This is a genomic window from Nocardia acidivorans NBRC 108247 (assembly GCF_001625085.1).
In the GTDB taxonomy this organism is placed as follows: domain Bacteria; phylum Actinomycetota; class Actinomycetes; order Mycobacteriales; family Mycobacteriaceae; genus Nocardia; species Nocardia acidivorans.
This window is the reverse complement of the sequence record NZ_BDAW01000090.1, coordinates 1-40,644: the sequence shown is the minus strand read 5'-3', so window position 1 is coordinate 40,644 and position 40,644 is coordinate 1. Positions and strand designations below refer to the sequence as shown.

Sequence of the window (40,644 nt, the reverse complement as noted above, 5' to 3'; positions counted from 1 at the left end):
GGGCCAGCCGCCCGGCACTGGCTCCCGGTGACGCGGTGAGCGAATCCACCGCTGCCGCAGGCGCTTCCGGCGATCCGATCGCCGTGGCCGCCACCGCGGATGGTGCAACCAGCCCGGTCAAGAGCACGGGCCGTCGCCGGGCCGGCCGCCCGGTCCCGAGCCCCGACCTCACGGTGGACGGTTCCACCACCGCCGCAACGGCTTCCGGTGATCCGGTGAGCGCCGCGACGGCGACCACCGAGCCGGTGAAGAGCACCCGCCGCGCGAAGAGCGCGGTCGCGGGCTCAACCGCCGGAAAGGCTGTCGAGTCCACCGAGGCGGTCAAGGCTCCCGCGCGCAAGCGTGCCGCCAAGGCCACCGAGGTCGCCGAAGCCATCGAGGTCGCCGTGGCCGAGCCGGTCAAGGCTCCCGCACGGAAGCGGGCCACCAAGGCCGCCGCCGAATCAGATGCCGCCGGCAAGGCTGTCGAGCCGGTACGGGCCGCTCGCACATCCGCCGCCAAGACCGCTGCGGCGGTCGAGGTTTCGGCCGAGCCGGTGAAGAGCACGCGCAAGCGGGCCACCAAGTCCACCGAGGTGCCCGCAACCGCCGAGGTCGCCGTGGCCGAGCCCGCCAAGGCTCCCGCCCGCAATAAGGCCGCCACCACCGTTTCGGCCGCCCCCGAAGTGGCTGAACCGGTGAAGAGCACCCGCAAGCGCGCCGCCAAGGCCGCCGAGGTTTCCGATGAGGTCGCGGTGGCCGCGCCTGCCAAGGCCCCGGCCCGTAAGAAGACCGCGGCGTCCGCCACCAACGGCTCGAATGCCGCTGCGGCGGCCGAACCGGTGAAGGTCCCTCGCAAGGCGGCTCCCAAAGCGGCCGCGGTCGCCGAGGTTCCGGCCGAGCCGGTCAAGGCTCCGGCGCGCAAACGGGCCGCCAAGGCGGCTACGGAGGTTGTCGCCGAACCGGTGAAGAGCACCCGTAAGGGCGCTGCCGAGACCGCTTCGGCGGTCGAGGTCGCTGAGCCGGTCCAGGCCGCTCGGAAGCGCACCGCCAAGACCGCTGCGACGGTTGAGGTTTCGGCCGAACCCGCCAAGGCTCCGGCCAAGAAGAAGACCGCGAAGGCCGCGGCGGTCGAGGCTCCGGCCAAGAAGGCGAAGGCCAAGACCGGCAAGGTCGGGGTCGTCGAGGTGGAGGCCCCGAAGGCGGCAGCCAAGAAGCGCACCCGGAAGGTAGCCGCCTCGGCGTAACCGTCCGGATCGGCTACTCTCGCTGTCGTGCTCGCACCCGAGCGGCGAACGCGCGCCGATATTCTCACCGCTGTCGCGATCGCCATTCTGCTGGTGATCGCGACAGCGGTGGTGTGTTGGACCAGTGATGCGCGGGGCACCGAATCGGTGACCACCGAGCAGACGCTCTCCGCGCCACCGACTCCCGAGCAGTTGCCCGCTACCCTGCGCGAACTGTGGAATTCGCCCGACACCGCGAGCGCACGGGCGATCACCAACGGCGGGGTGGCGGTCACCGCGGACGGCGGCACCGTCACCGGGCGCGATCCGCGCACCGGTGCACAGGTGTGGAAGTACCAGCGCGATATCCCGCTGTGCGGGATCGAGTCCCAATTCGGCACCGTCATCGCCACCTATCGCGATCAGCGCGGATGCAGTCAGACCACCCTGCTCAATGCCGAGACCGGGGCGCGCGTCACCGCCCGCTCCAGCTATATGGACGACACCGTCGCCCTCTCGGTGGACGGCACCTACACCCTCGCCCAGGGGCCGCACCGGCTCGAGGTGTGGCGTTCGGATCTGGTGCGCACCCTGGAGTACGGCAAGGTCGACGCCCCGGTGAATCCGCGCACCCAGCCGCGCAGCGACTGCCGCCTGCTATCGGCGGCCTCGGCCCCCAGCCGGATCGCGGTACTGGAACGCTGCCCCAAGGACACCGCCGACCGCCTCACCGTGCTGAATCCGGCCCCGAAGGACGGCACCACGCCGGAGGAGTACAGCACCCATGTGCTCACCGAACCCGGTGGCGGCTCCGAGAGCGCCCGGGTGATCGCGGTGTCGGACAGTCGAATCGCGCTCTACCTGCCCGGAATCGGCAGCAGCCCACCGCAGTTCGCGGTCTACGACATCTCCGGCAATTCCCTTGCCATCCACCAGCTTCCGGCCCCGCTGCCGGACAACGCCCTGGTGAGTCATCTGAGCTCGGAGTGGTTCGTCTTCACCGGCGACACCCTGATCGCCCTGAACGCCACCACCTTCGATGTCCTGTGGGTCGCCGGAAATGTGCTCGGCACCCCCACCCTGATGTCCGGTCAGCTGCTGGTCCCCTCCCCAGACGGGCTGCGCGCCCTGGATCCCACCACGGGTGCGGCGACCGGTCGAATCACGGTGCAGCGCAGCGACTATCACAATGAGCCCATCTCCCTCGCGGCCATCGGCGGCACCGTGCTGGAATTGCGCGGCGGCAAGCTCTACGCCCTCGGCACGGGATAGCCCGGCTCCTTCCCGGCGCGGCCGCGCCGTGTCTCACGCGGTATCGCTCCCCCGGAACGGACCCGGCCGCGAGCGGAATTCCGTGTGCCGCCGCCCGGGTCGCGCGGATTGTCGGGCATGATCGAGTACGTGTCCGCACCCGAGAATCGGCTGATATTGCTACGACACGGTGAGACGGAGTGGTCGGCCTCGCGCCGCCACACCGGGCGCACCGATATCCCACTCACCCCCGCCGGGGAGGATCAGGCGCTGGCCGCCGGGAAATTGCTGGCCGGGCTCGGCCTGCGCGATCCACTGGTATTCAGCAGTCCCCGCCGCCGTGCCCTGCGCACCGCCGAATTGGCCGGTTTGACCGACGTCCATATCGATGACGATCTGGTCGAATGGGATTACGGCGAATACGAGGGCCTCACCACCCTGGAAATCCAGCGCATATCCCCGGACTGGACCATCTGGACCGGCGTCACCCCCGAGGGCGAGACCGCCGGGCAGGTCCGCAAACGCGCGGATCACGTACTGGCCACGGTCATTCCCGAACTGTCCACCCGCGATGTGGTGCTGGTCGGGCACGGTCATTTCTCCCGGGTGCTGATCGCCCGCTGGGCCGAGTTCAACGTGGTCGAGGGGCGGCGCTTCTTTCTGTCCACCGCCGCCATTACCGTGCTGGGGTACGACTACCAGGCTCGAACCGTGCTCGCGCACAACCTGGTTCCGCAGCTCGAAGGGAATGATCGATGATTCGCCGCGCCACGCCCGCGGATATCCCGGCCCTGGTCGGACTCGTCTACGACCTCGCCGAATACGAGAAGCTGCGCGAGGAGTGCACGCTCACCGAAGAGCAGTTGGAGACCGCGCTCTTCGGTCCCAGCCCCGCGGTGTTCGCGCATGTGGCCGACGGACCCGGCGATGCGGGCGTGGTCGGCTGCGCGATCTGGTTCCTGAACTACAGCACCTGGACCGGTGTGCACGGGATCTACCTGGAGGACCTGTACGTCAAGCCGGAGAACCGCGGACTCGGCTTCGGCCGCGATCTGCTCGCGGCGCTGGCGCGCGAGGCGGTCGAACACGGTTACTCCCGAGTCGACTGGTCGGTACTGGACTGGAATGAGCCGTCCATCAATTTCTACAAGTCCATCGGCGCCGTGGCGCAGGACGAGTGGACCGGCTACCGCCTGGCAGGTGGCGCGCTCACCCGATTGGCCGCACACGCGGACGACTGACCGCATTCGGAATCGACCTGGGTCAAGCGACCAGAAGACGCTCTACGAGGCATTCAGCCGGGAATGAGGCCCGGCTGAACACGCCTACTCCGGCGAGATGGCGTACCCCGCCGCCATCCAGCGATTGGAGGCCGGCGCGAACAGCAACACCAGGGTTCCCAGCGCCACCGCGCCGAACGGCACCGCCAGATCCCAGCGATCGGAGGTGATCATGTACCAGGCCACGCCGAGCAGCAGCAGCTGCGTGATCACCGCGATGGCCCGGCCCCAGCGCCGCCCGCGCAGCAGCCCGATCCCCGCCGCGAGCACCGCGCCACCGACGATCACCCCGTACCCCGCGGTGAGATAACTGTTCTTGGCGCTCTGCGCGGACCCGTTCAGTCCCATCACCAGCAGGACGACCACCGCGACCATGCCCAGCGCGCCCTCGAGCGTCACCAGCGCACCCGCTCCGCGCACCGTATTCGGCACCGCCTCGCCGGTGCTCGCCGCCTCGTTCCCGCCGGGTTTCTGCTCAGCCACCCGCCCAGCCTACTGTGACCGTTTTGCGCCGCTCCTTCGTCGCGGCGCGGTTCGCGGCCCCTGAAGGCTCGGTTCTTCACTCCTGCGTTCAGTCGCTCCGGAACCGAGCCGGGCCGCGAACGAACTGGTGTGTGTCGCTGGATCATCCGATGGCTCTAGGCTGCATGTGTGCGGACGCTGCTGATCGTGAATCCCAATGCCACCTCCACCACCCCGGCCACTCGCGATCTGCTCGCCCACGCACTCGAGAGCCGCACCCAGCTGACCGTCGTGCACACCGAACGCCGTGGCCACGCCGCCGAGCTCGCGCGCTGGGCCGCGGACACCCGGATGGATCTGATCGTGGTGCACGGTGGCGACGGCACCGTGAACGAGACCGTCAACGGTTTTCTCCCGCTCCCGCATGAGCCGCAGCGCGAATGGCTGCCGCGGCTCGGCGTCATCCCCGGCGGTTCGGCGAATGTGTTCGCGCGCTCGCTGGGCATCGAACAGGATCCGGTGACCGCCACCAATCAGTTGATCGATCTGCTGACGGCGGAGGCGGATCGGCGCATCGGACTCGGCTTGGCCGACGACCACTGGTTCTGCTTCAGCGCGGGCGTGGGTCTGGACGCCGATGTGTGCGAGGCCATCGACGCCAAGCGCGCCAACGGCAAAGCCGCTACGCCCGCACGGTATCTGCGCACCACCGTCAAACAGTTCTTCAAGGCCGCGCGCAGTCTTCCCCAGGTGCGCTTGGAGATTCCGGGTCACGAACCGGTCACGGATGTCCATTACGCATTCGTGACCAACACCAGTCCGTGGACGTATCTCGACAACACGCCGGTCCGGACCAACCCGGGCACCACCTTCGAATCCGGTCTCGGGGTGTTTGCCATGCGAACCATGGGGATCGTGCCCACCCTTCTGATTGCCCGCCAGTTGCTGGCAAGCGATGGAAATCCCAAGGGACACAAATTGTTTCGCGAAGACGACGTCCCCTCCGTACGGGTCGAGGCCACCGAGCCCATCGGACTGCAAATCGATGGTGACTTCATTGGTCGGCGCAACATGGTGAATTTCACAGCCGCACCGGATATCCTCGATGTGGTCGCGCCGAAGCCCTAACCGGCGGGACACAACTGAGAAACCTTGCGGTTGCGCTGCGAAAACCCGCTCGACCGAGTAGAAATGGTTCGGCAGGCCCGCCTAGTAGGGGCCTTACAGCGTGAGCTTCCCCACGGTGCACCAGGTATCTATTGACATCTACGGTGTTCGTGAAAGCATTCACAAGCAACCGTGCGGAAACATTCGAGTCGCACAAGTGAACGGACCACAAACCCGAGGGGCAGAGCCATGCGCTCGCCCTAGCAAAGGAGCAGAGGAATGGACTGGCGCCACAAGGCCATCTGTCGCGACGAGGACCCCGAGCTGTTCTTCCCGGTGGGTAACAGTGGTCCTGCGCTCGCGCAGATTGCCGATGCCAAGCTGGTCTGCGCTCGCTGCCCTGTCACCGCCGATTGCCTGTCCTGGGCCCTGAAGTCCGGTCAGGATGCAGGCGTGTGGGGTGGTATGAGCGAAGACGAACGTCGTGCGCTGAAGCGTCGCAACGCTCGCACGCGTACCCGCACCGTCGTCTAACCGCACGTAGACGACATAAGCGCTAAGGCCGCAGCCTTTACGGCCGTAGCGCAATTCAGCCCGGCACCGCATGGTGCCGGGCTTAAGTGTGTAAAAGGGCCGGGATAAAACATACCCATTCACTGGGAATGGCTCTTGTATGGGAACCGGATGACTGATCTCGCGGGACCGGGGTAACTCGTCGGGTACGTCCAAAATAGATCCCCCACCCAACCGGCGGTGCGCGTGCATACCGCCAACGGCTCTCAGCCGCGCGCTGAAGGCGCGGAGAGAGGCGGGGGAGCTTTCTAGCGGGCTGAACGACGGCCCAGGGGGACGCGGAGTACGGCGTCCGTGCCGATGTCCGCGCCGGGGTGCAGGCCGATGGAACCGCCCAATTCGGCGGTCACCAGGGTGCGGACGATTTGGAGGCCGAGGCGGTCGGAGGCTTCCAGACTGAAACCGTCGGGCAGGCCGCGGCCGTCATCGCTGATGATCACATCGAGCCAGCGGGCCGAACGTTCGGAGCGGATGGTGACCGTTCCGTTCTCACCGGCGTCGAAGGCGTGTTCGATGGCGTTCTGGACCAATTCGGTGAGAACCATGACAAGGGGGGTCGCGCGTTCCGCCGAGAAGACGCCCAAAGAGCCTGCGCGCCGGACCTTTATGCGAGCGGTGTGCACCGTAGCGACATCGGCCATTATCGGCAAGAGGCGATCCACGACTTCATCGAGATCGACCTCTTCGTCCACGGACATCGAAAGCATTTCATGTACCGAGGCAATGGAAGTCACGCGCCGAACCGATTCGGTGAGCGCCAATCTGGCCTCTTCGTTCTCGGTGCGACGGGCCTGCAACCGCAACAGTGCGGCAACCGTTTGCAGGTTGTTCTTCACCCGATGGTGGATCTCGCGAATGGTCGCGTCCTTGGACAGCAGCGCGCGATCGCGGCGCTTCACCTCGGTCACATCGCGCACCAGCACGGCCGCCCCGGCGAGTTCGCCATTGGGCCGCAGCACCAGGGTGCGCAACAGAACGGTCGCGCCGCGCGCCTCGACTTCCATTCTGCGCCCGGCCTTTCCGGCCAGCGCGGCCTGGATATCGCCGACAACCTCTTGTGCGTCAAAGGGATCGGTGATCAGTGACCGGGTGGTCAAAGCCAGATCCTGGCCGACCAGATCGTTCTGCAAACCCATCCGGTGATAGGCGGAGAGCGCATTCGGACTGGCGTACACCACGATTCCATCGGTATCGAGGCGAATGAAACCGTCACCCGCGCGCGGACTCGAATGCGCGCCGGTGCGATCCTCCAGCGCCGGGAAGGTGCCGTCGGCGACCATCTGGCAGAGATCATCGGCGCAGGCCATGTACGCGATCTCCAAGCTGGAGCGCATCTTTCGGCGCTGCACATCGGTATCGCGACCCAGAATGGCGATCACGTCGTCGCCGACGCGGACCGGAATGGCCTCGCGAATCGCGTGCACCGGATGCGGGTGATAGACCCCCGACACCTCGGCATCGGTGTCCACCCGCACGATATCGCTGGTGAGCAGCGCCTCGAAAATCTGCGGGAAGGCATCCTTATTGGCCAGCGAACCGACCAGATCCTCCGGATGCACCGTGGGCGCGGTGGTCGGGCGGCACTGCGCGACGCACACCACATCCGCACCATCGTTGATCGGACCGGTACCCACCCACAGGTGCAGGTCCGCGAAGGACAGATCCGCCAGCAGCTGCCAGTCCCCCACCACCCGCTGCAGATGATCGACGGCCGCACCCGGTAGATCGGTGTGCTCAGCCAGTAGATCGCTCAGTGTCGACATTCACCCACGCTCCTCAGATCCCAACCTCGGGTGTATGTTCCCACGCCCAAAGGTTCGCGGCCGTCCCGGTTCTGGACCGAGTGGAGCGGGGGAGCGCAGCGGCGGGAGGGAAGAACCGGGACTCCAGGGCCGCGAATCCCGCCCGCCGCGAATCGGTGGGCGATCAGACAGAGCTGATGACGGCGATCAGGTCGTCCTTCTGAATCACATCGCCGGGCTTGACGTTGATGGACGCCACGGTGCCGTCGGCCTCGGCCACGACCGGGATCTCCATCTTCATCGACTCGAGGATCACCAGGGTGTCGCCCTCCTTCACCTGATCGCCCACGCTGGCGACGATCTGGTAGACGGTGGACACCATCTCCGCGAGCACTTCCTCGGCCATGGGACTCCTTGCTTGGGTTGAGCCGTATCGGCGACCTGTATCCGATGAAGGTACAGCCAACCACACATGAAAGAATGGTCTTCAATCAGAAGGGAGACCACCATGGGTAAGCGTGGACGTAAGAAGCGCGGCCGGAAGAAGAACGCAGCCAACCACGGCAAGCGTCCGAACGCCTGAGCTGGCTTACTAGCTCGAAAAGCACTGAGCGGCACCACTTCTCAAAGAAGTGTGCCGCTCATGCTGTTTCCTGGGGAGCTACTCGACCGGTTCGATTCGGGTCTCCACCTGGGTGAAGGTCGTCCGGATTTCCATGGTGAGCCGGGCGCGCAGGGAGTCGGGGGCGCGTTCGCCGCCGCACTTGCGGTTCAGCAGGGATTTGAGCTTCTCCTCGAGGCCGTATGCCTCGATGCACGGCGAGCAGCGGTTGATGTGCTCTCGGAGCCGCGCCTTGATGGTCTCATCGCATTCGTTGTCCAGGAGCAGCCAGACGTCGGCGAGTACCGCCGTGCAGTCCATCTCCATCTCGTCGCTCACTGGGTGACCTCCTGACGCGCGTCATTGCCCGACCGGTTGAATCCGCGTTCCCGCGCCACATCCGCGAGCAGCCCCTTGAGCTGCTTACGGCCGCGGTGCAAGCGGGACATGACGGTGCCGATGGGGGTTCCCATGATCTCGGCGATTTCCTTGTAGGGGAAGCCCTCCACGTCGGCGTAGTACACCGCCATCCGGAATTCCTCGGGAAGTTCCTGTAGAGCGCGCTTGATGTCATCGTCCGGCAGCGCTTCCAGGGCCTCCATCTCGGCCGAGCGCAACCCCTGCGAGGTGTGTTCGGCGGTGGCGGCGAGCTGCCAGTCGGTGATCTCGTCGGTCGGATACTGCGCGGGCTGGCGCTGCTTCTTCCGATACGAGTTGATGTAGGTGTTGGTCAGGATGCGGTACAGCCAGGCGCGCAGGTTGGTGCCCTCGCGGAAGGAGCGGAAGCCCTGGTACGCCTTGGCGAAGGTCTCCTGCACCAGATCCTCGGCATCGGCCGGATTGCGGGTCATGCGCAGCGCCGCGCCGTACAGCTGATCGAGCAGCGGCAGTGCGTCGCGCTCGAATCGGCGGCCAAGTTCCTCGGTGGTTTCCGTGCTGCGCACACGGCTCTCGCCGTCGTTGGTGTCGCCGCCGTCGATGGCCTCGTCAGTGTCCGAGTCGTCATCGGGCAGGCGATCGACCATATCGTCGTCGCTCGTCACGCTGTTCCCTTCGATCGCCGTAGCAGTTGAATCTACCGCGAGCGGGGCGAGCGCCGGGAAACCGGCAGGGCGAGCGACGTCCACAGGGACGCCTGCGAGATCAGCGGGGATGTGCATCAGCATCCGCACCGGGCGTTCTTCGACCAGAACGGTCACCGACTCCTCCTTCGTGATGATTACCTCAGCGCACCGCGAGCTTTCCGCTTTCGAGTGACGCGTATGGCGTGCAACAGGCCGATTGATCGACCTGTTCCCGAGGGAGGAAAGAAGGGGCGCTGAAGCCAGGTCTCGGGGGCTCCGCCCCCGAATCCCCAATAGCATTCGCGTTCAGATCCCCGGCACAAATAGGGTGGCGAGCATGGCTTCTGCTTCCACTCCGGCGATCAAGGCACTGGTGCAGGCGAAGGTGGAGCATCGGGTGCACGCGTATTCACATGACCCGCGCAGTGACTCGTATGGGGCGGAAGCCGTGGACGCGCTCGCCGGCGAACTGGGTCTGGTTGCGGGGCAGATTTTCAAGACGCTGGTGATCGAGCTCGCCTCGGGCGGGCTGGCGGTGGCGGTGCTGCCGGTTCCGGCGAAGCTCTCGCTGAAGGCGGCGGCGGGTGCGCTGGGCTGCGGGAAGGCCGCCATGGCGGACAAGGCGAAGGCCGAGCGCAGCACCGGCTATGTACTGGGCGGGATTTCACCGCTCGGGCAGAAGAAGCGGCTGCCGACGGTGATCGACGAATCGGCGCTGGGGTTCGATCGGGTGCTGTGCAGTGCGGGTAAGCGCGGGCTGGAGATCGAACTCGCGCCCGCCGATCTGGTGCGACTCACCGGTGCGGTGACGGCCGCGGTCACCGCGGGGTGAACACCCCGCACACCGTGAGCTGAGACACCCTCCCGGAAATAACTTGCCAAGACACAACTATCTCCACATACTTGCTGAGTACAACTAGTTGACTGATGCAAGCAGTTGCTCGACGCAAGGAGGTGTGACGTGGCCGCAGACCCCGCGCAACCCGGCCGCCCCGTCACAGACGACGTGGCCGACGCCGTGGCCACCCAGATCATCCGCCTCAACCGGCTCCGCGACCGCGCCAACGCGCAGATCGCCGCCGCCACCAACGGTGAGGTCGAGCCCGCGGCATTCGCCATCCTGTTCAAGCTGATCCACAACGGGCCCATGCGCTCCGGGGCACTCGCCGAGGCACTCTTCTCCGATGCCTCCACCATCAGCAGGCAGGCCGCGAACCTGGTGAAACGCGGTTTCATCGAACGCCGCGCCGATCCCGCCGACGGCCGCGCCAGCGTACTGGCGATCACCGCCCAGGGGCATGAGGTCGCCGCCGAGATCCGCGTCCGCCGCAATGAGACGTTGCGCGAGATCATGGCCGACTGGACCCCCGGCGAGCAGGACGTCTTCGCGACCCTGCTGACCCGGTTCGTCGACGGCTACGAGCACACCCGCAATACCAAGGTCGCCGCCCTCTACCCCAAGGGCGGCTCCAAAATTCTTCCGAAAATCGATTCCGCAGAAGGTAATTCGTGACCACAACAGTCGAGAAGGAGAACGCGTCCCCCGCGGGCTTCACTCACAAGCAGATCATGGTCGTGCTCAGCGGCCTATTGCTCGGCATGCTGCTGGGCGCACTCGATCAGACCATCGTCTCCACCTCGATCCGCACCATCGCCGATGACCTGCAGGGTTATTCGATGCAGGCGTGGGTCACCACGGCGTACCTGATCACCGCCACGCTCTCCACCCCGCTGTACGGCAAGCTCTCGGACATGTACGGCCGCAAGCCGTTCTATCTCGCGGCCATCACCATCTTCGTGGCCGGCTCGCTGCTGTGCGCCTTCTCCACCTCCATGTACGAGCTGGCGGCCTTCCGGGCCTTCCAGGGTCTGGGCGCGGGCGGTCTGATGTCGCTGGCGCTGACCATCCTCGGCGATATGGTCGGACCGCGTGAGCGTGCCCGCTACCAGGGTTACTTCCTGGCCGTGTTCGGCACCTCCAGCGTGGCCGGGCCGGTGCTGGGCGGCATCATCTCCGGACAGAACGAGATCCTGGGCATCACCGGCTGGCGCTGGGTGTTCCTGGTGAACGTGCCGCTGGGCATCATCGCGCTGGCCGTCGTATCCCGAGTGCTGAAGCTGCCCAAGGTGGAACGCTCCGAGGCCACCGTCGACTGGTTCGGCGTGCTCACCATGGCCGTCGGCCTGGTGCCGCTGCTGGTCGTGGCCGAACAGGGCCGCATCTGGGGCTGGAGCAGCACCAACGCCATCATCTGCTACGTCGTGGGCGTGCTCGGACTGATCGGCTTCGTCGCGGTCCAGGCCAAACTCGGTGATGCCGCGCTGATTCCCCTGCGCATGTTCAAGAACTCCACTTTCGCACTCGGCGTTGCCATTTCGATCGTGGTCGGTTCGGCCATGTTCGGCGGTATGACCCTGCTGCCGCAGTACCTGCAGGTGGTGCGCGGCTCCAGTCCGACGCTGGCCGGTATGCAGATGCTGCCGCTGGTGGTCGGCATGATGGTGGCCTCGATCTTCGCCGGTCAGACCATTTCTCGCACCGGGCGGTACAAGGTCTTCCCGCCGCTGGGCGCGAGCCTGCTGGTGCTGGGCCTGTTCCTGCTGCACTTCATCGGCGCGGACACCCCGCTGTACGTGCCCATGCTGTTCATGCTCATCGTCGGCTTCGGCCTGGGCAATCTGATGCAGCCGCTCACCCTGGCCATTCAGAACGCGCTGCCGCCGCAGGATATGGGCGTCTCCACCGCGGCCGCGACCTTCTTCCGGCAGATCGGCGGCACGCTCGGTGTGGCGGTGTTCCTGTCGATTATGTTCTCGCAGGTCGGGCCGAATATCAGCACCGAACTGCAGTCGGCGGCGACCACGCAGGAGTTCAAGACCGCGGTCGCACAGGGTATGCACAGCGACAACCCGGCCGAATCCGCGCTCACCAATGGTCTTGCCACCGGCGATCATTCGGCCGCGGCGAAGGTGCTCGACGACAGCTCGGTCATCCAGCAGCTGAATCCGACACTGGCGCATCCGTTCAAGGTCGGCTTCGCCAATGCCATGGACACCGTATTCCTGGCGGCGGCGGGGGTGGCGCTCATCGCGCTGATCCTGGTGCTGTTCTGGAAGGAGGTGCCGCTGCGCACCGCGGGCGGTATCCAGGCGCGAGCGCAGAAGGTCGAGGAGGCCGCGGTCGAGGCCATCGGCTAGCGGCAGCAATCTCGCTGCGGTAGCAACCGACCAGCAGTTTGACACGCACACATCCGGTCGCATTCCCGCGGAAGCGGCCGGATGTGTGCGTTACTTGTGTGTGCGTTTCCCATCTCGCCAGGTTCGTTTCGACCCGAGGATGTGATGTGGTTATGTCCCCCAACCAGCGTTTTCGCACCGGCGTAGTGGCCATCTCCGGCGCGCTGCTCCTGGCGCTGGCGTCCGGCCCGCTGACCGTGGCCACCGCTACCGCCGCACCCGTCAACCCCAACTATCCGCTCGCGCCCGATCCGAGCGCACCCGGCCAGCAACAGAAAGACGAGAAGCCGGAGAAGGCGAGCAAACTCGGTGGCAGTGTGACGACCAAGGTCATCGACCTCGCCACCGGCGTCATCAAGTGCGGGCTGAATATCGCCCTGCCGTCCGTGAAATGCGATTTATAACAACTCTCTTAGCTCTCGGGGTCCGCCCCCGAACCCCCCGAAAGAACAACCGCTCTTGGAGGGCCGGTCAGATCAGGCTGATCTGACCGGCTTTTTCGTCGACTGCGGCCAATAGGTCCGGGCCGTTGTTGCGGACGCTGTTCACCAGGGAGGGGACCGGGCGGATGAGGATGTCGGAAACCGCTTCCGCGCCGGGGGTTTCCAGGAGTTCCGCGGGGGCGGGGTGATCGGGGTCCAGCCAGGCGTCCCAGTGTTCGCGGGGCATGGGCAGGGGCATGCGGTCGTGCACCTTGGTCAGCTCGCCCACCGCGTCGGTGGTCAGGATGGTGCAGGAGAGCAGGGGTTTGGCCTCGTCGCCCAGGCTGCGATCGCGCCAGACCGACCACAGGCCCGCCATGTAGAGGCGGCCGCCATCGGCCCTGGACATGAAAAATGGCTGTTTGACCGCTTTTCCGGTACTGCCGGGTTCGGTGACCCACTCGTACCAGCCGTCCATGAGGACCAGGCAGCGGCGCTTCTTCACCGCCTCACGGAAGGACGCGGTGGTGGCGGCCTTATCGGCGCGAGCGTTGAAGAGCGGCTTGCCCTTGGCCGGAATGCCCGGTTCGGACGCCTTGCTCCACGGCGGGATCAGACCCCAGCGCATGGCACGCAGGCGGAGCGTCGCCGGATCCTCGGGATGGTCACGATCGTGCCGCTCCACCACGGTGAGCACCTGATTGGTCGGCGCTACGTTGTAGTTCGGGTTGAACCCGGTGTCACCGGTCTCGTCGAGCGCATCCAGTTCGACGGCCAGCTTGGCGGGATTCGTCGTTGTCGCGTATCTGCCGCACATGTGGACCATGCTGCCACCGCGCACCGACAAACACCCGTCCATCATGTGATGGCGATTGACTTCAGTTGTGACCTATGAGACGTTCGTCCCATGTCTGCTACCGACACCGCCTCGATCGATCGGGACGCCACACTGACCTCCGTCAACCCCGCCACCGGCGAAACCCTCGCCACCTACCGCATCGATGACGAGGCCGCGGTGCACGCCGCCGTCGCCAAGGCCCGCACCGCCGCCGCCACCTGGGGCGCACTGACCTACGCCGAGCGCAAACGGCATCTGCTGCGCTGGAGCAGCAAGCTCGTCGCCAAATCCGATGAACTCTGCGCACTCATCCACGCCGAGAACGGCAAGCCCCTCGACGACGCCTACCTCGAGCTCATGCTCGCGCTCGAGCACATCAAATGGGCCGCCTCGAATGCCGAGAAGGTGCTCAAGCCCAAGAAGGTCGCGCCCGGCGCGCTGATGGCCAATTTCGCGGCGCACCTGGAACAGCGACCGCTCGGAGTCGTCGGCATCATCGGACCGTGGAACTACCCGGTGTACACGCCCAACGGGTCCATTGCCTACGCGCTCGCCGCCGGTAATGCCGTGGTCTTCAAGCCGAGCGAATTCTCCACCGGCATAGGCAATTTCGTGGCCGCGGCATTCGCCGAAGCCAATCCCGAACTGCCCGACGGCGTCTTCGCCACCATCAACGGGTTCGGGGCGACCGGTGCGGCGCTGGTGCGCGCGGGCGTGGACAAACTGGCCTTCACCGGGTCCACCGCGACCGGGAAGAAGATCATGGCCTCGGCCGCCGATTCGCTCACCCCGGTGTTGCTGGAGTGCGGCGGCAAGGATGCGGTGATCGTGGCCGCGGACGCCGATATCAAGGCCGCCGCCGACGCCGTGGCGTGGGGCGCGACCGCCAACTCCGGGCAGACCTGCGCGGGTGTGGAGCGGGTATACGTCGACAAGTCGATCGCCGAACCGTTCATCGCCGAGGTCAAGCGGATTCTCACCGATATCAAGCCGGGCTCCGATGCCAAGGCCTCGTACGGTCCGATGACCATGCCCAGCCAGATCGATATCGTGCGACGGCATATCGAGGACGCCATCAAGAACGGCGGAACGGCCGTCCTGGGCGGACCCGAATCCATCAAGGGCCCTTTCATCGAACCGGTAATCCTGGTCGACACCGATGAATCCTCGGATGCGGTGTGCGAGGAGACCTTCGGGCCGACCGTCACCATTCGCACCGTGAACGGGATAGACGAGGCGGTCGAGCTCACCAATCGCAGCAAGTACGGGCTGGGGTCGGCGGTGTACTCCGCCAAGCACGGGCTGGAGATCGCGCGGCGGCTGAATGTCGGTTGTACATCGGTGAATTCGGTGCTCAGCTATGCCGCGATCTCCGGACTGCCGTTCGGCGGGGTCGGGGATTCCGGAATCGGGCGGATCCACGGTGCGCCGGGCCTGCTGGAATTCTCGCGGCCGCATTCGATCGCGGTGCAGCGCTTCACGATTCCGGGGATGGCACTGCTGTCGTACTCGCGGACCGACAGGACCATGAAACTGCTCCGCAAGATCGTGCCGTTCCTGCACGGGCGCGCCAAGTAGGAGTCGCGCGGGCAGTTCGAATGCCGGTTCCCTTGCGGGAACCGGCATTTCGGGGTTATGGAGTCGGGGGAAGGCTCGGGGGCGTGAAGAACTCCTCGAGCGGGATCGGGCCGGTGTAGCGGCGGCAAGGGCAGGGCACCCAGGCCTTGAGACCGTTGCCGATCTTGCGGAAGGTCTCGCCGTGGCAGGCACCCGCGTCTCGATCGTGAACGGCGAGATCGTGGCCGCAGCCGCAGAGCGCGGTGGCTTGGGCGGCCTTCTTGGCGGGGCGGGAGCCGAAGCGGCCCAGGACCCAGCCGCCACCGACGAGTCCCGCACCGATGAGAAGGCTGAGGGGATCGATCACCCCGCCAGTATACGTAGCTATATACGTATATCGCCAGCGCGGCAGCCGATATTGGCCGCTCGACGGGCGCGAAGCCGGGACATTCACACATTTCCACCCCCCTCACCGGACGAAAGGGGCGGGGAGCCCCGCGCGGTGGCGATCATTTGGGAAGATGGAGCGGTGACTTTCTGGCCCGCGCCCCATGTCCGCACTCCCGTCCACGCCAGTGTGACCCTGCCCGGGTCCAAATCCATTACCAATCGGGCTCTCATCCTCGCCGCCCTGGCCGATGGCCCGTCCACCCTCACCGGTGCGCTGCGCAGCCGCGACACCAACCTCATGATCGACGCGCTGCGGGCCATGGGCACGGATATCGACGGCGACGGGGACACCCTCGCCGTCACTCCCCCGAAGGAATTCACCTCCGCGGTGGTGGATTGCGGACTCGCCGGAACGGTCATGCGCTTCCTGCCGTCGGTCGCGGCACTGGCCACCGGCGATGTCGCCTTCGACGGCGATGAGCAGGCGCGGATCCGGCCGCTCGACACCATTCTGGACGCGCTGCGCGGCCTCGGCGTCGATATCGACGGCAACGCACTGCCTTTCGTGGTGCACGGTATGGGCGGGCTGCGAGGCGGACCGGTCACCATCGACGCGTCCGGATCCTCGCAGTTCGTCTCCGGACTGCTGCTGTCCGCGGCCCGGTTCGAACAGGGCATCACCGTGAATCACGATGGCGCACCGCTGCCTTCGATGCCGCATATCGAGATGACCGTGCAGATGCTGCGCGAGGCCGATGTGCGGGTGGACGCGCCCGCCGACCCGCGCAAGGCGCAGACCTGGACCGTCTCCCCCGGCCCGATCCGGGCGGTGGACTGGGAGATCGAACCCGATCTCTCCAATGCCACTCCGTTCCTGGCCGCGGCCGCCATCACCGGCGGTGAGGTGAGCATTCCGCACTGGCCGCGCTACACCACCCAGCCCGGCGATGTGATTCGCGAGATCCTGGTGCGCATGGGCGCGGAATGTCGCATCTTCGACGGGATTCTGACCGTGCACGGCCCGGACCGCCTGGCGGGCATCGATATCGACCTGCACGATGTGGGTGAGCTGACCCCGACCGTGGCGGCCCTTGCGGCGCTTGCGGATTCGCCGTCGCGACTGCGTGGGATCGCGCACCTGCGCGGGCACGAGACCGATCGACTGGCGGCGCTGTCCACCGAGATCAACCGGCTCGGCGGCAAGGTCACCGAGACCGAGGACGGGCTGGCCATCACCCCGGCGCCGCTCTCGGGCGGGCAGTGGCATTCCTACGCCGATCACCGAATGGCCACCGCCGGTGCGATTCTCGGCCTGGCGGTGCCCGGCATCGAGATCGAGGACATCGGCACCACCGCCAAGACCCTGCCGAACTTCGCCGGTCTGTGGGAAGCCATGATCGATGGGCAGGGCCACTGAAGCGCCGCGAGTACGACGAGTCCGATGTCCGGATCCGTCCGGGCAAGAGCTCTCGTCCGCGCACCAAAACCCGCCCGCAGCATCTGGATGCGGAGGCGGCCATGGTGGTCGCCGTCGACCGCGGCCGCTGGGGTTGTGTGCTCGACGACGATCCGGAGCATCGGATCGTCGCCATGCGCGCCCGCGAGCTCGGGCGCACCCCGATCGTGGTCGGCGATCAGGTGGATCTGGTCGGCGATCTCTCAGGTAAACCCGATACGCTCGCGCGCATCGTCCGGGTGGCCGAACGCCGAACCGTACTGCGCCGCACCGCCGATGACACCGATCCGTTCGAACGGATCGTGGTCGCCAATGCCGAACAACTGTTCATCGTGGTCGCCCTGGCCGACCCTCCGCCGCGCTCCGGATTCGTGGAGCGCGCCATGGTGGCCGCGTATGTCGGTGGGCTGCAACCGATTCTGTGCCTGACCAAACACGATCTGGCCGCGGACTCCGAATTCGCCGCGCTCTTCGAGGATTTGGATCTGACCATCGTGTACGGCGGGATCGAGGATCCGCTCGAACCGGTCCTGGAGATATTGAACGGCAGGCTCACCGCGCTGATCGGGCACTCCGGGGTCGGGAAGTCCACCCTGGTGAATCGTCTTGTGCCCGATGCGGATCGGGCCGTGGGCGTGGTCTCCGGGGTGGGCAAGGGCAGGCACACCTCCACCCAGTCGGTGGCTCTGCCCCTGGAGGTGGGCGGCTGGGTCGTGGACACCCCCGGCATCCGTTCCTTCGGACTGGCGCACATCACCCCCGACGATGTCATCGGCGCCTTCTCCGATCTGGCCGATGCCATCGAGGACTGCCCGCGCGGCTGCACCCACCTGGGCCCGCCCGCCGATCCCGAATGCGCGCTGGACAATCTGCCCGGTAAACAAGCCCGGGTGGCCGCCATCCGACTGCTGCTCACCGCGCTCAATACCAATGATCCGTGGTTCAAGGGCGTACAGCCGACCGTCTGATCGCGGCCATCGGCGGTCGAAGCGAACACTACGACCGCGAGGTAGGCGAACCAGTCACCGAAACGGGCGCAGACGGTGCGGCCCGACATCAGGGGAAGATCCGCCAGGACAGCGGCGGTGTGTCGAGATCCGTTCCGGCGGAAGCCGATACCCGACCGGGCGGGTCACTGGCCGTCAGCTCGCCGAGTTGCGCGGCGCGGGCTGCCGATACGTACACCGTCTGCCGCATCTGTCCCCCCTCCGGTGGAATAGCGCCGCGATCCCCTCGATCGTCGCGAAGGAGATGACGTTCGGCATCACCCTGGGGAACGCCGCTCTCGCTCCCCCGTACGGGCTGCGGTCCGAAAAGCGTTCTTCCGCAGCGTGATCGACAGGCGGGCGGTCTGTCACCGCCGCGACACCGAGTCCACCGATCGACGTGGCATCCCATTGATCCCATGATTCGGTCTACCCTTGATAGACATGGCGAATGATCAGCAGGAGGGACCTGATATCGGGCGGCGCGGACTACGGCCGCGTAATCCGCTTCCGGCCGTCGGGCGGGCGCTCGCGCGGCGACCGATTGTCATGCGGACCGCACCCGCGGTGCGAGTGCTGGAGAAGGTGACGCGACGGCTCACCCGGGGGCGGCGCGGAGTACTGGATCTGGCCGGATTACCCGCATTGGAATTGACCGTCGCGGGTCGTAAAACGGGACAGCCGCGTACGGTATCGCTGCTCTACATACCGGATCCGGTGGATCGCAAGGCGTTTCTGCTGATCGGATCCAATTGGGGTCAGCGCGAACATCCGTCGTGGTCGGCCAATCTGGCCGCCGCCGATCACGCCGAATTACACGTCGACGGTGAGCGATTCACCGTACATGTGCGACAGCTGCACGGGGTCGACCGCGAACGCGCCTGGGCGCGCGCCGTCGCCTTCTGGCCCGGCTATGTGATGGAGCAGCGGCTCGCCGGAACCCGGACATTCCGGCTCTTCGAACTCACCAGGGCCTGAACGCCCGGCGTTAGCTCGGCGGCGAACAGCGTTGTCTCGGTATGGGATGCGCGCGCTGCCCGAACTCGCTAGATTGCCGGAGTGGATGACCATGAGCGGGGCGAATACTCGCCGCTCCTAGATGAAGACCTGGGCCCCGGCGCACCGGTAACCCCGGAGGTGCGGGTCGGGCGCAATGACGAGAGCGCGGGCCTGCCCGAATGCGTGCGCTGCGGTCGACCGGCGGCACTGTACGTGCGCGCGGTATGGCTGTCCATGCGCGCGGTCCTCAGCGGAGACACCGACGTGGACAAGATGATTCAGGTGAACGCCTGCGGCCCCTGCACCGGCAGCGTAGCGGGCATGATCCTGATCAACTGGGATCCCCGGCACTGGGGCGAATCGGTCAACCTCGACTGAACACCCCGCCCGCGTCGCACCGGAAATAACAGCGCCCCAGGCGTCTCCACCCGGGGCGCTGCTCCAGCATCCAGCCGAACCTCACACAGCCGAAATCAGCGGCGGCGCTTGGACTTCGGGGCCTTGTCCAGCTTGCCCTGGGCGCGGGCGGCCTCGCGGCGCTCGCGGCGGGTGCCGGAGTCGGAGTTGCCGTCGCCGTACTCCTCGGCATCGGAGTGCACGGCACGGTGGCCACCCTCGTCCGGACCCGAGTAGCTCAGGGCGCGCGGGGCGGGCTCGTCGATGCCCTTGGCGCGCAATGCCGCCGGAGCACCGTTGGCGACCGGGGTGGCCTCCTGGGTGGGCAGCGGGCGGTTGCCGACCGGGGACTGCAGGCCCGCGCCGACCGAGACACCGGCGGGCTGGGGCTGCTGCACCTCGACCTGGAGGTTGAACAGGAAGCCGACCGACTCCTCCTTCAAACCCTCCAGCATGGCGGCGAACATATCGAAGCCCTCGCGCTGATATTCGACCAGCGGATCGCGCTGGGCCATGGCGCGCAGGCCGATGCCCTCCTTGAGGTAATCCATCTCGTAGAGGTGCTCACGCCACTTACGGTCCAGCACAGACAGCAGGATCTGCCGTTCCAGGTTGCGCATGCTGCCCTCGCCCGCCAGGCCGTCGATCTCGGCTTCGCGGTTCTCGTAGGAGGCGTGCGCGTCATCGAGAACGGCTTCCAGCAGCTCCTCGCGGGAGAGCTCACCGACCTCGCCGTCGGCGTTCTCGCCGGTGAGGTCCCTGTAGTCGATGCCGATCGGGTACAGCGTCTTGAGCGCGGTCCACAGCTTGGCCAGATCCCAGTCCTCCACATAGCCCTCGGCGGTGGCGCCGTTGACGTAGGCGGTGATCACATCGGTGATCATCTCCTGGACCTGGCCTTCCATATCCTCACCGTTGAGGATGCGGGCACGCTCGGCGTAGATGACCGTGCGCTGCTGGTTCATCACCTCGTCGTACTTGAGGACGTTCTTGCGGATCTCGAAGTTCTGCTGCTCGACCTGGGTCTGCGCGGACTTGATGGCGCGCGAGACCATCTTGGCCTCGATCGGCACATCGTCCGGCAGGTTCAGCCGGGTCATGATCGACTCGAGCGCCGCGCCGTTGAAACGCCGCATGAGCTCATCGCCCAGGGACAGGTAGAAGCGGGACTCGCCCGGATCACCCTGACGGCCGGAACGACCGCGCAGCTGATTGTCGATACGACGCGATTCATGCCGTTCGGTGCCGAGCACGTACAGGCCACCGGCCTCGCGCACCGCCTCGGCGTCGGCCTCGGTCTGCTCCTTGACGCGCTCGAGCGCGGGCAGCCAGGCCGCCTCGTACTCGGCCGGGGTCTCGACCGGATCCAGGCCCTGCCGGCGCAGCAGGATGTCGGCGATGATGTCGGCATTGCCGCCGAGCACGATATCGGTACCGCGACCGGCCATATTGGTGGCGACGGTGACCGCGCCGGGCCGACCGGCCTCGGCGATGATCTGGGCTTCCTGCTCGTGGAACTTGGCGTTCAGCACCGAATGCGGGATACCGCGCTTGGTGAGCTGCTTGGACAGGTACTCCGAACGCTCGACCGAGGTGGTGCCGATCAGCACCGGCTGGCCCTTCTCGTGCCGCTCGACGATATCGTCGGCGACCGCGGCGTACTTGGCCTCTTCGGTCTTGTAGATCAGGTCCGACTGGTCGGCGCGGATCATCGGCTTGTTGGTCGGGATCGGCACCACGCCCAGACCGTAGGTCTGGTGCAGCTCCGCCGCCTCGGTCTCGGCGGTACCGGTCATACCGGACAGCTTGTCGTAGAGGCGGAAGTAGTTCTGCAGCGTGATGGTCGCCAGCGTCTGGTTCTCCGGCTGGATCTCGACCGCTTCCTTGGCCTCGATCGCCTGATGCATGCCCTCGTTGTAGCGGCGGCCCACCAGGATTCGGCCGGTGAACTCGTCGACGATGATGACCTCGCCGTCGCGGACGATGTAATCCTTGTCGCGGGTGTACAGCTCCTTCGCCTTGATGGCGTTGTTCAGGTAGCTGACCAGCGGGGAGTTCGCGGCCTCGTACAGATTGTCGATACCGAGCTGATCCTCGACGAATTCGACGCCCGCCTCGTGCACGCCGATGGTGCGCTTCTTGATGTCGACCTCGTAGTGCAGGTCCTTCTTCAACAGCGGCGCGATCCGCGCGAACTCGGCGTACCACTTCGAGGAGGCGTCGGCCGGACCCGAGATGATCAACGGCGTGCGTGCCTCGTCGATCAGAATCGAGTCGACCTCGTCGACGATGGCGAAGTTATGGCCGCGCTGCACCAGATCGTCCAGCGAGTGCGTCATATTGTCGCGCAGGTAATCGAAGCCGAACTCGTTGTTCGTGCCGTAGGTGATATCCGCGCCGTAGGCCACGCGGCGCTCGGCCGGGGTCATACCGCCCAGGATCACACCGACCTCGAGACCGAGGAAGCGGTGCACGCGGCCCATCCACTCGGCATCGCGCTTGGCGAGGTAGTCGTTGACGGTGACCACGTGCACGCCGTCGCCGCTGATGGCGTTCAGGTAGGCGGGCAGCACACAGGTCAGGGTCTTGCCTTCACCGGTCTTCATCTCCGACACATTGCCGATGTGCAGGGCCGCGCCACCCATGATCTGCACCTTGTAGTGCTTCTGGTTCAGCACCCGCCAGGAGGCTTCCCGAGCGGTCGCGAAGGCCTCCAGCAGCAGTTCGTCGAGGGATTCACCCTCGGCGTAGCGCTCGCGGAACTCCTCGGTCTTGGCTTGCAACTCGGCGTCGGACAGCGCCGTGAACTCCTCGTCCAAGGCGATGACTTCATCCGCCAGGTTCGCAAGCCGCTTGACCGTGCGACCTTCACCAATCCGTAGCAACCTCGAAAGCGTCAGCGCAGGCACGGGTCTTGTAGTCCTCTGGTCGGTGTTGTCGGTAGCCCCCACCAAGGCAGGGAGCGGTGCGCGCGAGCGCGCAATCACTGCCATGGTAACCGTGCCTATTTGCCCTGCGCTTCGCTCCGGGCGGGTTCGCGGCCCCGCGAGTCCGGAACCCCGGCGATCCGCTACCGAATGACTTTGTGTCCGAGGCTGTTTCAACGCCCCGGGCGTACCATGTACGAAGGTTCGGGGCGCGATGCCCGAACCGGGGGCGTCGGCTACGACGTGAAATATCGGGCAGTGGCGCCCGGACCGTTCCCCCAGGTGATCGGATTGCGATAGCTTGCCACCAACACCGGCGCGCGCCGCCGACGCCTCGGCGGGGGACTTTATGCGGGGGCACGGCAGAACTAGGGAGTAGCGGGCAGCGTGATCACCAGACTGACACCGCAGGACGCGTCGTTCCACCGGCTCGAATCCAGTAGTAATCCGATGCATATCGGCTCCCTCGCCATCCTGCGCAATGCGGTGCCCACCGGGAATTCCGGGCATGTGCCGCTGGATTACGACAGCCTGATCGCGCTCGTCGAATCGCGTTTGCCGCTGGTGCCGCTGTACCGGCGCAAGGTGCGGGAGATCCCGTTCGCGCTGGGCCGCCCGGTGTGGGTGGACGATGCGCATTTCGACATCACCTATCACATTCGCCGCTCCGCGCTGCCGGAACCGGGCACCGATGAACAGCTGCTCGACCTGGTCGCACGGCTGGCGTCCAGGCCGCTGGACAGCACCCGGCCGCTGTGGGAGATGTACTTCGTCGAGGGGCTCTCGGACGGGCGGTCGGCGGTCTTCACCAAAACGCATTCGGCACTGGTGGACGGGGATTCGGCGCTGGAGATCGGCCATGTGATCCTGGACACCTCCGCCGCCCCGCGCGAGGTCGCCGACGATGCCTGGATCGCGCATCGCGAACCCGCCGATCTGGAACTGCTGGTGGGAGCGGTCCTGCATCTGGCGACGCAACCGCGCGAGGCACTCGAGGTGATGCGGCATCACGGCGCGGAGGCGTTCGCGGTGGTCGACGCCACCGGCAAGGCCGTGCAGAAGATGGTCTCCATGCTGCGCGCCGCGGCGCTGGGCGCACCGGACAGTCCGCTCAATACCCGCACCTCACGCAATCGGCGGGTGGAGGTGGTGCGCACCGATCTGGAGGACTACCGCAAGATCCGCAAGCGCTTCGACTGCTCCATCAATGATGTGATCCTGGCCGTGGTGACGGGCGCGCTGCGCAATTGGCTGCTCTCGCGCGGGCAGGTGCTCACCGAGGCCGACACCTTGCGCGCGGTGGTCCCGATGTCCGTGTATTCGGATGGCGCGGAATTGAAACCCGCGGGCGAGGTCACGTCCCTGCTGGTGGATCTGCCGGTGGGCGAACCCAATCCGGTGATCCGGATGTCGCATATCAAGCACGCCACCGAGGCGCACGCCCGGCATCAATTGGGGGTGCGGGCGCGCACGCTGGTCCATATGGCCGGATTCGCTCCGGCGAGCCTGCATGCCATGAGTGTGCGATCAGCGAGTACCTTTGCCGAGCACACGTTCAATCTGGTGATCACCAATGCGCCGGGTCCGCAGCAGCCGATGTACATCGGCGGAGCGCGGATGCTGGAGATGTACCCGGTGTCGCCGCTGCTGCGCAATCAGGCTTTGAGTATCGGACTCACCTCCTATGACGGGCGGGTCTACTACGGGCTCACCGCCGATCGCGACGCAATGGCCGATATCGCGGTGCTGACCGCTTCGGTGCACGAGTCGATGGAGGAGATGCTCGGTGCCTGCGTCCAGTGAGTCGTCCGGCGTGGCGAAGAAGCTACGCGTGTACGTCCCGGCCACCGTGCCGATGCTGCGGGAACTGGTCACCGACCGGGAGATCCGAGCCATCAACGACACCGCGTTCGCCGTCACGCCCGCACTGCGCGAGGCGTACGTCTCCGGGGATGACGACGAACTCGCCGAGGTCGCCATGGCGGAGGCCGCGCGGGCGTCGCTGCGGCTGCTGGCCGAGGACTCCGCGCTCGACGCCAAGGACGATTCGGACGACGATGCGAGCCCCGCGCGCGGGCCGATCTTCCGCCGGGCGGTCATCGCGGCCGATGTCGACGGGACCACCCTGCGTCCCGATCTCGACGATGCGGTGGTGCGGCTCTCCGCGGCCATCCCGTACTCCGCGATCGCCTCGGTGCACGTGGATCTGGCCGAGGCCGAGCCCACGGTGGCCAAGGCCGTGGATGTCATCGACGCCGCCGATATGGGTGACACGGACGCCGAGTTCGTCCTCGGCGATGCCGAAGACCACCAGTTGGCCTGGTACGCGGCGCAGGAACTACCATTCCTGCTCGATCTCCTCTAGGCGACCCTCTTTCCTGTCTGACGGCGGCGTCGTAACCTACGATGCCGTAACCTTGTTGTGACAGCGTGCGATCGAGGTCCCCGAGGGCGTTCGGTCGTGGCGCGCGGGCATGGTGAGCAGCGATGATGCTGCCCTGTGCGGCTGACTGTCACCGCTGCGGTGACAGCGCCTGCGACCCGTTCGGGGTCGCGTATGACGACACTGCGCTCTGAGCGCACGACCGACAGGAACGTTCGGGACAATGGCATCGAAGAGTGGCGGATTCTCCGCGCGGGGACTCCGGGAGTGGCTGGAGGCTCCGGTCTCCGAGGGCGCGACCGCGGGACGCACGAAGTTGAATGCGCTGCGTGGTGCGGCCGCACGGGTCACCACTCCCCTGCTGCCCGATGACTATCTGCATCTGGTTAATCCGCTGTGGTCCGCGCGCGAGTTGCGCGGGCGCATCGTGGAGGTCCGCAAGGAGACCGCGGATTCGGTCACGCTGGTGATCAAGCCGGGCTGGGGTTTCGATTTCAAATTCGCCCCGGGTCAGTACATCGGCATCGGCGTGCTGGTGCAGGGCCGCTGGCATTGGCGGTCGTATTCGCTGACCTGCCCGCCGGATTGGACCGATCCCGAGCACAAGAGCAAGCGGCTCATCTCGATCGCGGTGAAGGCCATGCCGGAGGGGTTCCTGTCGAGCCATCTGGTCAACGGCGTCGCCGTGGGCAGTGTGGTGCGGCTGGCCGCGCCGCAGGGCGGATTCGTCCTGCCCGAGCCGCCGCCATCGAAGGTGCTGTTCCTGACCGCGGGTTCCGGAATCACCCCCGTGATGGCCATGCTGCGCACCATGGATCGGCGCGGTGTGGTCCCGGATGTGGTGCATGTGCACTCCGCGCGCACGCCGGACGATGTCATGTTCGGCAGCGACCTGCGCGAATTGCATGACAAGCACCCGAGTTTCACCGCGAACCTGCATTACACGGGCGAGAACGGCAAGTTCGCGCTCGCCGATCTGGATGAGCTCGTGCCCGACTGGCGTGAGCGCGACACCTGGGCGTGCGGCCCGCTGGGTATGCTCGACGAGATCGAAAAGCATTGGGCGACGGCCGATATCATCGAGAAGCTGCATGTGGAGCGCTTCGAGATCGAGCGTTCGGCCACCGGCGAGGGCGGCACCGTCACCTTCGCGCGCACCGGCAAGTCCGTCGAAATCGACGGCGCCACCACCCTGCTGCAGGCCGGTGAGGGTGCGGGCGTGCAGATGCCGTTCGGCTGCCGCATGGGCATCTGCCAAACCTGTGTGGTGACCATCACCGACGGTCATGTGCGCGATCTGCGCAATGGAAACGAGCGCCGCGCGGGCGACAAGGTGCAGACCTGCATCTCGGCCGCCGCGGGCGATTGCACTCTTGACGTGTAACGCACACACCAGCCACCCCATGGCCGCCCTGTAACAGCTACGCTCGATGACAGCCCTCGCCTCCGATAGCACCTTCCTCACGATTCCCCCTAAGTTCGCGGCCCGTCTCGGTTCTGGACCGAGTGGAGCGGGGGAGCGAAGCGGAGGATCGGAGGCAGGGAAGAACCGAGACTCCCAGGGCCGCGAACCCGCCCGTAGCGAAGCGAAGGGCAATTAAACACGGAAGGATCGCCGGTGGCTATCACCGACATCAAGACGTTCGCCCACCTCACCGAGGCGGATATCGAGACTCTGGGTCAGGAACTCGACACCATCCGCAGGAATGTGGAACTGTCGCTGGGCGAACGGGATGCGAAGTACATCCGTCGTGTCATTCGCGCTCAGCGGGTGCTGGAGGCCGCGGGCCGCGCGACGCTATTCGCGAGCAAGAACCGCTGGGCGTGGCTCGGCGGTACCGCGCTCCTGTCGGTTGCCAAGATCATCGAGAACATGGAGCTCGGGCACAACATCAGCCACGGGCAATGGGATTGGATGAACGACCCGGAGATCCACTCCACCACGTGGGAGTGGGATATGACCGGTACGTCGGAGCAGTGGAAGACGGCGCACAACTACTCCCATCACACCTACACCAACATCCTCGATATGGATGAGGATCTGGGCTTCGGCATTCTGCGGATGACCCGGGACGAGGAGTGGCGGCCCATCAATCTCGCTCAGCCGTTCGCCAATCTCGTCTTGGCGGCGCTGTTCGAGTGGGGAATCGCTCTGCATGATCTCGATGCGGCGAAGAAGCAGCTCGGGATTCCGCAGGATCAGTGGTTCTCCGAGCCGACCAAGGCGTTTCTCCGCAAGGCCGGCAAGCAGGTGGCCAAGGACTTCGTGATCTACCCGGCGATCACGGGTCCGGCGTGGAAGCAGACGCTGAAGGCGAACGCGTCCGCGCGTCTCATCGCGAATCTGTGGGAGTACGCGGTTATTTTCTGCGGACATTTCCCGGACGGCGCCCAGAAATTCACCGTGGAGCAATTCGACAACGAGACGCAGGGCGAGTGGTACCTGCGGCAGATGCTGGGCAGCGCCAATTTCGAGGCGGGTCCGGCCATGGCGTTGATGAGCGGCAACCTCAGCTTCCAGATCGAGCATCACCTGTTCCCGGATCTGCCGAGCAACCGGTACGCCGAGGTCTCGGTGAAGGTCAAGGAGCTGTGCGACAAATACGATCTGCCGTACACCACCGGCTCGATGGGTAAGCAGTATCTGCTGGCATTCCGCACCATTCACAAACTGGCGCTGCCGGATCAGTGGCTCAAGCGCACGTCCGATGACGCGCCGGAGACCTCTTCCGAACGCAAATTCGCGGGTGTCACTTTGCCGCCGCTGCCGTCCATGCCCTCCCTGCAGGATGGTCAGGAGTGGCTGGCCGAGCACAATTGGACCGGCGTGGACCCGGTGACGGGTAAGCGGCGCGGCCTGCGTTCGGCCATGCAGGAGGCCAAGATCGCGCTCAAGGAGAAGGCCCGCCACGAACAGGAAGTACTGCGCGAGGCGAAGGTGTCGCTGCAGGAAAAGGCAAGGCATGAAAAGGCTTTGTTCACCGAGAAGGCCGGACGCCGGCGGTCGCTGAAGGATATTCTGCGCCGCAGCCGCTAGCAGGTTAGGATATCGAACGCAATGCGGCGTTCGACACGTTACGGATTCACTTGCCCGGAACCTACGGAGCCGTAACCTACGGTACTGTAACCTGCATGGCGATCTCGGATGTCAAGGAATACGCACACCTCACCCCGGAGGATGTCGAAGCTATCGGTGCGGAGCTCGACGCCATCCGCCGCGAAATCGAATCCGACCGGGGCGACAGCGATGCCCGATACATCCGCCGGGTGATCCGGCTACAGCGCGCCCTCGAAATCAGCGGGCGCGGTGTGCTTTTCTTCAGTCTCTTCCCGCCGGCGTGGATCGCGGGCACGGCACTGCTCGGTACGGCCAAGATCATCGAGAATATGGAGATCGGCCATAACGTCATGCACGGCCAATGGGATTGGATGAACGATCCCGAGATCCACTCCACCTCGTGGGAATGGGACAACGCCGGTCCCTCCGAGCACTGGAAGATCACGCACAATTTCCTGCACCACAAGTACACCAATGTGCTCGGCATGGACGACGATATCGGCTACGGCCTGCTGCGCGTCACCCGCGATCAGCGCTGGAGCCCGTTCTATCTCGGCCAGCCCATCTACAACCTGCTGCTGCAGAGCTTCTTCGAATACGGCGTCGCCATCCAGCATTTGGAGCTCGGCAAGGTCGCGAAGAAGAAGTGGGCCAAGGACTCCCCGGAGTGGAAGCAGTTCGAGGCCGACCGCGCGCTGGTGCTCAAGAAGATCGGTAAGCAGGCCGGCAAGGATTACCTGCTGTTCCCGCTGCTCACCGGTCCGGCGTTCTTCGGCACGCTGACCGCGAACCTGGCCGCGAACATCATGCGCAATGTGTGGACCAACGCCATCATCTTCTGCGGGCACTTCCCCGATGGTGCGGAGAAGTTCACCAAGGGTGATGTGGCGAATGAGACGCAGGGCGAGTGGTATCTGCGCCAGATGCTGGGCAGCGCCAATATCTCCGGCGGCAAGCTGCTGCACTTCATGTCCGGCAATCTGAGCCATCAGATCGAGCACCACCTCTTCCCGGATCTGCCCTCCAACCGGTTGGCCGATATCGCGGTGCGGGTGCGGGCCATGTGCGACAAGTACGACCTGCCGTACACCACCGGTTCGCTGCCGGTGCAGTACTTCAAGTCCTGGCGCACCATCATGAAGCTGTCGCTGCCCAACAAGTACCTGCGCCGCGGCACCGATGACGCCCCGGAAACCAAGTCGGAGAAGGCATTCGGCGGCGTGGCGAGCATCGACCCGGCCACCGGCCGCCGTACCGGTCTGCGCACCGCCCTCGCACAGGGCCGCAAGCGCCTGACCCGCCGCGAGCCCGCCCTGGTGGGCTGAGCCCGATCGGCGACATAGTCACCGCGCCCCTGCCGATCCGGCGGGGGCGCGGTCGTATCCGGAGTCGGATTCACCGGCCGGTGTGGATCCCGGCCAAAAGCATGCCGGGATGACGGGGTGCGCGGCGCACGCCGGGTGACGGGCGCGGCGCACGCCGGATGACGGGGTACGCCGCACGCCGCGTTACGGGCACGCCGCACGCCGGATGACGGTGGCGGGCATATCGGACAACGGGGGCGGGCATACCTGGTCACGGGGGCGGGCGGCATGCCGGGAGTGGGCGGGCTGCCAGGAAGGGGGCTGCGGGAGCCTGGTTCACTGGTCGGTGTGTGTGCTGAAGGTCCGGTTGCCCCCGAAGAATGTCTGAGCGTCTACGACGCCATCCGTCTGCGCCGCGATGTGCGCTCGGAGTTCACCGGGGAGGTCGTGGACGACAGCACCCTGCTGCGGATTCTGGAGGCGGCGCATCGCGCGCCGAGCGTCGGCAATTCGATGCCGTGGGATTTCATCGTGATTCGCGATCCGGCGATGCTGGGCAAGTTCGCCGATCATGTCGCGGACAAGCGCCGGGAGTTCGGTGCCGCCCTGCCCGCCGATCGCTCGGAGACCTTCAATCCGATCAAGATCGAGGGAATCGTCGAGTCCGGCACCGGAATCGTGGTCACCCACAATCAGGCCCGCGGCGGCACGCATGTGCTGGGCCGCGCGACCGTCCCCGAAACCGGTATCTACTCGACGATTCTCGCCATCCAGAACCTGTGGCTGGCGGCCACCGCCGAGGGCGTGGGCGTCGGCTGGGTCAGCTTCTACGACACCCCCGTGCTGGCCGATCTCCTGAATCTCCCCGACCACATCAAACCGGTCGCCTGGCTCTGTGTGGGTCCCGTCACCGAATTCCAGCAGATCCCCGACCTGGAGCGCTTCGGCTGGCGCACCCGCCGCCCCCTCGAAGACGCCATCCACTGGGAACACTTCACCCCCCGGTAGCCGAGCGTCGACGTGCATGTAATGACGCGGGTGAACGTCGAGTGACTCCCCGCGTGAGTACATGCACATCGAGCCTGGATTCGATTGCGGCTCAGTGCGCTCCGGCGCTGCCGGGCGAGCCCGCGCCGAGGAGCGACGCCGCCTGCGGCATCGGCGGCCACCGGAATCGCCTCGCCCGCCGAATGGGCGGGGGTGCGGTCGACGGGCGGCTTCGGGTCGGCGGGGACTTGCGTTCGGGTCAGATGCGTTCGAGGACCGCGGAGGCTCCGATGCCACCGGCGGCGCAGATGCCGAGCAGGGCGGTGGATTTGCCGGAGCGGGCGAGTTCATTGGCCATGGTGGTGACCATGCGCGCGCCGGTGGCGCCGAAGGGATGGCCGAGGGAGACCGAGCCGCCGTGGATATTCAGGGTGGCGGGGTCGATATCGCCGACGGCGGTGTCGCGGTCGAGGCGCTGTTTGGCCCAGTCGGCGCTGGCCAGGGCCGAGACGACGGAGAGGGTTTGGGCGGCGAAGGCTTCGTGGATGTCCACGAAATCGATATCGGCCAAGGACAATCCGGCCTTGTCGAGGGCGCGCGGCATGGAGATGGCCGGGCCGATGAGGACCTGGTCGCGGGGGTCGACCGAGACGTAACTCCAGGAGCGGAAGGCGGCGAGGGGTTCGAAACCGAGCGCGCGGGCCTTCTCCTCGCTCATGAGCAGCACGGCGGACGCGCCGTCGGTCAGCGGGCTGGCATTGCCCGCGGTGACGGTGCCGCCCTTGGCGAAAACCGGTGCGAGCGTGGACAACTTCTCCACGCTGGTACCCGGCCGCACCAGGCCGTCACGGGTGATGGTCCTGCCCTCGGGCGTGGTCACCGACAGCACTTCGCTGTCGAACCGTCCCGATTCGATGGCCGCGGCCGCCCGATGGTGTGACCGCGCGGCGAACTCGTCCTGCGCCGCCCGCGAAATCCCGTGGATGCGGGCCATTTTCTCGGCGGATTCGCCCATGACCTCGCCGGTGGTGCGCTCCTGAATCTTGGGCCGTCGCGGCACCAGATCGATGAACGGCGCCAATTGCGCTGCGGCCGTGAGGTAATCCTTGGCCTTGGGCTTGCCCAGCGCGAGCGGTGCGGCGGCGTGCACCACCTTCTGCGGCAGTTTCACCTCGGCATTACTGGTGGAGTCACTCCCCCCGGCGATCATGATGTCGTATTCGCCGCGCTCGATGGCCGCGGCAGCGGACGTCACCGCCTGCAGTCCCGAGGCACAGGCCCGCGTCACGGTGTAACCCTCACAGCCCGGGTCCAATTGGAGATCCAATGCGATCTCGCGCGCGATATTCGGTGCGGCACTGGGCAGAATCACCCCGCCCCACACGATCGCCTGCACTTCGCCCTTGGGCAGTCCGGTCCGTTCGAGGAGCCCGCGCACGGCGGTATCCGCGAGGTCGATGGAGTCCATCCGGGTGTAGTCGCCGAACGCCCGAACGAACGGGGTCCGCACTCCGGACACGATTACCGCGCGACGAGCGCCTTTGTTACTCACGCCTCATTTGTATCTGATACGGGATGTAACAGCAAGCGACCGGGGCTCTGGTGAAGCCCCGGTCGAACGGAGTGTTCACCTGCCGCTAAGACAGTCGGATGATGCCGTAGTCGAAGGCGTGGCGGCGGTAGACGACCGACGGTCGGTCGGTCTCCTTGTCCTGGAACAGGAAGAAATCGTGGCCGACGAGCTCCATCTGGTAGAGGGCGTCGTCAACCGTCATGGGGATGGCGGGATGGGTCTTGGTGCGGACGACATGCCCCGGACCGGCTTCGCCGTCGAGGTCCTCACCCGCGTGATCATGTGCCCCGGACGACCCGTTCGGCGCCATGAACAGCGATTCGTCGATCAGCCCGGCCGTCGCCTGGGACACCGAGATCGGTGTCTTGTCCCCATGATGTACGCGACGGCGGTCCTTGAGCCGGCGCAACCGGCCCTCCAGCCGCTCCACCGCCAGTTCCAGGGCGGCGTAGAAGCTGTCCGCGCAGGCTTCGGCCCGGACGACGGGTCCCTTGCCGCGGGCGGTGATCTCTATTCGCTGGCAGTTCTTACGCTGACGACGGTTGCGCTCGTGCGTGAGCTCCACGTCGAACAGATAGATGGTGGGATCGAAGCGCTCGAGCCGAGAGAGCTTGTCCGCGACGTGGATTCGGAAATGTTCGGGGACGCCGCCCTCACCTAGGGTGCGGCCCTTGACGACGATTTCCGCCTGGGTGGCCCCGGTGGATTGGTCGTCGTCGGGGATGAAATCGTCCAGCAGCACCGCGGTGTCTGCGTTCTTGGCTGAAGGTCGTGAAGATGTCGTCACGCGTACCTCCCGGATCTGGCCGCACAAATCGCTCACGCGGCGGGATTGAAGCGTGTGCCGATCGAAATCGCCCGGCACATCATGTCCGAGGCGCCACCTCCAAACTTCGAGTTCGGGTGTCTGATCGCCACGCTAGTTCGCCAGCGACCTGTCCGCCAGTGTTCACGCAAATTTCGAAGAATCAAGCGTGGCAGGTAACCAGCGCGGCACGAAGGGTCACTCCGGCCTCGTGTAGCGCACGGGTCGATTCGCACACCGTGGCTCCCGTGGTCAGCACGTCATCGATAAGCACTACCTCGGCATTTGCCGGAAATCGGGCGCTGCCGGCGCAGCCGGGGGCTACGATGATCCGCCCTCGTAGATTGCGCTGGCGATCGCTGCGATTCAGGCCGACCGAATCCCGCACACCCGGGCGCATGCGCAGTGCCCGGACCATTCGGCAATCGGGCAGCCAACTCGCCGCGACGTGCGCGGAACGCAGTACCGGATCACCGCCGCGACGCCGGGCGGCCACCCGGCGCGTGGGCGCGGGGACCAGAATCAGGGGCCGCGCGCCGTCCCGCAAATGATCCAGCCCCCTGGCCAGGGCCACCCCCAGCGAGTGCGCCAGATCGGCGCGTCGCTCCTCCTTGGCAGCGAGTACCGCGCGCCGGGCCGCACCCCGGTAGGGCGCGAGCGCCCAGCACGGCACACCGGGATCGGCCCTGGGGCGCAGGCGGATCGGTGGTCCGGAGAGCGCCACCGCGCAGCGCGCGCACCACGCGGTGCCGCTCACCCCGCAACCGCCGCAGGCGCGCGGCAGGATCAGATCCAGCAGCTCCCCCATGCCCCCAGTGTGCGCCTAGCCCGGCAGCACCGGGACCGCATTGCCGCCGAGACCCGGAACTTCGCGCCAGTAGTATTCGCCGCCTTCGGGATTGCGGGTCAGTTCGAGGACGGCACGGGAGTCGGCGACGTATTCGTGGTCGGGCGAGACGCTGACCACGCGCACCGGCGGGGTGAGGTTCTGGGTGGTCTGCGGCTGGAATCCGGAGCCGTCCACCAGCACCCCCGCAACGGGGTCCACATTGCCCTCTCGCGTGACAATGACACGTTCATCGCTCTGCCAGTCCACCGAGACCGCGTTGGTGCTCAAACCGACCGCCAGGGGCAGCGGGGAGGTGAGCGCGAACTTGCCGCCGGACTGCGGTGCGACCACCGCGACGTACACCTTGCCGTTGGCGATCAGGGCCGCGCGTGCGCCCGAGGGCGAGATGCGCAATTCGGTGATGGGTCCGCGCGGGGAGTTGGAATTGGCGGTGGCGGCGGTCAATTCGGTGATGCCGACGTCCTGGACCGAGACATTGCCGGTGCTGCGGTCGTGCACGGCGCGGATCACCCGGTCGCCGTCCACGACGGCCCAGGCCGAGGTGCCGTCCGAAGGCCAGGACGGGCGGGTGAAGGTGCCGCCGGTGGCGACCGGGAAACCCTGGCCGTCGTAGGTCCCGATGATCAGCGTGCGGCCCGGTTCCGGTTCGGGGCGGCCGGAATTGGCGACGGCCGCGACGAGCTGCCCGTCCGGGGAGAGCGCCACCGATTGCAGGGTGTGCGTGGTGCCGAAGAAGCCGGGTGCGGCGGTGATGCCGTTCTCGGTGACCGCGACCAGTGAGCCGTCGCGCACGGCGTGCAGTCCGGCGCGATTGTGCGCGATGGCATCCGGGCTCATGGACTCCACGTCGGCGCGGTTCCAGCCGGTGGCGGCGTAGCGGTCGTCGAGCGGTTTGCCGTCGGCGAGCAGCAGATACGGTCCGAGCACCTCGGCCCCGGCGAGGGTGAGCACGACCTGGGTTGCCAAGAGCTCCTTGGCCTTCGGGTCGAGGGCGGCGGCGCCGGCGAAGTCGATCTGCACCCCGCCCGAGCCGACGCCGACATTGTCGGTCTCGCCATTGGGCTTGGTGATGGGTCCGCGCAGGGTCACCCCGCCCGAGAGCGGATTGCGCACCGCGGGTGCGAGCGCCTGCTGCGAGCCCTCGGCGAGCAGGCCCATGAGTCGTTGCGGCAGTTGGTCCTTGCGCGCGGAGATCCAGCGCAGGTCCGGAACCATGGCCATCCCGGAGAGATTCGGGAAGAACAGCGAGTACCGCTTGTAGGACTTGGCGAAGGCGGTCTGCTCGATGATGACCCCGGGCGGGAGTTCGTCGACCCGCCATTCGCCGTCGACCTTCACCATCTCGACCTTGTTCTCCAGCGTGCCGTCGCCGGCCCGGTAGGCGCCGTCGGCGGCGAGTTCACCGATCTTGCGGGCGCGGATCACATAGGTGGCGGAGTCGGCGGTGCGGGATTCGCGCAGGGTGTCGGGCCGGTCCACGATGGTGGTTCCGGCGGCGTCGTCCCAGCGCACATTGGCCGCGGGCGAGAGGAATTGCCGGGCCGCCTGATGCCGGTTGGTGGGGTCGGCGGTGGCCTGGAGGAAGTCGCGCAGCAGCTGATCGGGTTCGCGACCCGAAATCGGCGGGGTGGGACCGGCACTGGTGGGTTGCCGGTCCAGCGTTCCCAGCGCTTGCGGGGCGGAGGAATCGGGTAGGTTCGCGCACGCGGTGAGGCCCACCAGGCATGCGACAACCACCAGCGCCCTTGCGAGGCGCGACTGCGAACCCGCTTCCCCGCGACTTTCGCCGGTCGCCGGGCGCGGCGAGACTCCGATCCCGGACCGGCGGTTACGTCCTCGGCTGCGGTTCGGGATGGTTGGGAAGTTACCCACATCTCGCGAGATCAGTGGGTCACGTTCCCTCATTTTTCTCCATCCCCAGAATCCGCGAGCACGGTGCCATCGGTGGTGCCGGTCTTCGGTGAGCCATCGCCGTCGGGGGTGAGCGGTAGCGCGGTGTGCGGATCGTGAGGTGGGTCGGATTCCGATGCGGCGGGGGCGGTTTCGGGTTCGGCCACCGGTTGTTCGTAGGGTTCGGCGGTGGCCAGTTCGTAGGGTTCGCCGGTGGCCGGGTCGATGGGGTCGGCTGCGGCGAGCTCGAATTCGGTTGGGGTGACGTCGGTGTGGTCGGTCGCGTCCGCCTTGCCGATATCGAGGGCGAGTTGTTCGGGGGTGATGCCGCCGCGGGATTTGGCCGGTTCCAGCGGCAGCGGGCTGACGCCGAGTTTCTTGCTGCGCACCAGCGGCAGGGTGAGGCGGAAGCTCGCGCCGACGCCGATCTCACCCCATGCCTCGAGTTTGCCCTCGTGCAGGTTGGCGTCCTCGACGCTGATGGACAGGCCCAAACCGGTTCCGCCGGAACGCCGCATGCGCGAGGGATCCGAACGCCAGAAGCGGTTGAAGACCAGTTTCTCCTCGCCGGGCCGCAGACCCACGCCCTGATCACGCACCACGATGGCGACGGCATTGGCGTCGCCGTCACCGCGCATGCGCATGAGCACGGGTTTGCCCTCGCTGTGGTCGATGGCATTGGCGAGCAGATTGCGCAGCACCCGCTCGACGCGGCGCGGATCGACCTCTGCCACAAGGGGTTCCTGGGGCATGTCGACGACGAGTTCGACACCGGATTCCTTGGCCAGGTGCCGCACGGTGGAGACCGCGGCCCGCGCGCACATGCGCACATCGAGCGATTCCACCTGCAGCTCGGCCACACCCGCGTCGTGGCGGCTGATCTCGAGCAGATCGTTGAGCAGTCCCTCGAACCGATCCAGTTCGTTCACAAGCAATTCCGCCGAGCGGGCGAGGGCGGGATCGAGATCGTCGCTGGAGCCGTGGATGAGATCGGCGGCCATGCGGACGGTGGTCAGCGGTGTGCGCAGCTCATGGCTGACGTCGGAGGTGAAGCGGCGCTGTAGGTTTCCGAATTCCTCGAGCTGGGTGATCTGGTTGGAGAGGCTTTCGGCCATCTCGTTGAACGACATGGCCAGCCTGGCCATGTCGTCCTCCCCTCTGACGAGCATTCGCTCTTTCAGTCGTCCGTCGGCGAAGCGGGAGGCGATCCGGGCGGCGGATCGAATGGGCAGCACCACCTGTCGCGTCACCAGGGCGGTGATGGCGGCCAGCAGCACCAGCAGCACGATGCCGCCGATGAGCATGGTGCCGCGCATGAGGTCGAGCGATCGCTTCTCATTGGTGAGCGGGAAGATCAGGTAGATCTCGAGGGTCGGGATATCGGCGGCGGGGCTGCCGATGACCAGCGCCGAGCCGCGATAGCCGTCCGGATCGGAGACCGTCGCGAACTGATAGCTGACCTGGCGCTCCTGCACGAAATGCCGTAGCTCGGGCGGGATTTCCTGAATGGGTCCGGCGGACAGCTCGGATTGGCTGTCGCCGACCATGGCCAGCGCGGAGTCGTAACTGCCTGCCGCGCCGCCGGATTGGGAGCCGCCGCCCCCGGCCAGGGCGCGGCGGGCATCCTCCAATCGAGCCAGCTGGGTGCTGGAGTCGTGCACGCCGGTGAGGGTGGCCTGCACCGTATTCCGGGCGCGACTCATCTCCTCGACGGCCGCATTGATCTTCGCGTCCAACAGCCTGTCGGTGATCTGCGAGGTGAGCACGACTCCGAGAATCGTGATCACGATCAGTGACAGGGTGAGGGTGGACACGACAACGCGCAGTTGCAGCGAACCACGCCAGACGTGGCCCAGTCGCTCACCTACGGTGCGAAACCAGGCCACCACTACCGCCAGCCACCGCTGAACGCGGTTTCTGGAGCCAGCGATCACGGCGGTCCGGCCTTGTAACCCACCCCGCGCACGGTCAGTACGATCTCCGGATTCTCGGGATCCTTCTCCACCTTGGCGCGCAACCGCTGGACGTGCACATTGACCAGGCGGGTATCGGCGGCGTGCCGGTAACCCCAGACCTGTTCGAGCAGCACCTCACGGGTGAACACCTGGCGGGGCTTACGAGCGAGCGCCACCAGCAGATCGAATTCCAGTGGAGTGAGCGAGATCTGCGTACCGCCGCGGGTCACCTTGTGCGCCGGCACGTCGATGACGATGTCCGCGATGGACAGCAGTTCCTGTGGCTCTTCCTCGGTGCGGCGCAGGCGGGCCCGCACACGAGCAACGAGTTCCTTCGGCTTGAACGGCTTGACGATGTAATCGTCGGCGCCAGACTCCAACCCCAGGACGACGTCGACCGTATCGGTCTTCGCCGTCAGCATCACGATGGGCACTCCCGAATCGGCTCGCAGCACCCGGCATACATCGATACCGTTCATGCCGGGCAGCATGAGATCCAGCAACACGAGATCCGGGCGCAGCTCCCGGACCGCGGTCAGCGCCTGCGTGCCGTCACCGACGACGTGAGGGTCGAATCCCTCACCCCGCAAGACGATCGTGAGCATCTCAGCGAGAGCCATATCGTCGTCGACGACCAGAATCTTGGGCTTCATAAGACTATGTTGTCACCTCTCCGGCTCCAATCAGGCCGCCACGCCTACACTCGTGACCTGTCGGCGCACATCCAACCCTATCCGCCAACGATTTCCGCGAGCCGCGCGGCAAGTGTTGCCGGATCGTCACCGCTCCGATGCACCCACCACGTTCCGTGCCAGTTGGTTTCGGCAAGCTCACGGTAGACGGTTCCGGTCCGGCGTTGCAGCCCACCATCTTTTTCGTACGCGTCGAGTGCGCGCGTCGCGTCCTGCGCACCACGCTGCCGGGCGCGTTCCTCGGCGATTTCCACCGGGACATCCAAAAGGATCTGGACATCCGGGACAGGCATGGCAAACCTCGCAAACTCCAATTCGGCTACCCAGGCCACGATTTCGCCGTCGGCATCCTCTGTCAACCGGGCCGCCGAATAGGCGGCGTTGGAGGCCACATAGCGATCCAGCAGCACAATGTCATTGTCCGCCAGCAATTTCGAGAGTTCATCGCGCGCGTCGGCGCGATCGCGGGCGAACAGCAATGCCATGGCGTTCACCGAATCGGCGAGATCGCCGTGCCGGCCGCGCAGCGCCTCGGCCGCCAGATCAGCGTAGACCGAGACCCCGTAGCGCGGAAACGCCAGTGTCGCCACGCGTAGACCGCGGGCGCGCAGATCCGAGATGACGGCATCGGTCAGCGTGCGTTTACCCGCACCGTCGAGCCCTTCCACCGGAACCAGCACACCCATGGCCGCGAGCGTACCGAATGCGCCCGGGTGGGGCTCCCGTGGTAACCGCTCGAATGTCGCTATAGTCCGGCCATGACTTTCGGAAAGGTTAAGTCAACGCAGCTCAAGCGCACTTTCGCGGTCTTCGGAGTGGCCGTTGCCGCCGCCGGATTGACCGCCTGCGCGAGTTCGCAGGACTCCGGTTCGACCTCGGCGACCTCCGGTGTCCACGCCGATCCGCAGCGCACCTTCGATCTACAGGCGCATCGCGGCGGGCGCGGTATGACCATCGAGGAGTCGCTGCCCGGGTTCGCCAAGGCCATCGAACTGGGTGTGAGCACGCTCGAACTCGATATCGTGCTGACGCGGGACAATGTGCCTGCCATCTGGCACGACCCCAAGATCCTGGCCGAGAAATGCGCCGACACCGTGCCCGCGATCCCGAACGATCCGGACTTCCCGTATGTCGGCAAACTGGTACACGATCTCGACTACAGCCAGATCCGAACCCTGGATTGCGGTAAGCAGCTCGCGGGTTTCCCTGACGCACAAGAACTTCCAGGCAATAGGATCGCCCGCCTACCCGAACTCTTCGATCTGGTGAAGACCTATCCCGGAGCCTTCGAGAAGCTGCGCTACAACATCGAAACCAAACTCGAGGCCGAACATCCCGAACAGTCCGCCACTCCCGAGGCATTCGTGGATGTCATCCTGGGCGCGATCAGCGAGGCCGGTGCCACCGACAGGGTCGAGATCCAAAGCTTCGACTGGCGCAGCCTCCCCCTGGTGAAAGCCAAGAACCCGACCATCCCCACCGTCGCCCTCTATGACGACTCCACATTCAAACCGGACAGCATGTGGCTAACCCCCATCCGCTACGCCGATCACCCCGGCGACCCACTATCCGCCATCAAAGCCCTCGGCGCGGACATCTCCTCCCCCGCCTACGTGAACCCCTGGGACAGCGAAGCCAAGGTCGGCGACCCCCACTTCACACTCACCACCACGGCGGCGTACGTGGCCCGAGCCCACGCCCTGGGCTTGCGGGTCATCCCCTGGACGGTCAACGACAAGCAGACCATCGGCTCGGTCCTCGACCAGGGCGTGGACGGCATCATCACCGACTACCCGAATCGAGCCCGCGAGGTGATGAACGACGAGGGCTACCCCCTCCCCCCGTCCTTCCATAAGTGAGCAAAACTGAAACACGGGTGATTCATCTCTTGTAGGGTGCGACGCACCGGTCCCCCTGCAAGGAGCACACCTGATGAATTCCCGTCTTGCGCACCACCTCCCGCGTGCCGCCGTCGGCGCGTTCGCGATCGCCGCGGCGATCGCCACCGCCGGCACCACCGCCGCGGCCCCCGTCACCCTCGACCCCGTAGCCACCTCCTCCCCCTCCGGCTCGGCCGACTCCGGCTCCGGCGGCTCGGGCTCCAGCAATGTCGGCGGAACCGGTTCCAGCGCAAGCGAACTCATCAACGCCGCCCTCTGCACCCTCAAGGGCGGCAAGTGGATTCCCGTCCTGGACATCTGCCTGTAGTCGAGGCTGCCTCTCGACGACAGAAACGGGCCGGTCGCGTCTGCGACCGGCCCGATCTGGTTGTGCTACAGGTTATTAGAGCTCAGTAGCGGTAGTGCTCGGGCTTGTACGGCCCCTCCACGTCCACGCCGATGTATTCGGCCTGGTCCTTGGTGAGCTTGGTCAGGGTGCCGCCGAGGGCCTCGACGTGGATGCGGGCGACCTTTTCGTCGAGGTGCTTGGGGAGGCGGTAGACCTCGTTGTCGTACTCCTGCGGCTTGGTCCAGAGTTCGATCTGGGCGATCACCTGGTTGGAGAACGAGTTCGACATGACGAACGAGGGGTGGCCCGTGGCGTTGCCCAGGTTCAGCAGGCGGCCTTCGGACAGCACGATGATCGCGCGGCCGGTGTCGGGGAAGGTCCACAGGTCGACCTGGGGCTTGATGTTCAGGCGGTGCGCGCCCGAA

Annotated in this window: 40 protein-coding genes and 1 pseudogene; 24 read left to right on the top strand and 17 right to left on the bottom strand. The window is 66.2% G+C overall.

The features are described 5' to 3' along the window. The 4 genes and pseudogenes from NA10_RS37805 to NA10_RS30920 all read left to right on the top strand — a co-directional run. A pseudogene (locus NA10_RS37805) lies at positions 1 to 1,226 on the top strand (hypothetical protein); the annotation flags it as partial. A gap of 27 nt (positions 1,227 to 1,253) precedes the next feature. After that, the gene (locus tag NA10_RS30930) at positions 1,254 to 2,477 is read left to right on the top strand and encodes an Rv3212 family protein (protein WP_067574231.1); all 1,224 of its coding nucleotides are present in this window, start codon (positions 1,254 to 1,256) and stop codon (positions 2,475 to 2,477) included. A 129-nt stretch (positions 2,478 to 2,606) separates the two neighbouring features. Next, entirely contained in the window at positions 2,607 to 3,215 is a 609-nt protein-coding gene (locus NA10_RS30925; RefSeq protein WP_373862458.1) for an acid phosphatase, read from the top strand. After that, positions 3,212 to 3,697, top strand: a complete 486-nt coding sequence (locus tag NA10_RS30920; protein ID WP_067574229.1) for a GNAT family N-acetyltransferase — start codon at positions 3,212 to 3,214, stop codon at positions 3,695 to 3,697. The genes NA10_RS30925 and NA10_RS30920 overlap by 4 nt, the downstream gene beginning before the upstream one ends. Before the next feature lie 84 nt (positions 3,698 to 3,781). On the opposite strand, the gene NA10_RS30915 is transcribed toward NA10_RS30920, so the two are convergent. After that, positions 3,782 to 4,219, bottom strand: a complete 438-nt coding sequence (locus tag NA10_RS30915; protein ID WP_067574228.1) for a hypothetical protein — start codon at positions 4,217 to 4,219, stop codon at positions 3,782 to 3,784. Positions 4,220 to 4,387: 168 nt separating this feature from the next. On the opposite strand from NA10_RS30915, the gene NA10_RS30910 reads away from it, so the two are divergent. Then, the gene (locus tag NA10_RS30910; RefSeq protein WP_067574227.1) at positions 4,388 to 5,326 is read left to right on the top strand and encodes a diacylglycerol/lipid kinase family protein; all 939 of its coding nucleotides are present in this window, start codon (positions 4,388 to 4,390) and stop codon (positions 5,324 to 5,326) included. A gap of 258 nt (positions 5,327 to 5,584) precedes the next feature. Continuing rightward, positions 5,585 to 5,839: a WhiB family transcriptional regulator gene (locus NA10_RS30905; RefSeq protein WP_011211115.1), complete on the top strand. Its 255-nt coding sequence runs from the start codon at positions 5,585 to 5,587 to the stop codon at positions 5,837 to 5,839. A 287-nt stretch (positions 5,840 to 6,126) separates the two neighbouring features. Here NA10_RS30905 and NA10_RS30900 read toward each other — a convergent pair whose 3' ends face one another. Beyond that, positions 6,127 to 7,641, bottom strand: a complete 1,515-nt coding sequence (locus NA10_RS30900) for a sensor histidine kinase (RefSeq protein WP_067574226.1) — start codon at positions 7,639 to 7,641, stop codon at positions 6,127 to 6,129. 163 nt (positions 7,642 to 7,804) lie between these two features. Then, a complete protein-coding gene (locus NA10_RS30895) occupies positions 7,805 to 8,026 on the bottom strand; it encodes a biotin/lipoyl-binding carrier protein (protein WP_067574225.1) in 222 nt (73 codons plus the stop codon). Between the two features lie 102 nt (positions 8,027 to 8,128). Between NA10_RS30895 and NA10_RS39665 the strand changes: the two genes are divergently transcribed. Continuing rightward, positions 8,129 to 8,203 carry a 50S ribosomal protein bL37 gene (locus NA10_RS39665; RefSeq protein ID WP_153805149.1) on the top strand — a complete coding sequence of 25 codons (75 nt, stop codon included), beginning with the start codon at positions 8,129 to 8,131 and terminating at the stop codon, positions 8,201 to 8,203. A 78-nt stretch (positions 8,204 to 8,281) separates the two neighbouring features. On the opposite strand, the gene rsrA is transcribed toward NA10_RS39665, so the two are convergent. Both rsrA and NA10_RS30885 read right to left on the bottom strand, forming a co-directional pair. Further along, positions 8,282 to 8,548 (bottom strand): mycothiol system anti-sigma-R factor, encoded by a 267-nt coding sequence (rsrA, locus tag NA10_RS30890; RefSeq protein ID WP_067574242.1) that lies wholly within the window; start codon positions 8,546 to 8,548, stop codon positions 8,282 to 8,284. A gap of 8 nt (positions 8,549 to 8,556) precedes the next feature. Next, positions 8,557 to 9,246, bottom strand: a complete 690-nt coding sequence (locus NA10_RS30885; RefSeq protein WP_067574241.1) for a sigma-70 family RNA polymerase sigma factor — start codon at positions 9,244 to 9,246, stop codon at positions 8,557 to 8,559. 376 nt (positions 9,247 to 9,622) lie between these two features. Here NA10_RS30885 and ybaK point away from each other — a divergent pair, with 376 nt between their 5' ends. From ybaK to NA10_RS30865, 4 genes are all read left to right on the top strand, one after another. Continuing rightward, a complete protein-coding gene (gene ybaK / locus NA10_RS30880; protein WP_067574224.1) occupies positions 9,623 to 10,117 on the top strand; it encodes a Cys-tRNA(Pro) deacylase in 495 nt (164 codons plus the stop codon). Between the two features lie 129 nt (positions 10,118 to 10,246). After that, on the top strand, positions 10,247 to 10,798 hold the full coding sequence (locus NA10_RS30875; RefSeq protein ID WP_084515510.1) for a MarR family winged helix-turn-helix transcriptional regulator: 552 nt from the start codon (positions 10,247 to 10,249) through the stop codon (positions 10,796 to 10,798). A gap of 56 nt (positions 10,799 to 10,854) precedes the next feature. Beyond that, positions 10,855 to 12,483 carry an MDR family MFS transporter gene (locus NA10_RS30870; RefSeq protein ID WP_373862457.1) on the top strand — a complete coding sequence of 543 codons (1,629 nt, stop codon included), beginning with the start codon at positions 10,855 to 10,857 and terminating at the stop codon, positions 12,481 to 12,483. A gap of 152 nt (positions 12,484 to 12,635) precedes the next feature. Further along, positions 12,636 to 12,926: a hypothetical protein gene (locus NA10_RS30865; protein ID WP_067574222.1), complete on the top strand. Its 291-nt coding sequence runs from the start codon at positions 12,636 to 12,638 to the stop codon at positions 12,924 to 12,926. 67 nt (positions 12,927 to 12,993) lie between these two features. On the opposite strand, the gene NA10_RS30860 is transcribed toward NA10_RS30865, so the two are convergent. Beyond that, entirely contained in the window at positions 12,994 to 13,761 is a 768-nt protein-coding gene (locus NA10_RS30860) for an SOS response-associated peptidase (RefSeq protein WP_067574239.1), read from the bottom strand. A 90-nt stretch (positions 13,762 to 13,851) separates the two neighbouring features. Between NA10_RS30860 and NA10_RS30855 the strand changes: the two genes are divergently transcribed. Continuing rightward, positions 13,852 to 15,360, top strand: coding sequence for an aldehyde dehydrogenase family protein (locus NA10_RS30855; RefSeq protein ID WP_067574221.1), 1,509 nt, complete (start codon positions 13,852 to 13,854; stop codon positions 15,358 to 15,360). A 55-nt stretch (positions 15,361 to 15,415) separates the two neighbouring features. Here NA10_RS30855 and NA10_RS30850 read toward each other — a convergent pair whose 3' ends face one another. Continuing rightward, positions 15,416 to 15,706 (bottom strand): hypothetical protein, encoded by a 291-nt coding sequence (locus tag NA10_RS30850; protein ID WP_067574220.1) that lies wholly within the window; start codon positions 15,704 to 15,706, stop codon positions 15,416 to 15,418. Between the two features lie 162 nt (positions 15,707 to 15,868). Here NA10_RS30850 and aroA point away from each other — a divergent pair, with 162 nt between their 5' ends. Further along, positions 15,869 to 17,146: a 3-phosphoshikimate 1-carboxyvinyltransferase gene (gene aroA, locus NA10_RS30845; RefSeq protein ID WP_157556853.1), complete on the top strand. Its 1,278-nt coding sequence runs from the start codon at positions 15,869 to 15,871 to the stop codon at positions 17,144 to 17,146. Further along, entirely contained in the window at positions 17,113 to 18,153 is a 1,041-nt protein-coding gene (rsgA, locus tag NA10_RS30840; protein ID WP_169812677.1) for a ribosome small subunit-dependent GTPase A, read from the top strand. The genes aroA and rsgA overlap by 34 nt, the downstream gene beginning before the upstream one ends. Positions 18,154 to 18,241: 88 nt before the next feature. Here the strand turns inward: rsgA and NA10_RS37255 are convergent, their stop codons facing one another. After that, positions 18,242 to 18,382 (bottom strand): hypothetical protein, encoded by a 141-nt coding sequence (locus NA10_RS37255; RefSeq protein WP_157556852.1) that lies wholly within the window; start codon positions 18,380 to 18,382, stop codon positions 18,242 to 18,244. 233 nt (positions 18,383 to 18,615) lie between these two features. Here NA10_RS37255 and NA10_RS30835 point away from each other — a divergent pair, with 233 nt between their 5' ends. Both NA10_RS30835 and NA10_RS30830 read left to right on the top strand, forming a co-directional pair. Further along, a complete protein-coding gene (locus NA10_RS30835; RefSeq protein WP_067574219.1) occupies positions 18,616 to 19,149 on the top strand; it encodes a nitroreductase family deazaflavin-dependent oxidoreductase in 534 nt (177 codons plus the stop codon). Positions 19,150 to 19,230: 81 nt separating this feature from the next. Further along, positions 19,231 to 19,548, top strand: a complete 318-nt coding sequence (locus NA10_RS30830) for a hypothetical protein (RefSeq protein ID WP_067574218.1) — start codon at positions 19,231 to 19,233, stop codon at positions 19,546 to 19,548. Positions 19,549 to 19,643: 95 nt separating this feature from the next. Here NA10_RS30830 and secA read toward each other — a convergent pair whose 3' ends face one another. After that, positions 19,644 to 22,475, bottom strand: coding sequence for a preprotein translocase subunit SecA (gene secA / locus NA10_RS30825; RefSeq protein WP_067574217.1), 2,832 nt, complete (start codon positions 22,473 to 22,475; stop codon positions 19,644 to 19,646). 405 nt (positions 22,476 to 22,880) lie between these two features. Between secA and NA10_RS30820 the strand changes: the two genes are divergently transcribed. From NA10_RS30820 to bluB, 6 genes are all read left to right on the top strand, one after another. Then, on the top strand, positions 22,881 to 24,296 hold the full coding sequence (locus NA10_RS30820; RefSeq protein WP_067574216.1) for a WS/DGAT/MGAT family O-acyltransferase: 1,416 nt from the start codon (positions 22,881 to 22,883) through the stop codon (positions 24,294 to 24,296). Further along, complete coding sequence (locus NA10_RS30815) at positions 24,280 to 24,858, top strand: DUF6912 family protein (protein WP_373862455.1); 579 nt, start codon at positions 24,280 to 24,282, stop codon at positions 24,856 to 24,858. Before NA10_RS30820 ends, NA10_RS30815 begins: the two co-directional genes overlap by 17 nt. 241 nt (positions 24,859 to 25,099) lie before the next feature. Next, on the top strand, positions 25,100 to 26,260 hold the full coding sequence (locus NA10_RS30810; RefSeq protein ID WP_067574215.1) for a ferredoxin reductase: 1,161 nt from the start codon (positions 25,100 to 25,102) through the stop codon (positions 26,258 to 26,260). 234 nt (positions 26,261 to 26,494) lie between these two features. Next, entirely contained in the window at positions 26,495 to 27,913 is a 1,419-nt protein-coding gene (locus NA10_RS30805) for a fatty acid desaturase family protein (RefSeq protein ID WP_067574214.1), read from the top strand. Positions 27,914 to 28,008: 95 nt separating this feature from the next. After that, complete coding sequence (locus NA10_RS30800) at positions 28,009 to 29,259, top strand: fatty acid desaturase family protein (protein ID WP_067574213.1); 1,251 nt, start codon at positions 28,009 to 28,011, stop codon at positions 29,257 to 29,259. 363 nt (positions 29,260 to 29,622) lie between these two features. Next, positions 29,623 to 30,246, top strand: a complete 624-nt coding sequence (bluB, locus tag NA10_RS30795) for a 5,6-dimethylbenzimidazole synthase (RefSeq protein ID WP_067574235.1) — start codon at positions 29,623 to 29,625, stop codon at positions 30,244 to 30,246. Between the two features lie 238 nt (positions 30,247 to 30,484). On the opposite strand, the gene NA10_RS30790 is transcribed toward bluB, so the two are convergent. The 7 genes from NA10_RS30790 to NA10_RS30760 form a co-directional block, all read right to left on the bottom strand. Beyond that, the gene (locus tag NA10_RS30790; RefSeq protein WP_067574212.1) at positions 30,485 to 31,777 is read right to left on the bottom strand and encodes an acetyl-CoA C-acyltransferase; all 1,293 of its coding nucleotides are present in this window, start codon (positions 31,775 to 31,777) and stop codon (positions 30,485 to 30,487) included. A gap of 85 nt (positions 31,778 to 31,862) precedes the next feature. Further along, positions 31,863 to 32,537: a ribosome hibernation-promoting factor, HPF/YfiA family gene (gene hpf / locus NA10_RS30785; RefSeq protein ID WP_373862456.1), complete on the bottom strand. Its 675-nt coding sequence runs from the start codon at positions 32,535 to 32,537 to the stop codon at positions 31,863 to 31,865. 229 nt (positions 32,538 to 32,766) lie between these two features. Further along, a complete protein-coding gene (locus NA10_RS30780; RefSeq protein ID WP_084515506.1) occupies positions 32,767 to 33,411 on the bottom strand; it encodes a ComF family protein in 645 nt (214 codons plus the stop codon). A 15-nt stretch (positions 33,412 to 33,426) separates the two neighbouring features. Continuing rightward, positions 33,427 to 35,190: an MtrAB system accessory lipoprotein LpqB gene (lpqB, locus tag NA10_RS30775; RefSeq protein ID WP_067574211.1), complete on the bottom strand. Its 1,764-nt coding sequence runs from the start codon at positions 35,188 to 35,190 to the stop codon at positions 33,427 to 33,429. Positions 35,191 to 35,354: 164 nt separating this feature from the next. Continuing rightward, positions 35,355 to 37,229 carry an MtrAB system histidine kinase MtrB gene (gene mtrB / locus NA10_RS30770; protein WP_281180277.1) on the bottom strand — a complete coding sequence of 625 codons (1,875 nt, stop codon included), beginning with the start codon at positions 37,227 to 37,229 and terminating at the stop codon, positions 35,355 to 35,357. 44 nt (positions 37,230 to 37,273) lie between these two features. Beyond that, the gene (gene mtrA / locus NA10_RS30765) at positions 37,274 to 37,951 is read right to left on the bottom strand and encodes an MtrAB system response regulator MtrA (protein WP_067523012.1); all 678 of its coding nucleotides are present in this window, start codon (positions 37,949 to 37,951) and stop codon (positions 37,274 to 37,276) included. Positions 37,952 to 38,028: 77 nt separating this feature from the next. Continuing rightward, positions 38,029 to 38,676, bottom strand: a complete 648-nt coding sequence (locus NA10_RS30760; protein WP_067574209.1) for a dTMP kinase — start codon at positions 38,674 to 38,676, stop codon at positions 38,029 to 38,031. A 72-nt stretch (positions 38,677 to 38,748) separates the two neighbouring features. Here NA10_RS30760 and NA10_RS30755 point away from each other — a divergent pair, with 72 nt between their 5' ends. Continuing rightward, positions 38,749 to 39,849, top strand: coding sequence for a glycerophosphodiester phosphodiesterase (locus NA10_RS30755; protein WP_067574208.1), 1,101 nt, complete (start codon positions 38,749 to 38,751; stop codon positions 39,847 to 39,849). Positions 39,850 to 39,922: 73 nt separating this feature from the next. Further along, positions 39,923 to 40,198, top strand: a complete 276-nt coding sequence (locus NA10_RS37250; RefSeq protein ID WP_067574207.1) for a hypothetical protein — start codon at positions 39,923 to 39,925, stop codon at positions 40,196 to 40,198. Between the two features lie 82 nt (positions 40,199 to 40,280). Here NA10_RS37250 and NA10_RS30745 read toward each other — a convergent pair. Beyond that, positions 40,281 to 40,644, bottom strand: a 364-nt coding sequence (locus NA10_RS30745; protein WP_174562578.1) for an adenosylhomocysteinase, incomplete at its 5' end; no start/stop codon positions are given.

Excerpts from the sequence above, each read along its gene's own strand:
- NA10_RS30920 (WP_067574229.1), top strand. The coding sequence starts at position 3,212 with ATGATTCGCCGCGCCACGCCCGCGGATATCCCGGCCCTGGTCGGACTC.
- NA10_RS30905 (WP_011211115.1), top strand. The coding sequence starts at position 5,585 with ATGGACTGGCGCCACAAGGCCATCTGTCGCGACGAGGACCCCGAGCTG.
- NA10_RS30900 (WP_067574226.1), bottom strand. The coding sequence starts at position 7,641 with ATGTCGACACTGAGCGATCTACTGGCTGAGCACACCGATCTACCGGGT.
- NA10_RS30895 (WP_067574225.1), bottom strand. The coding sequence starts at position 8,026 with ATGGCCGAGGAAGTGCTCGCGGAGATGGTGTCCACCGTCTACCAGATC.
- rsrA (WP_067574242.1), bottom strand. The coding sequence starts at position 8,548 with ATGGAGATGGACTGCACGGCGGTACTCGCCGACGTCTGGCTGCTCCTG.
- NA10_RS30885 (WP_067574241.1), bottom strand. The coding sequence starts at position 9,246 with ATGGTCGATCGCCTGCCCGATGACGACTCGGACACTGACGAGGCCATC.
- ybaK (WP_067574224.1), top strand. The coding sequence starts at position 9,623 with ATGGCTTCTGCTTCCACTCCGGCGATCAAGGCACTGGTGCAGGCGAAG.
- NA10_RS30870 (WP_373862457.1), top strand. The coding sequence starts at position 10,855 with ATGGTCGTGCTCAGCGGCCTATTGCTCGGCATGCTGCTGGGCGCACTC.
- NA10_RS30865 (WP_067574222.1), top strand. The coding sequence starts at position 12,636 with ATGTCCCCCAACCAGCGTTTTCGCACCGGCGTAGTGGCCATCTCCGGC.
- NA10_RS30860 (WP_067574239.1), bottom strand. The coding sequence starts at position 13,761 with ATGTGCGGCAGATACGCGACAACGACGAATCCCGCCAAGCTGGCCGTC.
- NA10_RS30855 (WP_067574221.1), top strand. The coding sequence starts at position 13,852 with ATGTCTGCTACCGACACCGCCTCGATCGATCGGGACGCCACACTGACC.
- NA10_RS37255 (WP_157556852.1), bottom strand. The coding sequence starts at position 18,382 with ATGCGGCAGACGGTGTACGTATCGGCAGCCCGCGCCGCGCAACTCGGC.
- NA10_RS30835 (WP_067574219.1), top strand. The coding sequence starts at position 18,616 with ATGGCGAATGATCAGCAGGAGGGACCTGATATCGGGCGGCGCGGACTA.
- NA10_RS30810 (WP_067574215.1), top strand. The coding sequence starts at position 25,100 with ATGGCATCGAAGAGTGGCGGATTCTCCGCGCGGGGACTCCGGGAGTGG.
- NA10_RS30800 (WP_067574213.1), top strand. The coding sequence starts at position 28,009 with ATGGCGATCTCGGATGTCAAGGAATACGCACACCTCACCCCGGAGGAT.
- NA10_RS30780 (WP_084515506.1), bottom strand. The coding sequence starts at position 33,411 with ATGGGGGAGCTGCTGGATCTGATCCTGCCGCGCGCCTGCGGCGGTTGC.
- mtrA (WP_067523012.1), bottom strand. The coding sequence starts at position 37,951 with ATGAAGCCCAAGATTCTGGTCGTCGACGACGATATGGCTCTCGCTGAG.
- NA10_RS30760 (WP_067574209.1), bottom strand. The coding sequence starts at position 38,676 with ATGGGTGTGCTGGTTCCGGTGGAAGGGCTCGACGGTGCGGGTAAACGC.
- NA10_RS30755 (WP_067574208.1), top strand. The coding sequence starts at position 38,749 with ATGACTTTCGGAAAGGTTAAGTCAACGCAGCTCAAGCGCACTTTCGCG.
- NA10_RS37250 (WP_067574207.1), top strand. The coding sequence starts at position 39,923 with ATGAATTCCCGTCTTGCGCACCACCTCCCGCGTGCCGCCGTCGGCGCG.